Below are 54,958 nucleotides of genomic sequence, written 5' to 3'. Positions count from 1 at the left end.
CGGGACGGCCACGGCGGGGCAGGCCGTGGCGCGGCACGGCAGGAGGAGTCGGAGATCATGGCACAACACACGGCCGGAGAGTGGGAGTTCACCGACGACAGGGACCACCTGGTGAGGGCCGCGCACCGGCCGTCCCGGCTGATCGCCTACGTGCCGACCGGCGCGGCGCTGCACGACCACGGCATACGACCCGCCGGTGTCTTCGGCTCCGCGCACGACGACCCGGCGCTGCCCGACCCGGCCAAGACGGGCAGCCTCCCCCTCGCGGACCTGCCCTACTACGGCGCGGGCCCCGCACTCGACCTCGACGCCCTCCTCGCCGCCGGGCCCGACCTCGTCGTGGCGCTCACCTACGGCGGCGGTCAGGTCTACGGCATCGATCCGGAGGCCGCCAAGCACCTGGAGGAGCACGTCCCGCTGGTCGTGCTCGACGTCGGCGGCGGCCGCAGCCTCACCGGGATCAGGGAACGCCTCACCGCCCTGGCCCACAGCCTGGGTGCCGCCCCGGACGCCGAAGCTGCCGCCGAACTGGCCGCCGCAGAGCGCAGGTTGACCGCCTCCGCCGCGGGGCCCGTGCGCTCGCGCGTGCTCGCCCTCTCCCCGGCGGGCCCCGACTCCGTCCATCTGGCGAGGCCGTACGCCTGGCCGGATCTCGCCGCGCTCGCCGGATTCGGCGTCGGCCTGGTGGACCCCGAGCCGGGGCAGGGCGCGAACTGGTCCACGACGACCTGGGCCGACGCGGCAGCGCTGGAGCCCGACCTCGTCCTCACCGACGTACGAGGCAACGCCTCGCCCCTCGGGGACGCCCTCGGGCGACGTGTCCCCACGCTCTCCTGGAACCCCGAACTGCCGCCCAGCGCAAGGGAACACGCCCGCTTCCACACCGCCGTCGCCGAAGCGCTGGAGTCCGTGCGCCCTTGAGAGCCTGTGTCATGACCCCGGCCGGGTGGCCGCCGCCTGGCACGCACGCTCGCCGCGTTGCCGGAACGCCCTGGTAGCTCCTCCCCCAGGCCTGAAGGGCCCCGGGGGGACCCCCACCCAGGACGCTCCGGCGCCTTGCGATCGCACGCACCAGACGACGCCCACTGATCCGGCCGGGGCCATGACACAGGCTCTGACGGCGAGGCGTGGCGGCGGTCCCGTCAGTCGGCGATGCCCCCGAAGGCGATGACCCGGTCGATGCGGGCCCGCACCAGATACTCGCCCGGCACGGAGTTCCGCCGTCCGTACGCCTCCGCCTGTTCCTCGCCCATGTAGCGGGAGCCGATCCGCGTCGCCCAGTCGCGCAGGGCGGCCGGATCGTCGGTGAAGTCCGCCGTGCACTCCAACATGACGTACGAGAAGGGCGGTTGCTGGTCGTCCACGCAGAGCGAGAAGCGCGGCTCGCGGCGCAGCGCCTGGTACTTGAGGGACTCGTGCCAGGTGGTGATGAGGAGCTCGTCCCCGTCGAGGAGGAACCACACCGGGGTGACGTGCGGCCGCCCGTCGGCCCGGTTCGTCGCCAGCTTCCCCGTCCGTGTCCCCTCCAGCACGAAGGACCGCCACTCGCTGTCGCTCATGGATCGCATGGGCTTGCTCCTCTCACCGGCCGGAACGGCCCGTGGAGCCTACATGGATCTTCGTCCGCGTATCGTTGATCCATGACACGACTGCTGCACATCACCGAGCGCGCCTTGTGGGACGCCGCAAGGGAAGCCGGGACGTACGAGATGTCCACCCGCGGCAAGACGCTGGGCGAAGAGGGTTTCATCCACTGCTCGCTGCCCGAGCAGCTGTCGGGCGTGGCCGCGTTCGTCTACGGGAACTACGAAGGCCCCGACGAGCTGGTGGTCCTCACCATCGACAGTGCACGTCTCACCGCGCCGGTGCGCTTCGAGGCCCCGCGGCCCGGCGGGGTGGAGTTCCCCCACATCTATGGACCGTTGCCCGTGGACGCGGTGGTCGAGGTATCCCCGTGGAGCCCGGCATGACGGTTCGGTCGGCCGTCGAGGGCCCGTCCGGCGGGATCGTCCTGATGGCGGACCCACGGGTCGCCGCCGTCCCCGTGCGCGAGTGCGGGGAGCGGCTCGTCGACGTACGGACGGCGCGGGGCGGCAGCGGCAGCAGGGGACTGCTGGTCGACGTGCGGCAGCAGGAGGGGCCCGAGGCCGCGTTCGCGCTGCTGCGCGAGGGCGTCCTGCGGCGCCTCCTGCACGCAGAGGAGCTGCTCCCGACGGGGCTGCGGCTCCTGTTCGTCGAGGGCTACCGGCCGCCGTCGCTGCAGCGCCACTACTTCGAGGAGTACGCGGACCAACTGCGCGCCCTGCACCCGCACCTGCCCGCCGCCGAGATCCACGCGGCGGCCAGCCGCTACGTCTCACCGCCCGACATCGCCCCGCACAGCGCGGGCGCGGCCGTCGACCTCACCCTGGCCGACGCCGAAGGACGCGAGCTCGACCTGGGCACCCGGATGAACGCCGACCCCGAGGAGAGCGCGGGCGCCTGCTACACCGAAGCGGCGAACATCAGCGCCGAGGCGCGCGCCCACCGCACGGTCCTCGGTACCGCACTGACGGGAGCGGGCCTGGTCAACTACCCCACGGAGTGGTGGCACTGGTCGTACGGCGACCGCTACTGGGCGCTGGCCTCGGGTGCTCCGTCCGCGCTGTACGGTCCCCGCGAGGCGGGCTCCGAAGACGCGCTCTCCGGGGCCGGGGACCTGTCCGAGAGGTAGCGGTACAGATGGGCCGCTCCCTCCAGCATGGCCCATGCCCGCAGGTCCAGCGCGGCCTCGCGCTGCGCCAGGGCCGTGCGGAGCGCGCCGACACCGCCGCTGCGCCGCAGGTCGTCCAGGACGGGGCGGATCTGCGGCAGGAGGTAGTGGCTCTGCCGCAGCATGTGGACGATGCGCGCGTCGCGGACGTCGGCGGGGAGGTAGGAGCGGTAGTGCGTGCCCGGGTCGCGGGACGGGGTCAGGAGCCCGGCGGCCTCCCAGACCCGCAGGGCCGAGGCGCGCACGCCCAGATGGGCCGCAACTTCCCCGATGCGCAGCCGCGAGCGCGGCAGGGCGGGCGCGGTCGGCCCGTCCTCCGCGACGGCCGCCAGGGCCTCGCCCGTCGTCCGCAGGGCGCCCCGCTGGTCGTGCAGGAGGGCGTGCCCGGCGTCGATGAGCGCCAGCGCCCGCGGCACCTCTCCCGCGTGGACCGCCCGCATGACCGCTCGGGCCGTGCCCGAACCGTGGCCGCGGACCAGGGCCCGGTAGGTGAGCAGGGCCTGCCGGTGCCCGGCGTCGAACCTGCGGTATCCGGCGGGGGAGCGCGGGGCGGGCGGCAGGATGCCCGCGTCGGCGTAGTTGCGGATCTGCTGCGGCGAGACACCGGCCGCACGCGCCAGGTCGACCGGGCGCAGTCCGCCCTCTCCGGCGTCCCGACGGCTCATGGGTGACCTTTCCGGCGGCGTCCTGTCGACGCCGGACCCGAGGGCGTGGGAGGTCGGCGACGATCTCGGAAGTAGTTGATCCACATTCCCTCGAACCCTATAAGCTCCCCCGTGGCACGCCGTGTTGACGTGATCCACTCAGTCGCCGGTGTCGCGATGCCGCCTCGTGCGGCCTTTTGTCTGTGGTTGTCTCCCGTTTGATCGCGTTGGTCTGAGGATGCAGATGCAACTTGCCACTCCATCACCGGCGGCAGCCCAGGAATCCGGGGTCTGGCGCGCCTGGTGGCTGTTGCCGTTCGGCTTGGGCGTGGGCACGCTGACCGCCGCGGTGACCGGTCCCGAAGGGGCCCGAATACCCCTCGTCCTGGCGGGACTTGGCGCCACCGCGGCCGCGGCCTGGTGTGTACGGCTCCTGCTGCGCGCGAGACAGGAGTTGCGCCGCACCGCCGAACAGAACCGGACGGATCAGCTCAGCCACTCGCGACAGTGGCAGCACCACGTGGCCTCCCTGGAGCACCAGTACGCGACCGATCGCGCGGCCCTGGAGGCCCGCCTGATCGACGAGGCCAAGGCCTGGGAGTGGCGCGTCGACCGACAGCACGAACTGCTCGCCCGCCTGGGTGACGACTTCCTCCCCAAGGCGCTGAAGGGCCTGCGCTCCGGCGAGGCCGTCGACGACGTGCTCCCGCAACTGGCGCAGGAGACCGGCGTGTCTCCCGAGTTCCGGCTCGAACTGCGCAAGGTCCTGCGCTCGGGCCTCATCGCCGTCGAGGAGGAGTTCAACCGCACCACCTCCGCCGAACAGGCCGTCATCGGCATCGGCAGCAGGCTGCACGTCCTCACCGGCAAGATCCGCGGCCGTCTCCACGAGATGCAGGGCGAGCACGGCCGCTCGCCCGCCGTCGCCCGGGGGCTGATGGAGCTCGGCCAGGCGATCGGCCCCGCCGACTGTCTCGCCGCCAGCATCGGCGTCCTCGGCGGAACCGACCGGCCCGGCCGCCAGTGGCAGGAGCCGCAGCGCCTGCTCGGCGTGGTCCGCGGCGGCATCGGCCGCATCAAGGACTTCGACCGCGTACAGGTGCGCCGACTGCCCGAACTCGGCGTCGACGGCGGCCTGGTGGACCACCTCACGCTGATCTTCGCCCACCTCCTGGACAACGCGGCCCGCTACTCGCCGCCCACCGAGCCCGTGATCGTGTCGGGCAAGGAGGTGCCCAACGGCGTGGGCATCGAGATCCAGGACGCGGGCAAGGGCCTGAGCGACGAGAAGAAGCAGCAGGCGATCGGATCCCTCGAAGGCGCCGCCGCGGGTCCCGGCCTCGGCGGCCTCGCGGAGCACGCGCACCTCGGCCTGCGCGTCGTGGGAATGCTCGGCCGGAAGTACGGCATCCGGGTCACCTTCGCGGAATCGCCCTGGCTCGGCACGTCCGTCGTCGTTGTCGTCCCGCACAAGTACTTCAGTCGGCTCCCCACGGGCGTGAAGCCCGCGCGGCCCCCGGCCCCGGCCGCCCCCGCCGGGAGGCGGACGGCACCGCGACCGTCCGCGACGGCCGGCGCGGCGACTCCGGCCCCCGCGCCGACCGCCGCCGAGCCCGAGCCCGAGACCACGGCCGGTGGTCTGCCGAAGCGGCGCCGGAGCGGACCACGCGCCGATGCGTCCGGTGCGCCGGCACCCGCCACGGCGGCCCCGGCCCCTCCGTCGTACCGCCGGAGCGACCAGCGATGACACAGCACGAGACCGACGTGAGCTGAGCGCTCCGTGACAGGACGTGGACCGGTTCGCCGACGTCGTCGCGGGACTGGAGGCGCTCGCCCAGCCCGTCGCCGCACAATTCCCCAAGTACAGCGGTCAGTTGAGGCTCGCGATGATCGAGGTCGGGCGCGGGCACCTCTTCGTGGTGCGGGCCGGTGTGGAGACGCGTCTCGGCGTCCTCGCCGAGGAAGGGCTCGGCCAGGGACTGCTCGGGCACCAGATGGGGGACCTGGCCCGCCGGATGGGTGAGCTGTTCGGCACCACTGCGCGCGGGGAGGAGCGGCCTGGATGAGTGGCCCCCGGCGGCCCACGGACCCGGCCGGACTGGAGCGCCACGACGTCGTCACGGGCGGGCGCAGCGGACCGGGCGGGGCGGCCGCGGGGCTCGACGTGGCGACCCTCGTCGACACGCGCCGACTGGCCTCCGGCTTCCGGGCCATCGAGGAGACGGAGCGGCAGGACGTGCTCCACCACCTCAAGGAACGAGCGGCGGCCCTGCGGACCCGCTGAACGGTCAGTGGTGGCGCAGCGCGTCGATCAGCTGGGACTTGTTCATCTTGGAGCGGCCGTCGATGCCGACCTTCTTGGCCTCGCGGTACAGATCCTCCTTGGAGCGGTCCTCGTACGTCCCGGCCCTGCCGCCCTTGCGGCCGGTGGCCCGGCGGGAACCGCCGGAGTCATTGGCGATGCGCGCCGCCTTCTCCTTGCTCGCGCCCTCGCGGCGCAGCGCCTGGTAGGTCTTCTCGTCCTTGATCTGCGCCCTGGGCACAGGGATCACCCGATTCCGGTCGGAGGTGCACTCGGTCCTTCATGCGTACCCCGGTCTGCGGATCCATGCCATCCGGATGTCCCTCAGCCCTCCTCGGAGCGGCGCGCACGCAGTGTCCGTACCTTGTGGCGGTTGCCGCAGTGCTCCATCGAGCACCAGCGGCGGCGGCCGGGGCGCGAGGTGTCGACGTAGATCAGGGCGCAGTCCTCGGCCGAGCACGTACGGATGCGGTGCGCGAACGGTCCGGTCAGCAGGTCCACCGCGTCGCGCGCCACGGTGGCCAGCAGCCGGGTGCCGTCCGCGGTCCCGGCCCAGACGCGCGCGCCGTCCGGGCCGACGGCGGGGACCAGCGGGGCGTGGGCGGCCGCCGCGTTGACGGTGGTGACGTCGGCCGGGTCGGCGGGCTCGTCGCGGGCCCGCGCGGTCGTCACGCGGAACAGCGCGTCGCGCAGCCGCCGGGCGTCCGCCACCTCGGCGTCGGACACCTCCAGGAGCGGGGTGGGCGTGAGCCGTGACCGCTCGGCCCAGTCGGTCAGATCGCCGGGCGCGTGCAGTACCTCGTACCGCCGGAACTCGCCGGGGCCGCCGGTGGGGAGCAGTTCCAGACAGAGCGCGCCGGGGTCGAAGCGGAAGGTGGATCCGCTGTAGGAGCGCAGCACGATGCCGGACGTCCCGGCGGGCAGGGGTGGCGGGGACTGTTCCATGTAACCAATATAAGGAGTTACGGGCCGGGCGTACGGGGCGCCCTAGACTCTCGGCATGGTCGACACCCTGCTGACGCGGCTCAGCTCCGGAAAGTACCTGCTCGTCAGCAGCTATCGGAAGGACGGCACCCTGGTGCCGACCCCCGTATGGGTCGTCGAGGACGACGGCGCCCTCGGCATCTGGACGCCCGGCGAGTCCTGGAAGGTGAAGCGGATCCGCAGGCGCGCGGACGTCATGGTCGGCCCGTGCGACCGACGGGGCAGGCCGACCGGCGAGCAGGTGCCCGCCACCGCCGAGATCTGCCCGCCCGACGTCACCGCCCGCTACCGCACCCTGATCCTGCACAAGTACGGGGTGGCCGGTTTCCTCACGCTGTTCGGCAGCCGGCTCCGCCGCGGCCTCAAGGGCACGGTCGGGGTCCGCATCACGCTCACGCGCTGACGGCGGGCGCCGACTCGGCGCGGAAGGCCACGACCATGTCGCGCGCGTGCCGCAGGCCCATACGGTCGAAGTCCGCCTCCAGCACGTCCAGTTCGGCGAGCGTCGCCTCCCGGGCGCACCCGAGCCGCGCCCGGCACTTGGCCAGGCCGAGCCGGGAGAGCGCGGTGCCGCGCGGCTCGTGCATCGCGGTGAACTCGTCGAGGGCGATCGCGTACGTGTCCCGCGCCGCCTCGTAACGCCCGGCGCGGTACAGCACGTTCCCGCGCATCTTGTGGTTGTAGGCGAGCGCACTCGCCAGGTCCATGGCCCGGCACACCTCCTCGGCCTCGGAGAGCAGGTCGAGGGCCCGGTCCGGATCGCCCCGCAGGGACACCACGTCGGCCACGCCCCGCAGCGACCAGGCGCGCCCGCGCGCGTCGTCCGCCTCGGTGGCGATCCGGACCGACTCCTCGAACAGCTCCAGGGCCTTGGCGTGCTCGCCGCTGTTGCGGTGCATCTGCGCTATCCCGGTCATCGCCCACACCATGTGCCGCGCCTCGCCGCGCGCCCGCCCCTGCTCCAGCAGCTCCTCGTGGAGCGCGGCGACGGCCGCGTAGTCCCCCTGGATGCGCCCGGTCTCGGCGAGGCCCGCGAGCGCGTACCCGTGCGCGAGGAGGTCACCGCTGCCCGCGGCCAGCTCGACGGAGTGCCTGAGCAGCCGCCGGGCGAGCGGCAGCGCCCCGCACTGCCTCGCGAGGGTGCCGCCGCTCCACAGCGCCCAGGCCATGGCGCCCTCGTCCCGCGCGGTGCGGGCGCTGCGGTAGCTCTGCCGCCAGGCGGCGCCCGCGTCGTCGACCCGGCCGAGCCGCCTGCTCGCCTCCGCGAGCGCCAGCGCGGCCCGTGCGCGCTCGGCCGCGCCGTCCGCCCGGGAGAGCGCACGGCCGGCGGACGCGCGCACGTCCTCGTACGAGGAGTTCACGCTCAGTTCCGAGCCCAGCTCGCCCTGGTACTCCGGGGCGAATGCCTTGACGTACATGGTTCCGAGGCCTCTCGATCGGTCGGCAATCTGACGTGATCAAGAAGCTACGAGCCGGGCCCGGGTCGGCGAATCCCTCCCGGTACGGGTCATCGCGTACGACTCGAGTGCTACGACCGGGGGTCGTGATCAGCCTCGGGACGTACGGTCGCCGACTGGAGCGCCGTGATGCACGCGCCGATGGCCTGCTGGAGGTCTTCGAGGCGCTTCACCATGTCGTCCTCGTAGATGTCGCGGATGTCCTCGGCGGTATCGACATCGTCGAACGTCAGCTCCTCGAAGACCTTCGTGGCCTTCTGCAGGCTGCTGTAGAACTTCGCGCGCCGCTCCTGGACCCGCAGTTCGGGGTCGCTCTGGACGGTCTGCGCCACCAGGTCGCGCACCGTGTCGTACGCCTCGCGCGCCCACTCGCCGGACTCCTCGCCGTCGTCCAGCTCGTCGATCAGCGACAGATGGCGCTCGGCCTCCTCGCGCAGTTCGGCGGACGCGTCGATCATCTGCCCTGCGGGCGTCTTGACCTGGCCCTTCTCCACGATCTGGCGGACGTACTCGACGCGGTCGCCCGCCTTGGCCTCGGCCGCCACGGCCTTCTTGAGGTCGTCGGTGCGGACGATGTCGCGGACCAGCTCGGTGCGCAGCGCCGGGTCCTCGTCGAGGCGGTCCATCAGGGCCTTGCGCGCCGCCTCCGCGGTGCCGGGGTCGGCCAGGATCGCGGCACGCAGCGCGGTGGGGTTCTCCGCGACCTCCAGGGCCTTGGTGGGGCGGATGCCCTCGGCCTCGGCCGCCTCGGAGATCGCCTCACCCCGTTGGCTGAGGGCGCTGGAGCGGGCGGAGTAGTACGACAACCAGATGTCGGCGTCGGGGAGTTCGACGTCCATGCCGGGGGAGAGGGCCTCGAAGTGGGGCACCATCCCGTCGTCGGCCGCCTTGTCCCAGGCCTTGTAGTAGCGCATGACGCGGTCGGCCGAACAGCCGGCCAGCTCGGCGAACTCCTTGGCGGAGATCTTCGGCGTCTCGCCGGCACTCTGCCCGCCGGGCCGCACGCTGCGGGCGACCTTGAGGCCGAAGGCCCAGCCGCCGGTGCGCGCGTACGCCCCGAAGTCGCGGGCGTCCTCGGCCACCAGCGCGGCCGCGTCGGCGGTCGGGGCGGCCCCGGCCCCGGGGGGCGTGCCCTCGTGAGAAGTACCCTCGGGGGAGGCGGTCTCCTGGGACGCGGCGTCTTCCTGGGACGGGACGATGGCTACGGTCACAGATGTGCTCCTGGGTGTCACAGGCATACGAAGGTTGACGCGATACTTTATCGCTCCTATTGAGATGTTTTGTGCGCGAGTTGGCGTGCCGGTCGGCCGCCCGGGAGCACTCCGTTGTTCGCTCCTCGCCGAACGGCCCCCGCAGTCCGTCGTGCCGGACCGACCCCTCGCATAGGCTGCCTGGATGAGCATTCTGGATGACGCCCGCCCGGGCATGAACCCCGAGATCCGCCCGCAGGACGACCTCTTCGGCCACGTCAACGGAGTCTGGCTGGACACCGAGAAGATCCCCGATGACCGCTCCAGCTGGGGTCCCTTCGTGCAGCTGGCCGACACCGCGGAACAACAGGTCAAGACGATCATCCAGGAGCTCGCCGCGGAGGTGTCGGCCGACCCGGGTGCCGTCTCCGAGGATGCCCGGAAGATCGCCGCGCTGTACGCCTCCTTCATGGACGAGGAGACCATCGCCGCCCGTGGCCTGGCCCCCGCCCAGCCCCTGATCGACGAGGTCGCGGGCCTGCGGGACACCCGGGAGCTCGCGGCCTTCATCGGCCGCTTCGAGCGGATCGGCGGCTCCGGCCTCTTCGGCGCGTACGTCGACTCCGACGACCGCGACTCGGACCGCTACCTCTTCAACATCCTCCAGGGCGGTCTCGGCCTGCCCGACGAGTCGTACTACCGCGAGGAGAAGTTCGCCGAGATCCGCGAGAAGTACGTCGCCTACCTCACCGAGCTCCTCACCCTCGGCAGGCACGCGGACCCGGCCGCCGCCGCGCGGACCGTCCTCGCGCTGGAGACGAAGCTCGCCGAGGGGCACTGGGAGCGGGCCGAGACCCGCGACGTGCTGAAGACCTACAACCTCACCACCCTGGACGAACTCACCGCACTGGCACCCGAGTTCGACTGGCGTGGCTACGCCGCCGCGCTCGGCGGCTCGGACGCCACCATCGCGGAGACCTGCGTCCGCCAGCCGTCCTACCTCACCCACCTCTCCACGGTCCTCGCCGAGGTGCCGATCGAGCAGTGGCGCGACTGGGCGCTGACGCGCGTGCTGCGCTCCTGCGCGCCGTACCTGCCGGACGCGTTCGTGCAGAACAACTTCGAGTTCTACGGCCGCACCCTCAACGGCACCCCGGAGCTGCGAGCCCGCTGGAAGCGCGCGGTCGCGTTCGTCGAGGGCTCCATCGGCGAGGCCGTCGGCAAGCAGTACGTCGCGCGGCACTTCCCGCCGGCGTCCAAGGCGAAGATGGACGACCTCGTCGCCAACCTCCTCGAGGCCTACCGACAGTCGATCGCCCGCCTCGACTGGATGACCGACGAGACGAAGGAACGGGCGTACGAGAAGCTCGCCACCTTCCGTCCCAAGATCGGCTACCCCGACACCTTCCGCGACTACTCCGCGCTCCAGGTCTCGGCCGACGACCTGCTCGGCAACGCCCAGGCGGCGTCCGCGTTCGAGTCCGCCAGGGAGCTCGCCAAGATCGGCGCGCCGGTCGACCGCGACGAGTGGTTCATGCTGCCGCAGACGGTCAACGCGTACTACAACCCGGGCACCAATGAGATCTGCTTCCCCGCGGGCATCCTGCAGAAGCCGTTCTTCTCGCCCGACGCCGACCCGGCGGAGAACTACGGCGGCATCGGCGCGGTCATCGGCCACGAGATCGGCCACGGCTTCGACGACCAGGGCGCGCAGTACGACGGCGCGGGCAACCTGAACGACTGGTGGACCGCCGCCGACAAGACGGCGTTCGAGGGCAAGTCGAAGGCGCTCGTCAAGCAGTACGACGCCTTCTCGCCCCGCAACCTGCCCGGCGAGTTCGTCAACGGCTCGCTCACCGTCGGCGAGAACATCGGCGACCTGGGCGGCCTGACCATCGGCCACACCGCCTACCTCATCGCCCTCGACGGGGCGCCGATGCCCGAGAACGACGGCACGACCGGCTCGCAGCGGCTCTTCATGAACTGGGCGTACTGCTGGCGGACCAAGCGCCGCAAGGAGCAGGAGCAGCAGTACCTGACGATCGACCCGCACTCGCCGCCGGAGTTCCGCGCCAACATCGTCCGCAACCTCGACGAGTTCCACGAGGCGTTCGCCACCGTGGAGGGCGACGGGCTGTGGCTCGACCGGTCGGAGCGCGTACGCATCTGGTGACGCGTGCGCGGCGCCGCGGGGATGCCTTCCCGCGGCGCCGGGGCCCGGCCCGTCAGGTGAGGAACGCCCCGGTGGCCGCCGTGAACGCGGCCGGGTCGTCCAGCCAGGGGAAGTGCGCGGCGCCGGGCTGCACCACGAGCTCGACGTCCGGGAACAGCGCGGCCAGCTCGGTCATCGCGGGCGGCGGAGAGTTCAGGTCGGCCTGCCCGGCGAGCACCAGGACCGGCGCCCCGAGCTTCGCGAGTGCCGTGCGCGTGGCCTCCGGGGCATAGGCACCCTCGGCGCCGTAGGCGGCGGCCGCCTCGTCGTTGCGCTGCCCGTCCTCGGCAGCCTGATGGGCCCGTGCCGCCTCGTCCCAGCGGCCGTACGCGAAGGGCGCGATGGCCTGGAAGGACTCGGCCGTCGCCCGGCCGCCCACGATGGCCTCCAGGGCGGCGAAGGCCGTGGGGAACCACGGCTCGTTCCGGCGCAGCAGCGCCGTCTCCCGCCGGACGGACCCGTCGATCGCGATGCCGACGGCCATGACGCTCGGCGTGATCAGTGCCAGCCTGCCGACGCGCTCCGGGTGCCGGGTCGCGTAGAGGACCGCGAGATTGGTGCCGCCGGAGTGCGCGAGCAGATCGAGCACCTCGAGGCCCAGGTGCACGCGCAGGGCCTCCACGTCGTCCACGAGACGGTCGCAGCGGTACGAGGAGCGGTCCTCCGGCACCGCCGAGCGGCCGGTGCCCCGGAGATCCAGCTTGAGCAGCGGCCGCCGCGCGGCGAGCCCTCCCAGGTCACCGAGGTAGGCGGAGTCCTGCATCGGGCCACCGGGCAGACACACGACCGGAGGCACACCGGGGGCGCTCGAGTCGCCCCCTCCTCCGTCCCCGATGAGGTGATAGGCGAGCTCGGTCCCGTCGGGGGCAGTGAAGGTGCGCATGGCCGTGACCTTGTCAGCGGCGCCGGTCCGGAGCAACCGAATTGGGTGCGGGCTCGGCACGGGGCCGTGGCCGCGCCGCGTCGCGGGACAGGTCGGCCCGCGCGGCACCCTCACCGGTGGCCTGGGCGAGCAGGGCGAGGGCGGCCCGCGAGGGTGAGCCCGCCTCCGTGGTGGCGACCACGACGGCCGGGCCTCGCCCGCTGCTCATGCTCTGCTGGACGACGGTCAGCGGCCCGACCAGTGGATGGCGCATCTCGTAGTCGGCGCCGGTACAGGCCTTGACCCGGTGGTCGGCCCACATCGAGGCGAACTTGGTGCTCTTCGCGGACAGCTCACCCAGGAGCGCATGCAGTGCCGCGTCCTCCGGGTACTGGGCCGCCACCACCCGCAGATTGCCGACCACGGCCCTGGCCTTGCCCGGCCAGTCCGCGTACAGGTCACGGACGTGGTCGTCGAGGAACACCAGCCGGGCCATGTTGGGACGCCGCGCCGGAAGGTCGGGGGCGCCGAAGTCCAGATGCCCGGCGAACAGCGCGTGGCCCGTCCGGTTCCACGCCAGCACGTCGGTGCGCCGACTGAGCACGATCGCGGGAACGTCGCCGAGCACGTCCAGGAACTGCCGTGTCGCGTCCGGCACCCGTTCCGGCGCCGGACGCCGGCCCCGGGTGCGCCGCCTGTCCACCTTGGCCACGTCGTGCAGGTACCGCCGCTCGGACTCGTCCAGCCGCAGCGCCCCGGCGATCGCGTCCAGGACCTCGGGCGACGCGCTCGGCGACCGTCCCTGTTCCAGCCGCGTGTAGTAGGAGGTGCTCACTCCCGCCAGCAGCGCCAGCTCCTCGCGCCGGAGCCCCGGCACACGCCGACGCTCCCCGTAGGTGGGTACCCCGATGTCCGCCGGGCGCAGCTGGGAGCGCCGCGTCTGCAGGAAGTCTCCTAGCTGCGTCTTTCCGTCCATGGCTCCGAGTATGGGCCGCCCCGCGGAACCGAGCCTGACCCAACTGTGGATAGGCAAGGCCGGGTCTGGTTCCGCGCCCGCGTCCCCGCTGAAGTCGACGGCACCGAAACCGGTGACCCGCGCTCACTCAGGAGACCGCCTTGACCACTGCCACCACCGGAAACGATCCCGCCGAGGCCCTGGCACAGATCACCCTCGGCGATGTTTCCGTCACCCGGATCTGGGAGTACTTCGGATCCGTCGACATGACCCCCGAAACCTTCTTCCCGGACAGCTCGAAGGACGTCTGGGAAGCCGGGGACGCATGGCTGGACCCGCACTTCCTGAATTCCGGGACCAACATCGTGAACTCCGCGATCCAGACCTGGCTGCTGCGCAGCGAGGGCAGAACGATCCTCGTCGACACCGGCGTGGGCAACCACAAGGAACGCCCCTACGCCCCGGTCTGGAGCCACCTCGACACGGATTTCCTGGCGAATCTCGCCCGGGCCGGCGTCCGGCCCGAGGACGTCGACATCGTGATCAACACGCATCTCCACGTCGACCACGTCGGCTGGAACACCCGCCTGGACGGACGGGAGTGGATCCCCACCTTCCCCAACGCCACTTACCTGATGCCCAAGGACGACTTCGACTTCTGGAACCCCGACAACGGCCATCGGCCGCGCCTCGGCCGCGGCAACCAGAACGTCTTCGAGGACAGCGTGGCCCCCGTCCACCGGGCCGGTCTGGCCCGATTGTGGGCGGACAGCCACCGGATCGACGCGAACCTGCGCCTGGACCCGGCTCCCGGACACACCCCCGGCTCCTCGGTGCTGACCCTCGCCTCCGGCACGGACCGTGCGGTGTTCGTCGGCGACCTGCTGCACAGCCCGGTGCAGATCCTGGAGCCGGACGCCAACAGCTGCTTCTGCGAGAACCCCGCCGAGGCCCGCGCCACCCGCCGCAGGGTGCTGGGCCGGGCCGCCGACGACAACGCCCTCGTGATCCCGGCCCACCTGGGCGGCCACGGCGCCACCGAAGTCGTACGGAACGGAAGCGCGTTCGCCATCAAGGGCTGGGCGCCCTTCTCCCCGTACACCGACCAGCGCTGAACACCGCGGAAAGGCACGAGAAATGAACCACCGCCCCGCACCCGTCGTGGCCACCGAGCAGGGAGCCGTCCGCGGCCTGCGCCAGGACGACGGCACCGCCGCCTTCCTCGACATCCCGTACGCCGCCCCGCCGCGCGGAGCCGACCGGTTCGCCCCGCCCCGGCCGCACGAGCCCTGGCACGGCGTACGGGACGCCACGGCCCCCGGACCCAACGCGCCGCAGTCCGAGCGCAGGCTCGGCGGCATCGACATGGCTCCTTACTTCGGCACCGGCTGGAGCCCAGGCGAGGACTACCTCACCGTCAGCGTCCGGACGCCTGCCGTCGCGCGGGGCGACCTGCCGGTCATGGTGTTCGTGCACGGCGGCGGGTTCGTCGCCGGTTCGACACGGTCCGCGCTGTACGACGGGTCCGCGTTCGCCCGCGACGGCGTCGTCCTCGTCACGCTCAACTACCGGCTCGGCATCGCCGGTTTCCTCGATCTGCCGGGGGCGCCCGCCAACCGCGGTCTGCTCGACGTCGTATGCGCGCTGCGCTGGGTCCGGGAGAACATCGCAGGATTCGGCGGTGACCCGGACAACGTCACGCTCTTCGGGCAGTCGGCCGGGGCCACCATCGTCGGAGGCGTCCTCGCCGCCCCCGAGGCCGCCGGACTGTTCCGCAGGGCGATCGTGCAGAGCGGCAGCGGCCTGGGCGCGTTCACCGCCGAGCAGGCCGCCCGCGTCACCGCCGCGGCCGCCGAGGCCCTGGGCGTCAGACCGCACGCGGACGCCTTCGCGGACATCTCCGACGCACGCCTGGTGGCGGCAGCCGCCGAGCTCACGGGCATCGACCTGCGAACCGCCGCCCACCACGACCCGCTGATCGGCCTCAGCCCCTTCAGCCTGGTCCTGGACACCCAGCCCGCCGAAGCCGTCGCCGCAGGACACGGCGCCGACGTCGACCTGCTCATCGGCACCAACACCGAAGAGGGCCGCCTGTACCTGGTCCCCGTGGGCAAGTACGCCACCTCGACCGCCGAGGACCTGGACGACACGGCGGCGCGCTCGCACCCGAACCCGGCACGGCTCGTCGAGACGTACCGCAGGACACGCCCCGAGGCGTCGTACGGCGAACTGCGCGCCGCCATCATGAGTGATGCGTTGTTCGGCGCGGGCACCCGCGCCCTGGCCGCCGCGCACTCCGCCCACCCCGGGTCCGGGACCTTCGCCTACGAGTTCGCCTGGCGCTCGCAGGCCCTGGACGGCGAACTCGGCGCCACGCACGCGGTCGAGCTGCCCTTCGTCTTCGACCTCACGCACCTCCCGCAGCTGCACGGGCCCGCCGCCCTGCTCGGCCCCGACAGGCCCCCGGCGGATCTCGCGGCCCGCATGCACGCGACCTGGATCCGGTTCGCCACCACGGGCGACCCAGGCTGGGACCCCTACGACACCGAGCACAGGGCCACGATGCGGATCGGCGCGGAGTGGGCGCGGATCGACGACCCGCGCGGCCGGGAACGCCAGGCCTGGAGCTGACCCGCCCCTCGCGGGTCTTCCGAGCCGCCGAAGGCAGGGCCTAAGTCCTCCGGGCGGATGCGGAAGGTCCCGATATACGGCCTCCTCTTTGCGGAACCACTCGCGGGAACGCACGTACCCGGTGAGGAGAGAGCGCCGTGCAAGGGGACATCGTGGGGCTGCCGCGCGTAGCGGAAGCCGATCAGGTCGCACCGAAGGATGCCCGCGAGCTGTCGAAGCTCTTCTTCGACCGGCTCCAGAGCCTTGAGGAGGGCTCGCCGGACTACCTGTACGCACGCAACACCCTGATCGAGATGAACCTCTCCCTGGTGCACTATGTGGCGGGCCGGTTCCGCAACCGCGGCAACGGTCAGCTGGAGGACATCGTCCAGGTGGGGACGGTCGGCCTGATCAAGGCGATCGACCGGTTCGACGTGAACCGTGGCTTCGAGTTCGTGTCGTTCGCCGTGCCCAGCATCCTCGGGGAGATCAAGCGCCACTTCCGTGACACCAGTTGGGCCGTGCACGTGCCGCGCAGGCTCAAGGAACTCCGCGCCGAACTCGTCAGCTCCAGGGAGCGGCTGTTCGCCGTGCTCGGCCGCGAGCCGACCGTCCATGAAATCGCGGACGACCTGGCGGTGACCGAGGAGCAGGTCCTGGAGGTGATCGTGGCCGCCAACGGTTACGCGGCCGGGTCCCTGGACGCGCAGCACGGCGGGAGCGAGGAAGGCACCACGCACCGGAACAACCGCTCGCTCGCCGACGTCGTGGGGGAGCCGGACCCGGCGATCGAGGTCTTCGAGAACGTCCATGCCCTGGCCCCGCTCCTCGCGCGGCTCGACGAACGGGAGCGCCGCATCATCGAGCTGCGCTTCGGCCAGGAGATGACGCAGGCCGACATCGGCGCCGTCATGGGGATCTCACAGATGCACGTGTCCCGGCTGCTGTCCAAGACCCTGGCCCGCCTGCGCAGGGGGCTGCTCGCGCACGAATAGGGCGGGGCCAGGGCTTGGGTGCACCACCTCAGGCAGGGACGAAGACGTCCTCGTTGGCCCCGTCGAGGATGAACCCGTTGTCGAAGCGGACCCGCACGCTCACGCGAGGCGCCCGTTCCTGGAAGGCGGTCCACGCGGGCTGCAGGGAGTCGACCTTCTCCTTGAGCTGTCGCCTGCTCTCCTTGGGCATCTCGTACCCGAAGGTGTCGAGCAGCGACTTGAGCCGCTCGTACTCGCGCACGTCGTCGCTCGCGTCCAGGTGGCCGACCACCTGCTCGACGGTCCCGCCGGTGCCCGCCGCCAGGGAAAGGAACCCGACGACGACCCCCGACACCTCGGCCGAATCGGTCAGCCGGGTGTCCGCCGCCAGCACCACTCGCTGGCCTGCCTTCAGAGTCATCTGCTCCCCATCTCCCTTGAGTCGGTCACGTCCGCCACGTCCGAGCGGTGCAGGAACGCCTCGACGAGGCGGTCGGTGAAAGCCTGGTCGACGGTTTCCGCCGTCACCAGGACACGGTGGTAGACCGGTCCCACGAGTTGGTCGATCTCCGCCGCCATGTCGAGTCCGGCGGCGAGCTGGCCGCGTGCCACCGCGCGCTCCAGCGGGAGGCGGTCGCGTCGGCGCTGTGCGTCGAGGTACCCGGAGCGCAGGGCGGCGGCGAACGCGGGATCGTGCTGGGCGTGCCCGATGAGGGCCTTGAAGACGGCGCCCGCGTCGGACCGGGTGAGGAACAGGGCCAGTTGGCGCAGGTGGGCGCGGAGGTCCGGGGCCAGGTCGCCGTGGTCCGGCGGGGTCAGGGCCTCGGCCGCGTCCTGGAGGAAGGCGTCCAGGAGGACGTCGGTCTTGGTCTTCCACCAGCGGTAGACGGTCTGCTTGGCGACGCCCGCACGGGCGGCGATGCCCTCGATGGTGACGCCGGTGAAGCCCTTCTCGACCAAGAGGTCGTCGGCCGCCTCCAGCACTGCCTGCCGGGCCTGTTCGCTGCGGCCGTGCCTGTTGCCGTGGTGGCGTGCCGCCGGTTCCGGCCCGGCCGTGGCGGCCGTACTTCCTCGTCCCATGTATGCCTCCCGGGGCCAGCGTAGGCCAGAACTTCTAGGCGCTACGCAACGGTGCCCCTAGCCGTGACTCCACGGCGTGGCCCCAGGGTTTCGGGCCCAAAGTCCTTGGCTCAAGGTCGAACGGCACCCGAGACGTTGTGTCCGGCATGTCGCTCATGACACCAGATGCAGCGTTCCGGCTGTCGGTTCGGCGGACGCTCACGAGCGGTCGCCGAGGCAACTGGGAACCCGGTGCGATTCCGGGGCTGCCCCGCAACGGTGAGCGGCCGCACAGCGGCCCGAGCCCGATACCTGCCGACGGCCCCCGCGCACCTCGGCGAACCAGGGCTATTCGCTGGGCGGCCTCATCCTCGACACCGCCGGGAAGGTCGTCGCCAACTACTGGCTCGACCAGGTGTATCCCGAGGCGGTGGGCCGCGCGCACCGGGACGGCGACCTGCACATCCACGACCTGGAGTGGCGGGAGGTGACCGAGGGCGGGCTCGTCGACTGGGTGGGTTTCGACGTCAAGGCGGCGCCGGACACGTACGACCGTGTCACCGGCGTCCGGAACAGCGCCGCTCCCGCCTTGCGCAGCCTCCGTCTCCTGCGGGAGTCAGGAGTCGCGCACCAGCTGCGGACGACCGTCGGTCCCGGGCTCCTCGACCGGGACGGCGTCGCGGAGCCGGGGGAGTGGCTGGCCGGGCAGGGGCTGTCGGGGCACGTCTGGCAGCGGGCACGGCCCGTCTGACGGCGGACGACGTCATCGCACCCGCCGCAGGGACAGCGGTTCACTGGTGAGTCACCGAACGGCAACTGGTCTGGCCTCGTTACCTCACCAATGACATCTAGCGTCACGGGAGTTCATGCCGGGCGGCACACACACAGGCCCGGCCAGAGGCAAGGATCCGGTTCCTCGTGAGACGTACCCCCTTCGTGATCACCGCGGCGTCCCTGGCGCTGCTGCTCCCGGCCGCCGCTCATGCGACCGTCCCCACGGCCGGGGCGCCGGCCCGCCCCGCAGCGGCCGCTCCCGCACACGCCACCCCTGCACCCCCGACCTTCAGCAGCGCCGGCGGCCGCTACGAACGCCCCGTCTCCCTGACGCTGCGGGCCGCACGCGGCACCACGATCCGCTACACCCTGGACGGCACCACGCCCACGCGCGCGGACCGCGCCTTCGTGCCGGGCCGTCCGCTGCGCCTCACGAAGGACACCAACGTCACCGCCGTCGCGTTCCGCGGCGGTCGGGCGAGCGTTCCGATATCGGCCGGGTATCTCGTCAAGAGCCGGGAGAAGCCCCTCGCGCGGCTCGTCGTCATGTCCGACGTGCACATCGGGGACCACGAGAAGAACGACAAGAAGTACGAGAGCTTCTTCGACACCATCGGGTCGGTCTTCCCCGAGCCCGACGCGATCCTCTCCAACGGCGACATGATCAACGACAACGGCGACGGCCGCGGCGGTGACCACCGCATCGTCTCCGAGATCTTCCGGGCCAACCTCGAGCGCAAGGGCATGGACGAAACCCAGGTCCTGCTCTCCAACGGCAATCACGACGCGAGCCTCGCCGACATCCGCGCCCACTACCCCCGCGCCTGGTTCCCCGACTCGGGCGGCGGCTACTACGAGTCGAACGTGCGGGGCCTGCACCTGTTCACCGTGAACACGGAGACGTACCAGTCGGACCCCGCCCAGCGTGCCTGGCTCAAGAAGCGGCTCGCCGAGCTCACCGCGGACCCGGCGAACGCCCGCACGCCCATCCTCGTGCAGGGCCACCGCCCCGCCCCCGGCACCGCGATGGACGGCCAGCAGGCCTCGAACCCCCAGCTCACCAAGGACCTCGGCGCCCACCCGCAGGTGATCTACTTCTCCGGCCACTCCCACCTGAACATCAACGACGAGCGCTCCGTCCACCAGCGGGACTTCACCGCCGTCAACGACGGCTCGATGTCGTACGTCGAGATGGACCACGGCTATCAGGCGATCACGGAGACGGGCCTCGCGGACCGCTTCGAGGCGCCGACCGCCCAGGCCCTCTTCGTCGAGGTGTACCGCGACCGCACGGAGATCGCGCGCGTCAACATGGCCGCCGACCGGCACGACATCTACACCGGAGGCAAGTGGTCGGCCGACTGGCAGCCCCCGTACGCCAGCGCGGGCACGCTCAGCGGACCGGCATGGACCGTACGCCTCAAGGGGAACAGCCCGCAGCAGATCAAGGACGCCTTCACCTACACCGACGCCCGACGCAACACGACCGCGCCCCGGTTCACGTCCCGCCACCCGCTCGCCCTCACCGGAGGCGGCCGGGCCCTGCGCGTCCGGCAGGCGCGCGACGACCAGATGGTGCACCACTACCGCGTCGACGTCGAGAACACGGCGACCGGCACGAAGCCGCTCTCCTCGAAGGTCCTGTCCGAGTACTACTTCATGCCGCGCCCCAACTCCCTGGACATCCCGCTGCCCGCCACGAAGAAGGGCGCACGCTACGTGGCCAGGGTGCGTGCGGTGGACGCGCAGGGGAACGCCTCGCGGGAGACGACGCTCAGGTTCGCGGGCTGATCGCACGGGTCGCGCGTGGTGCCGGTGACGGGAAAACCGGATGCGCCGTGAGTCCGACTCTCCGGACAATGTCCGCCGGACAGCCGAAGGAGAGCGACGTGAAGAGTGTGGGTCCCGGGACGGAGACGCCGGGCTGCGTGATCATCACCGGTGTACCGGCGGCCGGCAAGTCGACGGCCGCGCAGCTCGTCGCCGAGCGGTACCCACGCGCGGCCCGCATCGACGGCGACGTCCTCTCGTACATGGTCGTCAGCGGCAGGGCGGGCCCCGTGAGCAGCCCCGGACCGGAGGCGGACCGGCAGGCGCGGCTCTGCGCCCGCAACGTCTGCGCCCTCGCGGGCAACTTCGCGGACGAGGGGTTCGTCCCGGTCATCGACACCGTCGTCGCCGACCGGGCCGCGCTGGACTTCATGCTGGCCGAGCTGCGGCCGCGGCCGGTCCTCTTCGTGGTCCTGGCGCCGCCGCTCGACGTGTGCCACCGACGTGACGCCGAGCGCGCGCCGCGGCAGCGCGTCGGCATCGACTGCGGTCCGCTGCGGCGCGCCATGCTGGACGAACTGGGCGACGCGGGGTGGTGGTTGGACAACGCGGAGCTGACACCCGACGAGACCGCCGACGCGATCGTCCGGCGCCTGGGCGCGCCGAGTCCCGCGCCCCGGGGTGTGGGGTCCTGACGAGCTCCGCGCGTTGATCGTTACCATCTACCAGATGGGCGTAAACAAGCATGAATCGGGCGTTCGGGCGGGAGTGTCCGATGAGCAGGTGGCCGAGGCCAAGGCGAGGGCGGCGCGACTGCTGCTGGCGTTCCGGCACGGGAATCAACTCGCGTACGACACCCTGGTCGCGGAGTTCGGGGCCGACGAGCCGACCACCGATCTGATCTCGGCGCTGTGCTGGATCGCCAACGAAGGCGTCCGCAAGGCGTATCTGCCCGAGGCGGGGGACCAGGTGCTGCGGCACTTGGCGCGCCGGGCCGAATTCGGCGACCGGTCCGTGCTCACGGAGGAGGGGGCGGGGCCGGACGCGGGAGCGCTGCTGGAGGCCGTCGCGGCACAGGACGTGACGGCCGTCCAGGAGGTCGTGCGCAGCACGCCGGACACCACGTTCCTGCTCGGCAAGTTCGTGCTGGCCTTCGCGATGGTGCTGCCGGACGTCCCGGAGCCGGTCCTGCGTGACGTGGTCGAGGAGTTGCGCGGGGAGTGAGGCGGAAGGAGCGGCCCGGATTCCGCGCCCAGGATGCTGCGGACAACGCGATGCGGGCCGGGTGGGACCCGGCCCGCATCGCGCGGTGACTCAGCCGACTCGGGCGAGTCAGTGGTTGTTCACGCCGTTGCCGGACAGGGCCGGGATGTCGCTGACGAGGTGCGACAGCGGCTCGTCGCCCTTGGCCTGCGTGGAGTTCTCGACGCACTGCTGGTTCTGCGGCGCCGAGAGGACCGGGATGTCCTGGACCGCGATCGGCACGACCCCGACCAGGGAGCCCACGTTCGCCTTCACGGGAATGCCGGCGCAGAGCTTGTTCAGCGAGCCGTCGACGAGACGCGCCTGCGGGCTGAGGTCCCCGTGGGTGGAGCTGTTGCCGAACGCCTGGTCGGCGCCGTTGCCGCTGAGCGAGGTGGTGCCGGTGTCGTCGCCGATGGCGGCGGCCGATCCCGCGCTGCCGGCCAGTGCGGCGGCGGCGAGGCTCAGGGCGAGGGGGAGATTACGGGTACGCATGTCACTCCAGTACGGAACGTCAGTTGCCAGAAAGGGCAGGGCCCAGTACATCCGGCAATGCCCGGAATCCGAAACTTATTCACCCATTGGCGGAGTGTCGGCGTTGCGAGGCTGACGCGGCGCCGCCCTCCTCGGGCGCCGCGAGCGGCACTCCGAGGGGCCGGGCCAGGCCGACGATGCCCTCGTCGAGCCGCTGCAGGTGCCGCAGCACGCGGAACGCCACCGAGCCGGTCCGCAGCACTTCGTGGCGGCCGCTGTCCAGCATCGAGGCGATGCTGGCCCCGGACTCGATGACCCCGTCGGTCTCCTCGTCGCGCACCTGCGCCGCGATCAGGTCGATGTTGTGCGTGATCCGCCGCCCGGCGAGCGCGAGGCGCGCGTCGGCCGCGACGCTCTTGCTGGAGGGCACCAACTCGGCCGTCGCCGCCAGCGAACGGGCGTGGTACGCGCAGGTCTCCAGGAGCGCCACGATGTAGCGGGCCGTCTGCCTGCGGGCCCGCAGCGGGGCGATCGGATGGGTCAACGGCTTCGTGGAGCTGCGCAGGTCGTCGAGCGCGGTGTCCAAGTCGCGGGCCAGGTCCACGAGGTCGACCGCGGGCCCGCCGCTCAGCTGGGACACCGCCGCCGACACGACGTCCCGCAGCCGTGCGAGGACCGTGCCGAGTTCCTCGTCGGTCCGGTGGGACGTCCGTACCGGCAGCACCAGGACCGCCGCGATGATCCCGCAGGCCGCGCCGAGCGCCGTCTCCTCGATCCGCAGGACGAGGACGTCGAGGCTGTACGTGTTGAGCAGGGTGTAGAGCAGGCCCAGCATCGCCGTCACGAAGAACGACATCATCGCGTACGAGAGGGGCGCGGTGAAGAACATGCCGAAGACGCAGAGCACGACGAGGGCGAACGCGGCCCAGGTGTGGTTGCCGACGGCACCGGCCAGCGCCACACCGGCCACCACGCCGAGCACCGTGCCGAGCAGCCGACGGTAGCCCTTGACCATGATCTCGCCCGTGGACGCGGTGTTGAGGAACACCACCCAGCAGGTCAGCACCGCCCAGTACCACCGCTGCGTGGACAGGAACTCGCCGCCGACGATGGCCAGCGCCGAGCCGACCGACACCTGCACGGCCGCCCGGGTGGTGGGCCGCCGCAGCCCGGTCTGCTCCTCCTCCGCCTCCGCGGCCTCACCGGAGATCGAGATCTCCTCCGCCTCGAACTCCTCACGGGACCGCATGGCTTCCGGGCTGTCGTACTCCTCGTCCCGCGCCCCGTCGACCGCCAGCCGCAGGCCCAGAATGGCGCGCGCCGCCTCACCGATCGCACGGAAGCAGTCCTGCACCGCCGGGGAACCCTGCGGCAGACCCTGCTCCTCGCGGTAGCCGAGCAGCCTGTTGCGCACGTACGGGAGCGCCGTGCCGCGATCGTCGGGTACCAGGCGCACCACCAGCAGGTGCAGGGCCCGCAGGTCCCTGCGCAGGGCGGTGCCCGCGTCCGGCCCGATCCGGCCGCGCCGCGAGAGCGCGACGGGGGCGCTGGGCAGGTGCAGGGTGAGCGTCTCCACGCGCTCCGCGCTGCGGGCGTTGAGGAGCAGGACACCGAGGCGCTCCGCGGCGATCTCCGCGTCGGCCACCCTGCGCTGCAGCAGCGCCGCCGCTGCCGCGTCGCGGGTGCCCTCCTCCAGGCGGCCCTGGATCATCAGCGCGGCCTCGTGCAGCCGGGCGGTGCTGCGCCGCAGGTCGTCGAGGATCTTCTCCGGGCCCTCGGCGGATCCGGTGTCCGCTTCGAGGAGTTCGATCTGGTGGGCGATGAGCTGGGCGAGCCGGGCCCGGAACGCCTCGCGCAGCCGCGCCAGGGTGCGCTCCGGGGTCTCCGGCACCACGGCGAACCGCACGACCGCGCTGCACGCGAAGGCGACGGTCAGCGTCAGACAGAGGCCGGGCAGCGAGGATGCGGACGCGCTGACGAAGAGCGAGACGAAGTAGACCTGGAAGCCGATGAGTCCGAGTGCGGTGCCCCGGTCGCCGAACCGGCGGCAGTAGACGGCCCCGAAGATGAGGAGGATGAAGAAGACGTCCCCGCCCACCACGCGGGAGTTGAGCAGCGCCCCCAGTGATATGGCCGCAAGGGCGACCGGCAGGCCGAGCGCCAGGGTGATCGCCTGCCCCCGCACCTCCTTCTCCTGGATCGCGAACGTGGCGACCATCGCCGTCATCGCGCCCGCGACGAGGTGGGTCACCGACGTGCCGAGCGGTGCGAGCACGGCGAGCGCGAGAAGGATCGCCCCGACCGTGCGCAGTCCCGCCATGAGTCGCAGGAGCCCGGGGTCGGACGCCGAGAAACGGTCCCAGATGCCCTTCGCTGTCCGTCGTACCGCTGCCATCGTGATGCCCGTACTCCCCGTCGCTCTCTCGGTGCCTCTCGGCGTGCCCCAGCATCGCACGAGGTCGTTTCGGGAGGTCAAGGCCGGTGGGGAGGGCTGGCGACGGGGAGTTGCCGACCGTCGAGTAGGGTTTCGCTCCCGCACTCGAGGAGGCACCGTGTCGCCGATGGACCGCACGTCGCACAGGAGCCGGGCATGACGGCGCGCGTGGCGGTGGGTGACACCGTCGAGGACTTCACGCTGCCGGACGAGACCGGCACCGAGCGCACGCTCTCCGAACTCCTCCGGGACGGCCCCGTGGTGCTGTTCTTCTACCCGGCGGCCCTGACACCCGGCTGCACGGCCGAGGCCTGCCACTTCCGTGACCTCGCCGCCGAGTTCGGCGCCGCGGGGGCGCGGCCCGTGGGGATCAGCGGCGACGCGGTCGACAAGCAACGGGAGTTCACCGAGCGGCACACCCTCGGGTTCCCCCTGCTCGCGGATCCCGAGGGCCTGGTGCGCGGCCGGTTCGGCGTGACGCGCGGCTTCTCGCTGGCGCCCACGAAGCGCGTCACGTTCGTCATCGGCGAGGACCGCACCGTCGCCGAGGTGGTCCGCAGCGAGTTCCGCATGAGCGCACACGCCGACCGCGCGCTGGCGGCCGTCCGCCGCCTGGCGACGGGCTGAGAGCCTGAGTCACCGCGAGGCGTCGAGCCAGTCCTTGTAGTGGGTGGGCGCGAGACGCGCGTCCGGCCCGCCGATGAGGACGTCGCCCTCGACGGCGGCGAACATGCCCGCCTTCTCGTCGGTCACGACGCTGCGCCCGTCCTGCCGGGCCGACAGCGTGAACCGACCCAGCTCGTCCAGGCGGAAGACTTCCGGCCCCGCGACGTCCAGCGTGCCGTTCAGTGGCGCGCCGGTGGCGACGTCGGCGAGCGCCGCGACCACGTCGGCCGTCGCCATGGGCCGGATGCGCGTGGCGGGCAGCCGGACGGTGCTGTCGTCGGACGTCCACGACATGACCGCGTCCATGAACTCGAAGAACTGCGTGGCGCGCACGATCGAGTACGGGGTGGGGCCCTGGCGCAGCAGCTCCTCCTGGAGCGTCTTCGCGCGGTAGTAGTCCAGCTGCGGCACCTGGTCGACGCCGACGATGGAGAGGATGACCTGGTGCCGCACGCCCGCGCGCTCGCCGGCGGCCAGCAGATGCCCCGAGGTCGTCCTGAAGAACTCCGGTGAGGCTTCGTCGAACGTGGGGGAGTTCGTCACGTTGACGACCGTGTCCGCGCCGTCGAGCGCCTCGTCGAGCCCCGCGCCGGTGAGCAGGTCGACGCCGGTCGACAGGGACGAGGCGACCACCTCGTGGCCCGCCTCGCGGAGCCTGGCGACGAGCTGCGAACCGATCAGCCCGGTGCCGCCGATGACCGTGATCTTCATGATCGAGCCCTTCCGTCCCGCCGAGTGCCGCTGCCGTGGGCCTGGTGCCGCGGGTGCGCAAACTCGGATACCTGATGTCCGAGATAATACTCGGATAGTCTGTGTCCGAGTCAATCGGGAGGGTGCATGAAACTGTCCGGCGGCGTCGAGTGGGCGCTCCACTGCTGTGTGGTGCTGACCGCGGCCACCGAGCCGGTCCCCGCCGCCCGGCTGGCCGAGTTGCACGACGTCTCACCCAGCTACCTGGCGAAACAGATGCAGGCCCTCTCCCGGGCGGGACTCGTGAAGTCCGTCCAGGGCAAGACGGGCGGGTACGTCCTGACCAGGACCGCCACCGACATCACGGTCCTCGACGTCGTGCAGGCGGTCGACGGGGCGAGCCCGGCCTTCACCTGTACGGAGATCCGGCAGCGCGGCCCGTTCGGAACCCCTCCCGAGGACTGCGCGAAGCCGTGCCCCATCTCCCGCGCGATGGCGGCCGCCGACGCCGCGTGGCGCGCGTCGCTGCGGGGTGTCGCCATCGCCGACCTGGTCGGGTCGGTGCGGCAGGACAGCGGGCCCGATGCGCTGCCCCGCATCGGCGCGTGGCTCAACTCGGCGAAGGGCGCCGACGGCACGAGCGGCGCCCACGGCTGAGGGGCGAGGGGTTACGCGCGGGGCCCGTGAGGCTGATACTTCGCCGGGAGACCGACCCGACGAAGAGGGGGAACCGATGCGGTCGAGGTCGAGAGGGCGGCGCCGGGCGGCATTACGCGGGCAGAGGCGCGGCAGCGTACCGACAGCGGTCCCGGCGCTGGTCGTGTCGGCCATGGCGCTGGCCGCGGGCCTGCTCGCGCCCGCCCCCGCGCGGGCGGCACCGGCCTGTGCCGCCCCCGAAACGGCGCCACCGGCCCGGGTGGCGCGGATCCCGGACTGGGTCGAGTCGATCGCCGTCGACGCGCGGGGCCGGATGTTCGCCACCGCGTATTTCACGGGCCGCGTCTACCGCATCGACGCACCGGGCCGCGCCCCCGTACCCCTCACCGGAAACGTGGGCGCCAACGGCGGGATCGTCGTCCGCGAGGACGGCCGTCTCCTCGTCGGCACCGGCAACGACCTCGCGCACTCGCTCACCGGCGACCTCCTGCCGACATCGGAACTCCTGCTCGTGGATCCGGAGTCCGGCAAGGTCAGTACGTACGCCACCGGGCTCGGCGGCATCGACGGCGTCGCCCTCGCGCCCGACGGAACCGTGTACACCACGACCCTGGGCGGCAGGAACATCGGCCGCGTCACTCCGGACGGCCGGGTCGACCCCGCCTGGGCGAAGGTGCCGCAGCCCAACGGGGTCGCCGTCTCGCCGGACGGCCAGCACGTCTACGTCATCCAGACGACCGTCGCCCCAGGGCTGTACCGGATCCCGGTCGACGATCCGGCGCACCCGCGGCGATGGATCTCCGCCGCCGCGTCCGACGCCCTCTCCCTCCCCGACGGAATCACCCTCGACGGCGCGGGACGGCCGCTGATCGCCACCCATGCCGCCGGGCAGATCTGGCGGGTCGAGGACGGCCGTCTGTGCGCCGTGGAGTCGGGCCTGCACCTCTCCACTCAGGTCACCTACGGGCGCGGCGACCGGGGGTTCTCGGCGGGCAAGCTCTACCGGGCGGGTGTCGACGGGAGGATCCAGGAGATCCCCGCGGGGGCGGAGCCGTCGGCGTCGGACCACTGATCATGCAGGTGAGCCGTGTCTCACCTGGCCGGTGCCGCTTGTCTATGCAACGAGTTGCATAGAAGGATTCGGGCATGGCGCTCGAGCACGCGATCCTCGTCTCCCTGCTGGAAAAGCCGGGCTCCGGCTACGAACTGGCCCGGCGGTTCGACCGGTCCATCGGCTACTTCTGGGCCGCCACCCACCAGCAGATCTACCGCGTCCTCAAGCGCATGGAGGGCGACGGCTGGATCGACGTCCGCGAGGTGGTGCAGCAGGACCGGCCGGACAAGAAGGAGTACTCCGTCGCGTCCCTCGGCCGGGCCGCGCTCTCGCGGTGGCTGCACGAGCCGATCGAACCCGAGAGCGTCCGGCACGAGCTCGCCGTGAAGATCCGCGGCGCCGCCTTCGACGACCCGGCCGCCCTGATCCACGAGGTGGACCGGCACCGCCAGGCGCACGCCGACCGCCTCGCGCACTACCTCGCGGGCGAGCGGCGCGACTTCACCGGGCCCGACGCCCCGGCCCGCGAAGCACTGGACGCCGGACAGGAGCTCCAGCACGTCGTGCTGCGCGGCGGCATCGCGTACGAGCGGATGACGCTCGCCTGGCTCGACGACGTGCTCGCCACCCTCCACCGCCTCGCCCCCGAGCGCTGACCACGCACTTCTTCCCTCTGCCCAACCCTCCGAGCCGGAAAGGCGAACCGCCATGGCCGACCCGCTGCTGTTCAACCCGAACACCTACGACCCGACCCACTTCGACCCCGAGACCCGCAGGCTGCTGCGCGCGACCGTCGACTGGTTCGAGGCGCGCGGCAAGCGCAAGCTGATCGAGGACTACCGCACCCGCGCCTGGCTCGCGGACTTCCTGGAGTTCTCCGCCGAGGAGGGGCTGTTCGCGACCTTCCTCACCCCGGCCCCGGCCGCGGGGGAGGGGCAGGCCGACAAGCGCTGGGACACCGCCCGCATCGCCGCCCTCAACGAGATCTTCGGCTTCTACGGCCTCGACTACTGGTACGCGTGGCAGGTCACCATCCTCGGCCTCGGCCCGGTCTGGCAGAGCGACAACGCCGCCGCCCGCACGCGCGCCGCCGAACTCCTCTCCCAGGGCGAGGTGTTCGCCTTCGGTCTGTCCGAGAAGACCCACGGCGCCGACATCTACTCCACCGACATGCTCCTGGAGCCCACCGGCGACGGCGGCTTCCGGGCCACCGGCTCCAAGTACTACATCGGCAACGGCAACGCGGCCGGGCTCGTCTCCGTATTCGGCCGCCGCACCGACGTCGAGGGCCCCGACGGCTACGTCTTCTTCGCCGCCGACAGCCGCCACCAGGCGTACCACCTGGTCAAGAACGTCGTCGACTCGTCGAAGTACGTGAGCGAGTTCCGCCTGGAGAACTACCCGGTCGGTCCCGACGACGTGCTGCACACCGGCCGCGCCGCCTTCGACGCCGCCCTCAACACCGTCAACGTCGGCAAGTTCAACCTCTGCACCGCCTCCATCGGCATCTGCGAGCACGCGATGTACGAGGCCGTCACCCACGCCACGGGCCGCATCCTCTACGGGCGCCCGGTCACCGCCTTCCCGCACGTGCGCCGCGAGCTGACCGACGCCTACGTGCGCCTCGTCGGCATGAAGCTGTTCAGCGACCGGGCCGTGGACTACTTCCGCTCGGCGGGTCCCGACGACCGCCGCTACCTTCTCTTCAACCCCATGACGAAGATGAAGGTGACCACCGAGGGCGAGAAGGTCATCGACCTGATGTGGGACGTCATCGCGGCCAAGGGCTTCGAGAAGGACAACTACTTCGCACAGGCGGCCGTCGAGATCCGCGGTCTGCCCAAGCTGGAGGGCACGGTCCACGTCAACCTCGCGCTGATCCTCAAGTTCATGGGCAACCACCTCCTGAACCCGGCCGAGTACGCGCCCGTGCCGACCCGTCTCGACGCGGCCGACGACTCCTTCCTCTTCCAGCAGGGCCCCGCCCGCGGCCTCGGCGCCATCCGCTTCCACGACTGGCGCACCGCCTTCGACGCGTACGCCGAGGTGCCCAACGTCGGCCGCTTCCGCGAACAGGCCGACGCGCTCTGCGAGTTCGTCACCACGGCCGCCCCTGACGAGAAGCAGAGCCGCGACCTCGACCTGCTCCTCGCCGTGGGACAGCTCTTCGCGCTGGTCGTGCACGGCCAGCTGATCCTGGAGCAGGCGCGCCTGACCGGCCTGGAGCAGGATGTGCTCGACGAGCTCTTCGCCGTCCTCGTACGCGACTTCTCCGCGCACGCCGTCGAGCTGCACGGCAAGGACTCCGCCACCGCGGACCAGCAGGCCTGGGCCCTGGGGGCGGTCCGGCGTCCGGTCGTCGACGACGCCCGCTCGGCGCGCGTCTGGGAGCGCGTCGAGGCTCTGGCGGGGACGTACGAGATGGCGCCGTAACCCTCACCCTCCACTCGGTGTGATCCCGTGCATGCCCTTGTAGGGGACCGGCCGGCCGGTGTGCGCGTCCAGCAGGACGCGGTCGCCGACCGGCCGGTCCAGTGCCACCGTCACCTGCTGCATCTTCGCCTGATCGGTGCACAGGCCGCCCTCCTGCCGGTCCTTGACGGCGGCGGCCAGCACGACGCTGCCGGTCGTTTCGCGCGCGTCCACGACGGCTCCGTCGTCGCAGGCGCCATGGAGGGCGATCACGGTCACCGACCGTCCGTCCGCGGCAGTTCGCACGAGCCGGTCGAGCGGCAGGCCGGGGATGCCCTGGGCCCGGCCGATCGGGGGCCGAGGGGGTTTCGAGGGGAGCACCGCGGCCTGTCTGAGGGGCGAGGCATAGCCATCCAGGGTGAAGAGCCAGGCCGGGACCGTCGCCGGTCCGCGGCTGGTGGCCAGCCGCATCTCACCCAGCTCCACCCCGGTCACCGTGAGCTGCGGTTTCCCCGCGCCCCGGGAGCGGGCCAGGCTCCCGTACGACTCGTCCGCGCCGACCAGCGGCCGTTTCAGCGTCTTCCCTCCGTGCCACGCCACGCGGCCGTCCCCGGGACCGGCACCTGGCAACTCGCCTCGCAGGACGAAGCGACCGTCCTCGAACGCCTGCTCGTCGGCCCGACCGCGCAGCCCGCCCCGCGGCAGCTGCACCGCCTCCCCGGTGGGGTGGTAGCCGGTGCGCCACGCGGCGGCCGAGGCGGAACCGTCCCAGGCCTCGGCGACCTGCCGGGCACGGCCCGCGAGTGCGTCGTCCGTGCCGTCGGCGGGCGCCGCCTCCTCCTTGCCGCAACCGGACGCGGCCGCCACGAGGACGCCGGACAAGGCGACCCCTGCGAGCAGGCGGAAGGGACGGGCGGGGCGTGACGCCCTGACGAGCATGTGACCTCCCGGACGAAGCTGTCGCGACCGCTTGTGGGGCGACTGCTCCTGAGACGCCGAGGGGGCGCGAGACGTTCAGAGCCTGTGTCATGACCCCGGCCGGCTGGTCGCCGCCCGGCACGCACGCTCGCCGCATTGCCGAAACGCCCTCGTAGCGGAGATACGAGGGCATTCCGGCGCCTTGCGATCGCACGCACCAGACGACGCCCACTGATCCGGCCGGGGTCATGACACAGGCTCTCCCGTGTCGGCGGGATGTCGGTCGTCCGGCGCGCCTGCCGCCGATCTGTCGGCGATGTGTCGGTGGCCGTTGACACCGTGGGCGTCGAGCTGCCCGGCCGCCCGCCGCAGCCGTCCGTTCGAGCAAGGGAGCCCCCGCCGCCATGTCGTCCGCATCCTCCACCCCGTCCTGGGACGTCCACCGGCTCCCGCGTGCCGACGGCAGCGTCTTCCTGGTCACCGGCGGCAACGCCGGCATCGGGTACTTCGTCGCGGAGCAGCTGTCGGCCACCGGAGCGACCGTCGTCCTCGGCAGCCGGAGCCCGGCGAAGGCCGAGGCCGCCATGAGGTCGATCCGCGCACGGGTCTCCGGCGCGCGGGTGCGGGCCGTACGGATGGACCTCGCCGACCTCTCGTCGCTGCGGTCAGCCGTGGAATCCCTGGGGGTGGCCCGACTCGACGCGGTGGTGCACAACGCGGGCGTCGCGCTCGACGATCCGCCGCGCCAGGAGACCGCGGACGGCCACGAGATCATGTTCGGCACGAACCACCTCGGGCACTTCGCGCTGACCCGGTGGCTGATGCCGCTGCTCTCGGCGGCGCCGGCGGCCCGCGTCGTGACCATGGGCAGCTTCGCCGCCAAGTCCGAGCGGCTCGACCTGGACGACCTGCAGTCCCAGAAGGAGTACCGGCCCAAGCGCAGCTACGGACGCTCCAAGCTGGCCCAGATGTACTTCGGCGTGGAACTCGACCGCCGCCTGCGGGCCGCCGACAGCACCGTGGCGAGCGTGGTGGCCCATCCCGGCGGCGCCCTGGACTCCCTCACCCCTTCGAGGCCGCCGGTCCATGTGCGGACGACCGGCGCACGGCTGGGCGCGGCCCCTGCGGCCCTCCTCCTCCAGGGCAAGGACGCCGGGGCGTGGCCCGCGGTCCGGGCGGTGCTCGATCCGGCCGTGCGGGGCGGCCAGTTGTGGGGCCCGCGCGTCTTCGGCCTCCGGGGCGAGCCCCGGAACGAACCCGTGTGGGACCACCTCGCCGACCCCTTTGTGGCGGCGCGGTTGTGGGACGCGAGCTGTGAACTGACTTAGAGGAAGCTCACGTTCTGGGCGAGGGAGAGGCGGCTCGAGTAGTTGATCGTGTTCGTGGCCGACCGCATGTAGGCGCGCCACGCGTCGGAGCCCGACTCGCGGCCGCCGCCGGTCTCCTTCTCACCGCCGAACGCGCCGCCGATCTCCGCCCCGGACGTCCCGATGTTCACGTTGGCGATGCCGCAGTCGGAGCCCTCCGCGGACAGGAACCGCTCGGCCTCCTGCTGGTCGCGGGTGAAGATGCTCGACGAGAGCCCCTGCGGCACGTCGTTGTGCAGGGCGATCGCCTCGTCGAACGAGTCGTACGTCATCACGTACAGGAGCGGCGCGAACGTCTCCTCGCGGACCACGTCGGTCTGCCGGGCGACGCGGACCACCGCCGGTTCCACATAGGCGGCGTGCGGCGCGGACGGGGCCGGGCGGCGGGCGCCGCCCGCGAGCACCTCGCCGCCCTCGCCGCGCACCCGGTCCAGCGCGTCGCGCATGCCATCGAGCGCCCGGGCGGAGATCAGCGGCCCGACCAGCGTCGCCGGGTCGAAGGGATCTCCGACGGGGAGCTTCTGGTACGCGGCGGTGAGACGCCCGACGAGCGTGTCCGCGATGTCGTGGTGCACGATCAGGCGCCGCAGCATCGTGCAGCGCTGCCCCGCCGTGCCGACCGCCGCGAACACGATGCCCTGCACGGCGAGGTCCAGGTCGGCGGAGGGCGCGACGACCGCCGCGTTGTTGCCGCCGAGTTCGAGCAGGGAGCGGCCGAAGCGGGCGGCGACGCGCGGGCCGACCTCGCGGCCCATGCGGGTCGATCCGGTGGCGCTGACCAGCGCGACCCGGGGATCGTCGACCAGCCGCTCGCCGACCGCGTGGTCGCCGAGCAGCAGTCGGTGGACGTCGCGGGGCGCGCCCACGTCGTCGGCGGCCCGGGTGAGCAGCCGGTCGCAGGCCAGGGAGATCAGCGGGGTCAGTTCGGAGGGCTTCCACACCACGGTGTCGCCGCAGGCCAGGGCGACGGCGGTGTTCCACGACCACACGGCCGCCGGGAAGTTGAACGCGGAGATGACACCGACGACACCGAGCGGATGCCACGTCTCCGCCAGGCGGTGCCCAGGACGCTCGGAGGCGATGGTGCGTCCGTAGAGCTGACGTGACAGGCCTACGGCGAAGTCGCAGATGTCGACCATCTCCTGCACCTCGCCGAGCGCCTCGGTGCGGATCTTGCCCGCCTCGATGGTGATCAGGTCCGCCAGGTCCTCCTTGTGGTCGCGCAGCAGCTCACCGAGGCGCCGGACCAGTTCGCCCCGGCGCGGGGCGGGGGTGGCGCGCCACTCCAGGAAGGCCGCAAAGGCCGCGGCGAGCGCCGCCTCGGTCCCGGCCGGGCCCGTCGCGGCCAGGCCGAAGAGATCCTCGCCGGTGACGGGGGTGCGGGCCCGTAGACCGTTTCCCTCGGGGACGGTGACGCCGACGCGGTCGAGTGCGGCGCGGGCGCGGGTGCGCAGTTCGTCGGTGGCGGGCAGGGCGATGCCGGTCATGACGCTCCCTTGGGCAGTGGCGCGCGGGTGGGACGCAGGGCGCGGGGAAGCAGGGCGAGGGAGCGGTCCCGCTGCCGCTCGTACGGCACGAACGGGTCGAGGACGTCCCGGCCCATGGCTTCGGAGAGCGTGCCGGAGTCGTACGCACTACCTTCCCGGGCGCTGTTCCTGGACCCCGTGTCGCTGAGGTTGGACTGGAAGATGCCGGCGGCCGACCGGGGCAGGAAGTCCTCGTACACGATCGGCTCGGCCCGCAGCCAGCCCCCGTCCAGGAGCCCGCCGAGGCCGGAGGGCGGGTGGCCGCCGTCCGCCGGCCGGTCGGGGACGGCGTGGTAGGTGAAGAACCCGAGCCCCCGCGCGGCCAGTTCGTGTTCGGTCGGGGGCAGGTGCTCGGCCCACACGGCACGGGCCACGGCGTCCCGCTCGGCGGCCGGGCGGGACGCCGCCCGCTCGTCGACGAGGCCGAGGAGCCGGTCGTACAGGACGCGCCCTTCGCGGGTCAGGGCGATGCCACGGGCCTCGACCTCGCCGAACCGCACCCGCAGCGCCCCGCGCCGCACGCTGCCGTCCGCCGCCCGCAGCGCACGCGGCTCGGCGAGCGCGCGGAAGGACGTCTGGCGCAGCAGCACGTCAGGCCCCGCCCAGCGCGGCGGCCCCTGAACGGTGTCGATCATCTCGATGCCGCGCTCGGTCATGCGCCGGTAGAGCTCGTCGATGTCCAGGACGCGCGGGGTGAGGTGGTTGATGTGGGTGCTGCGGACGCCGCCGATGTCCGCGGCGACGGCGGAGACGCGCTCCAGCGACGCGTACCAGTCCTCGTCGATGGGCTCGGCGGACAACTCGAAGGCCCGCACGGCGAGTTCGAGGAACCGCTCGGCGTCCGCGTCGGACAGCTCCCGGTCCGCCTCGGCCCGGTCGGCCAGCGCGAGCAGCTCCGGTGGGAACAGCTCGCGCCCCGCGAGGAACGCGGTGAGGCGCGAGCGCAGATCGTCGTCGAAGAAACGGGGGTCGGAGACGGTGAGCATGGACGTGAAGACCCGGAAGGGGTTGCGGGCCAGCTCGTCCGCGTCCACCGGCCGGAACGCCGTCGACACGATGGGCAGCGCGCTCGCGGCCGTGTCGCGCAGGTCGTAGAAGCCGACCGGATGCATGCCGAGAGCGCCGAACACGCGCGCGACCTGCCGCAGTTCCTCCGGCGTGCCGACCCGGATGGCGCCGTGCCGTTCGGCGGTGACGCGGCCGATGGACCCGAGACGTTCGGCGTCGGTGCCGCGCTTGCGCAGCACGTCCTCGTTGACCTCGCGGGAGACGTCCACCAGCGTCGTGTACGCGGGGACCTCGCGCCCGTACATCCGCGAGAGCCGCTCGGCGAACGCGGCACGCAGCCGCCACTGCTCGGTCATCGGCCTGTCGTCCTTTCGGCGTCACACGACATGGGCTTCCGGGCGGCTCGCGGCCCCCGCGTGGAAACGTTCCGCGCCGAGCGGCCCGACGTCGACGCGCGGCCGCCGCTCCAGGTACAGGTCGCGCACGATCTCGCCCACCGCGGGGGCCTGGAGGAAGCCGTGGCCGGAGAATCCGGTGGCGTAGAGGAAGTTGACCGGTGCGGCGGACCGGCCGATCAGGGCGTTGTGGTCGGGCGTGATCTCGTACAGGCCCGCCCAGCCGCCCGACGTCTCCATCTCCGCGAGGGCGGGCGCCCGGCGGCGCGCCACTTCGCGGAACAGCTCCAGCCAGCCGGGCGTCCACGTGGTGTCGAAGCCCTCGGCCTGAGCGGGGTCGGCGAGGCCGAGGAGCAGCCCGTCGTCACTGTTGTGGAAGTACGCCGACGACGCGAAGTCGATCGTGAAGGGGATGCGCGGCGCGGCGGGCACCAGCGGTGCTGTGAAGGCGAGTTGGCGGCGCAGCGGCCGCACCGGAAGCTCGACCCCGGCCATGGCGCCGATCCGCGCCGACCAGGCCCCGGCGGCGCAGACGACCGTCGAGCAGGACACCGGACCCCTGTCGGTGTGGACGGCCGTCACGCGGTCGCCGGTCACGTCCATGCCGGTGACCGCGGTGCGGGTCGCGAACACGGTGCCGGTCCGCGCCGCGGCACGCGCGTACCCGCGGACGACGAGCGCGGGCCGTGCGTGCCCGTCGGCGGGGGAGTGGGCGGCCGCCACCAGGCCGTCGGTGCTGAGGTAGGGGCAGAGCGCCCGCGCCTGCGGCGGTCCGATCATGCGGCTGGGCACGCCGAGGGCGTTCTGCGTCCGCACCGCGGCCTCGAAGTCGGCCGCCTGCACCGGGTCGGTCAGCAGAAAGAGGTAGCCGACGGTGTCGAGGCCGATGTCCGCGCCGGGCCGCCGCGGGAAGTCCCGGAAGGCGCGCAGACTGCGGTGGCCCAGCTCGATGTTGAGCGGATCGGAGAACTGCGCCCGCACACCGCCGATCGGCTTTCCCGAACTGCCGCCTGCCAGCTCGCCGCGTTCGACGACGACGATGTCGCGCACGCCCGCTTCGGCGAGGTGGAACGCGATGCTCGCGCCCATCACCCCGCCCCCGACGATCACGACGTCCGCGGTGGACGGTACGGCACGGCGGGCGGACAGGGACGACGTCGACCGGGACGCTGAGGAGGCCAAGAGGCCGCTCCCTTCCAGGCATCGGCCTGGGCTGTCATGGCGTGACGGGGAACGCGGAACAGCTGTCTGCCCGCCATGGTGCAGCACGCCGCCCGGCGGCGTCCATGAGGCGTGTGCGTGGGGCCGGGGGGATTTCGGACGCCTACTGCGCCACCGGTTCGCGCGAGTCCCGCCGCGCCGAGCGGCTCGCCGCCCGCCGCCACACCGCGAACCCGGCCATGGCGACCAGCAGATACACGGGTACGAGGAGCTCCACGTCCGGCGACGACAGGTGCCCGGACCAGCCCGCGCCGCGCTCGTCGCCCTCGAACACGACCCGGTTGACGGTCAGAAAGGCCAGATGCGCTCCGATGCCGGCGCACAGCGGGGCGTGTCGCACCGCGGTGCGGGCGTTGACGAGCATCAGGCCGAACACGGTCAGCAGGATCAGATAGTCGACGGGATTCTGTCCGCCCGGCGCGAGGCCGACCGGCCCGGCATCCGCGCCGACGAGGGGCGCGACCCCGGCCTCCACCACCGTCGACAGGCCCGGCACCACCAGGAACACGGCCGTCGTGCCGAGCGCGGAGACCACGCCGCCGAACCGGCCGCGCAGCGCGGTCCACGTGTGTCCGCGCAGCGTCGTCTCCTCGGGCAGCGCCTCCAGCAGCAGCGCGACCACGCCGTTCGTCACCAGGAACCCGGCCAGCTCGGGCAGATCGGGGCGCGACCAGCTCAGCAGCCCGGCGGCGGTCCCCACGCCCAGTACGAGTGCCGCGGCACCGGCCGTCATCCCCGCGCCGACGAGCAGGGCCCGCAGGCTCGCCCCGGGGCCACCGAAGCCGATGTCCCGCGGGGAGTGGCCGCGGCGGCGCAGCGCGAACACGACGAGCGGCACCGCCACCGCGCTGACCAGCGAGGCCGGGACGAGCCTGGCCAGGAATCCGGTGAACCCGAGGGCGTCGGCGAGCACCGGACCGACTGCTGTGCCCGCGCCGAGCGCCACGGCCATGACGAGACCGCCGCCCAGTGCGCGTCCCAGGACTCCGACGAGCGAAGGGGCGGGCGGGCAGGGCCGATCGCCGGTCGTGCGTCTCGTTTGGATACCGGTCGCCACTGTCTCTCCTCGATACCGGTCGCCACCGCTCGATGTCGCCGCGGCAAGGGGTACTCACCATCCTCGGCGTCCCCGCGATCATGGGAGTCGTAGCCGTGGACGAGATGGCCGTACATCTTTCGATGCAGCGGTGGTGACCGGAGGCGTGGAGGTATCGCGTACGGGTCGGTTCACATCGGGGGAGTGGCGGGCGCGGGGCCCAGCGTGGTGGTGCCGGGTGCGGCCCGGTGGCCGAGGCCCGTGCGGTACGCGTCCATCGCGGCCTCCACCCGCCCGGTGCGGCGCAGCAGATCGCCGAGAAGGCGGCAGAGGTCGGCCAGGTCGCCCACCGCGCTGGAGCGTTCGAGCAGCGAGAGCGCGGCGCAGTAGTGCTCCTCGGCGGCCTCGGTGTCGCCCTGCTCCTCGGCGATCAGCCCGAGCAGCCGGTGCGCGCCGCCCGCGTGCACCGCGCCGCGTCCGGCCCCGAGCGAACCGGTGCCTCCGGCGCCCCTGGCACCTGCGTCCTCCTCGTCGCTCGTGGTGAGCAGCGGACGCAGTAGCGCCGCCGCCTCGCCGGTCTTGCCGCGCCGTCGCAGCACGTCCGCCAGTTCGACCTCGACCTGCTCGGTGAAGAGCGCGGCCCGCTTGGAGGCGAGGATGTCGCGGGCGGTGCGCAGCTCGCTCTCGGCCTGCTCCAGGTCGCCGTCCTGGGCGTGCACGTAGCCGCGCATCCAGTGGCAGTGCGCCAGTTCGGTGCGGATGTGCAGTTGGCGGTAGAGCTCCTGGGCCTTGGCGAGGGACGCGTCGGCCTCGGCGATGCGCCCCTCGGCGATGAGCGTGCGGGCCACGCCGCGGTGCATTCCCGCCACGAGCGCCGGGTCGTCGACGCGCGGGGCGAGGGCGAGTGCCAGCTCCGCGGCGTGTGCGGCCCGGGCGTGCGCGCCCATGTCCATGTAGGGCGCGATGGACGCCGTGTAGAGGAGCAGCAGGGCCTCGGGGTCGTGCAGCCCCGCGGCGTCGAGCTCGTCGAGGGTGCTCTCCAGGAGGTAGCAGGCGTACCGCAGTTCACCGGTGAGCAGGTGGGCGGTGGCGCGACCCCGGACGGCCGGGACGCGGCGTGGCAGCGGCTCGTCGGCGAGCAGCCGTTCGGCGGCGGCGAACCGGTCGCGGGCGCCGATGAGTTCACCTGCCTCCAGCAGGCAGTCGCCGAGGCCGAGGAGCGCATCGGCCTGCTCCTCGGTCAGGGCCTGCGCGACGGCTTCCTCGTGGACGGCGCGGAAGAGCTCGGCCGCGTCGTCGGGCGCGCCGGTGGCCAGGGCGCGCCGGGCGTCGGTGAGCCGCAGGCGCAATTCCGCGGCGAGGTGGGCGGGGCGTCCGGTGGCCAGCTCTTCGTAGCTGACCCCGAGACGCTCGGCGAGGTGCCGGAGCGCGGCCTCGGAGGGGCGCACCTTGCCGGACTCCAGGGTGGAGACGTACGCGGCGGTATAGGCGGGCTCGGCCAACTGCCGCTGCGTGAAGCCTCGTTCGCCGCGCAGGCGCTGAACGCGCCGCCCGATCTCGGCGGGGTCGTCGGATCGCGCGCCCTCGGAACTCTTCTGCGTCACCGCTGCCTCTCCACCGTCCTGCCGGACACCTGTCTCCAGGTTTGCCCGTCTCTCCGTGCGCGCCACCGGGCGCAATTCCAGCGGACGGCGCGAACTGTCCTGCCCCGCAGGCAACTTGATGCCCACCCATTGCCTGGAGTCCCGGGAACCTCTACGTTGAGCCGCGCCTTAACTCTGCTTAACCCGCCATTTATATCGCGGACTTCGGAAGGACGCCCATGCCCCCCACGCATCGAATACCCGGCCGTGCCAGACGCACCCCTCTGCGCGTCGCCCTCGCCACAGGCATCGCCCTCGCGGCGGCCGCCGCCGCCACCGGATCCATGGGTGCGGCCGCCGCGGCGGACCCGGACCCGGCGTCGGACACCGCGCGGAGCCAGCGCGTCGAGTACTTCACCGGCCCCGACTCCCACCCCCGGCACACCGAGGTCCCCGCCTCCCCGATGCTCTCCGCGAAGGAGCGCGAGAAGATCAAGGGCGACGGCGACGTCGTCCCGATCGTGGAGGCGGGACCGACCGACGCCAAGCTCGACGTCGTCTTCATCGGCGACGGATACACCGCCTCCCAGCAGGAGGACTTCCACGCCGATGTGCGCGCCAAGTGGGCGAAGGTCTCCGCCGTGGGGCCCTACGCCTCGTACAAGGGCCTCTTCAACGTCTGGGCGGTCGACGCGGTGTCCCGGCAGTCCGGCGTCTCCAACGACCCGACGAACGGCACCGTGAAGGACACCGCGCTCGGCTCGGCGTTCTTCTGCGACGGCATCGAGCGGCTGCTGTGCGTCGACACCAACAAGGTCGAGACGTACGCGAAGAAGGCCGCCGACCCCGACCTCGTCATCGTCCTCGCCAACTCCACCAAGTACGGCGGCGCGGGCTACAACGACATCACCTCGCCGTCCGGCTACGACGGCATCGCCACCGCCTCCTCGGACAACGCCCAGTCCGACCAGGTCGTCGTCCACGAGACCGGCCACTCGCTGGGCAAGCTGGCGGACGAGTACTGGTACGACGACTACGGCACCTACACGGGCGCCGAGCCCTGGGAGAGCAACACCAGCAAGCTGACGGCCGACCAGCTCACCGCGCAGAAGAAGAAGTGGTACCGGTGGATCGGCCAGACCTCGCCCGACGGCGGCACCGTCGGCGCGTACGAGGGCGGCGGCTACTACCCGCGCGGCCTCTACCGCCCCACCACGGACTCGATCATGCGCACGCTCGGCCGTGAGTTCAACCTGCCGGGACGCGAGGCCATGATCGCGGGCTTCCACCGGCACGCGTCCGTCGTCACCGCCGAGACGTCCACGGACCGCGTGGTGCGTCGCGACGACAAGGTGGGCGTGCGCGTCGCCGACGGCATCCGGCTGCGCTGGAGCGTCGACGGCCGTGAGGTCCGCCGGGCCAGGGGTGACACCACCGTGACGCCCCGCTCCCTCGGGGTCCCGGCCGACGGCCGCACCCACACCCTGTCGGTCCGCGCCACCGACCCGACGGACGCGGTACGCGCCCCCGAACTCCGGTCCCTGCTGACGGACTCGCTCACCTGGCGGGTGCGTCGCTGAGGTCCGGCCCTGGCCGTCTCGCCGCCCGGCGACGAGACGGCCTCGGGCGCGCACCCGGCGCCCTCCGTCAGATCCAGCGGACCAGACCCTGCACGGTGCGCAGTGCCTTTGCGCGCAAGGAGGCCTGCGCGAGCCACGGAAGGTCACGCTCGACGCTTTCACGGGTCACGCCGGCTCGGCGCCTGCTGTCATGGGCCGGTACGAGATGCTCGGTCATGAGGCGCCGGACCGCCCTTGCCGTCGACACCCCGAGCAGCCGGGCGGCCTCCTGCTGGGAAACCCAGTCGTCGTCGGCGCACGCGACCGGCGCATTGCGCCAGCCCTTCGTGACGCGTGGGTAGGACCGCTCATTCGTCACCGGGGGAGGGGCCGCTGGCTAAGCTGTCGCCATGCGGATCGGAGAAGTGGCCCGGCTGACGGGTGCCAGCGCCCGCTCCCTGCGGTACTACGAGCAGCTGGGGCTGATCCGAAGCACACGTTCCGGCGGTGGACAGCGGCACTACGCCGCGACGGAGGTCGCACGGGTCCGTCTGATCCGGCGGCTGTTCGACGCGGGACTGGGGAGCAAGGTCATCGCCCAGTTGCTGCCCTGTGTGGACAGCGACGACACCGCAGTCCACGAGGGAGCGTTCGGCACGATGGTCAGGGAACGGGACCGCCTGACCGCCGACATCACCCGACTCGTCGAGACGAGGGACTCCCTCAACGCCCTGATCGATGCCAACGCCCGGCACCGCCTCGGCGCGGACCGGCAGGCTCCCCCTGCCGCCGGGGACGGCCTTCCCTGCGAGGCGTGAGATCAGAGCCGCATGTCGATGACGATTTTGCCCGACGCGTGGCCCGACTCGACGAGCGCCAGTGCCTCCTCCGCCCGTGCCAGCGGATAGGTCGCCGTGATGTGGGGATCGAGCCGCCCGGCGGCCATCAGCTCGGCGACGCGCTCGAGGGTGCGCCGGTCGGGACGACGGCGGACCGACGTGCCACCGAGCTCGCCGACCGACGGGTCGCCGACGGAAACGAGCGCGTCCGGCTTCCTGACCAGTGGGGCGATGCTGCGCAGGGAATCTCCGCCGACCGTGTCGACCACGGCGTCGAAGCCGTCCGGGGCCTGCGCCCGGAGGCGGGCCACGACATCGCCTGCGGTGTATTCGATGAAGGTCGCTCCGGCCGCCGTCGCGCGGTCCCGCTTGGCCGCACTGCCGGTGCCGACCACGACCAGGCCGCGGTCCCGCGCGAGCTGGGCAAGGGCGATTCCCACCCCGCCGCCGATCCCGTTCACGAGCAGCGACGCCCCGGCGGGCAACGCGAGTTGGTCCAGGACGTCGAGCGCGGTGGTGCCCGCGACGGGGATGGTCGCCGCCCAGGTCTCCGACAGCGTGTCGGGGATGCGGGCCGTGGACTCGGCGAGCAACAGGGTCGTCGTCGCGTACGTGCCGGCGCCGGTCAGGGCGAATCCGGTGACCCGGTCGCCGACGGCCAGGCCGGTCACCTCGTCGCCCGCCGCCAGGACGGTACCGGCCGCCTCCATTCCCAGGACCTGCGGAAAGGGTACGTGGCCGTTCAACTCCCGGACGTGTCCGGACCGGAGCAGGTGATCGAGCGGGTTGACTCCCGCGGCCGCGACGCGGACCAGGACTTCGAGCGGACCGGGCGACGGAACGGGCCGGTCGAAGAACTCGTGGACATCGGCGGCACCGAAGGTCCGGTACCCCAGGGCTGTGCTCATCGCAGACTCCTTCGCGCTGTCCTCGTCCGGCGCTCGGTCGGGGACGTCGCCAAGCTAGTCCTTGACATCAATGTCAGCTTCAAGCCGGTATGACGCAAGTAACAGCGGCGGGCGCGCAGTTCACGGCTTCGTCGCCGCGCACACCTCACGCAGGGCCGGACGGCCCGGTCTGCGTCGGAACGGCACGCCGCCCGCTCCCGGGGACCGGAACCGTGCCGCTCGGCGCGCTCGACTCGCGCACGATCAGCTCGGGCGCGAGTCGTATGGCCTGGCGGGGGCCCTCCTCGCCGCCCGCGAGGCGGCGGACGAGCAGGCGGGCCGCCTCCGCGGCCAGCTCGGCCACCGGCTGGCGGACCGTGGTGATGCCGGGCGCGAAGAGCGCCGCCATCGGGATGTCGTCGAAGCCGGTGACGGCGACCTCGCCGGGCACGTCGACGCCGAGCTGCTGCAGGCGCTGCAGCGCGCCGACGGCGATCAGGTCGTTCGCGCAGACGAGGGCGTCGGGCCGGGCGGGCCACACCTCGTCGACCGCGGCCCGGCCCCACTCCACGGAGAAGTCGCCGAGGGCCACCCGGTCCGGCGCCCCGGGGTCGAGCGCGGCGGCACCGCCCGCATAGGCGCCGCGTCGCTCGGCGGCGGCCGAGGCCGTGCCCGCCGCGCCGAGGAAGCAGACGCGGCGGCGGCCCGTGGCGGCCAGGTGATCGAGGACGAGGGCCATGCCCGCGGTGTTGTCCACCGCCACGGAGTCGGCGACGGCGGGCCCGCAGCCCCGGTCCATCAGGACGAGCGGCACCCGGGCCGCCGCCGCGTTCACCGCGTCCCTGCTGCGCTCCTCGTGCGCCGGGATCACCAGGAGCGCGTCGACCCGGCGGCCCAGCAGATCGGCGATGTACTCCGCCTCCGCCACCGGATCGTCGTCGCAGTCGGCGAGCAGCACGGCGCGCCCCTCGGCGTGCAGGGCGTGCGTCAACTCCCGCACCAGCGTGGGATAGAAGGGGTTCGTGATCTGCGGCAGGACGAGGCCGACCGTGCCCGTGGAGCGGCTGCGCAGGGCGCGGGCCGCGTGGTTCGGCCGGTAGCCGAGCGCCTCGGCGGCCTCGCGGACCCGGCGCGCCGTCTCGGCGCCGACCGGGCGGGTGCCCGCAAGGACCCGGGACACCGTGGCGACGGAGCACCCGGAGATCCGGGCCACGTCTCTCAGCGTTACGTCGGCCACGCCGCGCCCACCCTTCGATGCGTTTCGGCAAACGTTATCAGCGGGTCATCGACGTCACCAGGTCCAATTTTCCGGGCGTATTCTCCCTGTTGAACCATTTCTGTACGTGCCGGTGCGCCTCGAACCGTGTCCGTTCCGGGCGAGTTTGCCGGGGTGTGTCGTTGACCATTGACATAATTCGCACCGGTGCACACAGTCATGGGAGAACGTTTTCCCGAGCCGTCGCCGCGCAGCGTCAGCTCAGCCGAACAAAGAGGTTCCGCGATGCCCCGAAAGATCATCCTGGACTGCGACCCCGGACATGACGACGCGATCGCCATGCTCCTGGCGCACGGAAACCCGGATGTCGACCTGGTAGCCGTCACCACCGTCGTGGGCAACCAGACCCTGGAGAAGGTCACCCGCAACGCCCTCTCGGTGGCCCGCATCGCGAACATCACCGGCGTCCCCTTCGCCGCGGGCTGCCCCCGGCCCCTCGTGCGCGACGTCGAGACCGCCCCCGACATCCACGGCGAGAGCGGCATCGACGGCCCGGTCATGCCCGAGCCGACCCTGGCCCTGGACGAGCGCCACGCCGTCGACCTCATCATCGACACGGTCATGGCCCACGAGCCCGGCGAGATCACCATCGTCCCCACCGCGGGCCTGACGAACATCGCCCTCGCCGCGCGCAAGGAGCCCCGCATCGTCGAGCGCGTGCGCGAGGTCGTCCTGATGGGCGGCGGCTACCACGTGGGCAACTGGAGCCCGGTCGCCGAGTTCAACATCAAGATCGACCCCGAGGCCGCGCACATCGTCTTCAACGAGAGCTGGCCGGTCACGATGGTCGGCCTCGACCTGACCCACCAGGCCCTCGCCACCCCCGAGGTCGTCGAGCGCATCGCGAAGGTCGGCACCAAGCCCGCCCTCTTCGTCAACGAGCTCCTCGATTTCTTCGGCGCCATGTACCTGGAGGCCCAGGGCTTCGACGCCCCGCCGGTCCACGACCCGTGCGCCGTCGCGTACGTCATCGACCCGAGCGTCATGACCGTCCGCAAGGCCCCCGTGGACATCGAGCTCACCGGAACCCTCACCCTCGGCATGACCGTGACGGACTTCCGCGCGCCCGCCCCCGACGACTGCACCACCCAGGTCGCCGTCGACCTGGATCACAAGCGCTTCTGGGACCTGATCGTGGACGCCCTCGAGCGGATCGGCGACGTCAGCGCATGAACGCCCTCACCGAACCCGCCGCCGCTCCGGGCGGCGCCCGCGGCTCCCGGCCGGTGCGCATCGGGGTCCTGGTCGCCGCGCTCCTCGCGGCCTGCTTCGCCTTCCAGCTCAACGCGAGCATGCTCAGCCCCGCCCTGAAGAACATCGAGGACTCCCTCGGGGCGACCTCCGCCGAGGTCGGCCTGACCCAGACCGCGTTCTTCACCTCGGCCGCGCTCTTCTCGCTCTTCCTGCCCCGCCTCGGCGACCTCGTCGGGCGGCGCAGGGTGCTCGCCGGAATGCTCGCGCTCATGGTCGTCGGCTGCGTCGTCGCCGCCCTCGCCGAGAGCGTGCCGATGCTCTTCGCGGGCCGTGTCATCCAGGGCGTCTCCGGCCCCACCGTGCCGCTCTGCCTCATCATGCTGCGCAACGAGGTCCACGAGCCGAAGAAGTACGGCACGCTCCTCGGCGTCATCACCGCCGTCAACGGCGGCATCGCGGGCGTCGACTCCCTGGCCGGCGGCTACCTCGCCGACCACCACGGCTTCCAGTCGGTGTTCTGGGCCATGGCCGGTGTCGCCGCGATCGCCACGCTCCTCGTGGCCACCCTCACCCCCGAGTCGAAGGCCGCCCCCTTTGCCGACAGCGCGGACAGCCGCATGGACTGGCCCGGAGTCACCCTCCTGGTCATCTCCGTCGGCGCGGCCCTGATCGCCCTGAACGAGGCGGGCAAGCTCGGCAACGCGAACTGGCCGCTCGTCGCCGGACTCTTCGTCGTCACCGCCATCGCCTTCGCCCTGTTCTGGCGCGTCGAGGACCGCAGCAGCCACCCCCTGGTCGCCACCCGCCATCTGCGCCAGCGCTCCACCTGGGCCCTGCTGCTCACCACGGTCCTCACCATGACCGGCGTGTTCGCCGTGATGAACGGCATGATCCCCGCCTTCGCCCAGGACGCGCAGGCCGGATTCGGCATGAGCGCCGAGCAGTCCGCCTGGTGGACCCTGACGCCGTACGCCCTCGCGGGCCTCGCCATGGGCCCCATCGCCGGACGCCTCGCCGCCACGTACGGCTACGGACGCATCCTGCGCCTCGGCCTCATCGGCTCGGCCGTGACGGTCGCCCTGATGCTGTTCACGCTGCACGCCGACTCGCGGCTGCTGCTCCTCGCCGCGTCGATCCTCATCGGCGTCACCTATGCGGGCGTGGGCAACATCGTCCTCAACGGCCTCGGCATCGTGCTGTCCCCGAAGGAGAACCCGGGCTTCCTGCCCGGTCTGAACGCGGGCGCCTTCAACCTCGGCGCGGGCCTCAGCTTCGCGGTCCTGTACGCCGTGCAGACGGCCGCGGAACCGGCCGACAAGGCGTCCCCCGCCGGTTACACGGCAGGCATGATCGCCGGAGTCGCCCTCATCGCGGCGGCCTTCGTGACGTCCTTCCTCATCCCGAAGCCGGTGGAGGCGGAAGCCACACAGTGAGCGGTGCGGGTGGCACCGGCGGATGGAGTCCCGACGCCGATCGACGGTCGGCCGGGGCTTCGTCCGCCGGTCTCCATTGGTATGGACATGCCCAACTCGTGGGGCTACTCTCGGACTTGGTCTAGACCGCGTCGGACGTGTGCCCTCCGGTTGTTCCCGCACTGTCGCCCCGCTCCTCACGGTTCGATCGGCAGTGCTCCAGAGGTGTGCGTCCGGCCCAACCGCATCCTCGGACCACGGGAGCACATCATGGGCAAGAAGCTCACCTCGTTACTCCTGGGCCTCGGCCTGGCCGGTTCGGCCGTGCTGGCCACCAGCGGCAGCGCCCAGGCCCACGGCTACACCGACTCGCCCGTCAGCCGCCAGCAGCTGTGCGGCAACGGCACCGTCCGCAACTGCGGGCAGATCCAGTGGGAGCCGCCGAGCGTGGAGGGCCCCAAGGGATTCCCCGCGCGCGGGCCCGGCGACGGCCACATCTGCTCGGGCGGCATCGGACGCTTCTCCGAACTGGACGACCCGCGCGGCGGAAAGTGGCCGACGACCAAGCTGACCGCGGGCCAGAACCACACCTTCGTCTGGCGGATCACCGCTCGCCACGCCACGACGGACTTCCGCTACTACATCACCAAGGACGGCTGGGATCCCACCAAGCCGCTGACGAGGGCCGACCTGGACCCGCAGCCGTTCCTCTCGGTGCCCTTCGGCGGCCGTCAGCCCGGCTCCACGGTCACCCATGACGGTGTCCTGCCCCGGAAGACCGGCCAGCACATCATCCTCGGCGTATGGACCATCGCGGACACCGGCAACGCCTTCTACGCCTGCTCCGACGTCCGCTTCTGAGGTGCCGCTCAGCGGCGCACGCGCGGCAGCCCGGTGACGGCCATGACCAGTGAGTACAGCGAGCTGGTCGCGGTGATGAACAGACGGTTGTTCTTCGGGCCGCCGAACGCGATGTTCGACACCGGCTCCGGTACCCGAAGCCGCCCGATGAGGGTGCCGTCGGGGTCGTAGCAGTGCACCCCTCCCTCGATGGCGGCGGCCCACAGACGGCCGCCGTCGTCGAAGCGGATGTTGTCGAACCGGCTGACGCCGTCCTTGGCCTCGGCGAACACCTTGCCGTCGGAGAGCGTGCCGTCCTCGCGCACGTCGAACACCCGGATGCAGCCGCCCCGGGTGTCGGAGACGTACAACTGCCGTTCGTCGGGCGAGAAGACGAGCCCGTTCGGCGCCCCGAAACCGTCCGCGACCAGGCGCACCTCACCCGTCGACGGGTCGATCCGGTACACGTTCAGGCCGTCGATCTCGGGCTCTGCGCGGTACCCCTCGTAGTCGCTGGTGATGCCGAAGTCCGGGTCCGAGAACCAGACCGATCCGTCCGACCGGACGACCGCGTCGTTGGGGCTGTTCAGCCGCTTGCCCTCGTACCGTTCGGCGAGCACCGTGATCCGGCCGTCGGGCTCGGTGCGGGTGACCCGGCGGTTGCCCTGCTCACAGCTGATGAGGCGGCCCTCGCGGTCGAGGGTGTTGCCGTTGACGTGCCCGGCGGGCGAGCGGAAGACGGAGACCGCGCCGGTCGCCTCGTCCCAGCGCAGCAGCCGGTCGTTCGGGATGTCGCTCCAGACGAGCTGGCGCCAGGCGGGGAGGTAGAGCGGCCCTTCGGCCCACCGGCAGCCCCCGTGGAGACGCTCGAGCCGGTCGTCCCCGTTCGTGCACCGTCCGGTCCGGAACCGCTCGTCCAGGATCTCGTACAGGGAAGTGCTGTCATTGCCGGACATGAATACCCCTTGGCGGACTGAATCTGAATGACGTTCGGTCGATCATGACTATGTCAGAACGATGTATGGTTGCGCCATGGTGACCGTGGATGACATCGACCGTCGGCTGATCGCCCTCCTCCAGGAGGACGCGACCGTCTCGTACGCCGCTCTCGGCCGGGGGGCGGGTCTCTCCGCGGGCGCCGCCCACGAGCGCGTGCGCAAGCTCCGCGAGCGCGGCGTCATCCGCCGCACGACCGTCGAGGTGGACCCCGCGGCGCTCGACCGCGGCGTCCTCGCCTTCGTGATGGTCGACTCGACGGCGTGGATGGGGGAGTCCGCCGACGCGTTCGCGGCGATCGCCGAGATACAGGAGGCGCACGTCATCGCGGGCAGCGCCTCGGTCCTGGTGAAGGTCCGCACGGCGACGACCGGGCAGCTGCAGGACGTGCTGCGCCGGTTGTACGCGATCGAAGGGGTCAGCGGCACGCAGGCCACGGTCTCTCTGGAGACGTTCTTCGAACGTCCTGTCTCGCCGCTGCCCGGCTGAGCCCTTCCCGGCCGGGCCGTCCCGCAACGGTGCGGTGTCTCAGACGCTGCCTCCGCCGTCGACCGTGAGCACGCTGCCCGTGACGAAGTCGGCGTCGGGACCGGCGAGGAAGGCGACCGCGGCGGCGATGTCCTCCGGTGTGCCGATCCGGCCCAGCGGCCGGTCGGCGGCCTCGGCGAGGAACTCGACGTCGGACTGGCCCAGTTGGCGCGCTTCACGGGCCAGCATGGGCGTGCGGGTGTCGCCCGGGGCGACGCAGTTGACCCTGATGCCCGCGGGACTGTGGTCCAGCGCCATCGCCTGTGTCAGCATCACCACACCGGCCTTCGCCGTGCAGTAGGCGGCGGCCTTCGCCCCGGCGCGCAGCCCCCAGCCGGAGGCCACGGTGACGATGCTGCCGCGCCCCGCCCGCTCCATGAGGGGCAGCACCGCCCGGCACACGAGGAAGACCGAGTCCACGTTGTCCGCGAACGACCTGTGCCAGTCCGCCAGGGACAGGTCCTGCACCGTTCCGCGCCGGATGCTCCCGGCGACGCAGCACACGTCGGTGATGCCGCCGAGCCGGCCGGCGACGTCCTTCACGAGGGCCAGGACGTCGTCCTCGTCGGAGACGTCGCACAGGAACGACTCGGCGACCCCGCCGTCGGCACGGATGCGACCGGCCACGGCCTCGGCCTCGTCGTCCCGGTCGACGACCGCGACGGCCGCGCCCTCGTCCGCGAGCCGCCGCGCGACGGCGCTGCCGATGCCGCCGCCGCCCCCGGTGACCAGCGCCACCCGTCCGCCGGACCGTCCCGCCCTCACCGTCGGTCTCCCGTGAGCGTTCCGTCAAAGAGCTGGGTGAGCAGGGCCTTCTGGGTGTGCAGACGGTTCTCCGCCTGCTGGAAGATCCTCGACCGCGGGCCGTCCTTGACCTCGGCGTCGACCTCCTCGCCCCGGTTGGTGGGCATGCAGTCGAGGAACACCGCGTCGTCGGCGGCCAGTTGCATGAGCGGCGCGGTGATCCGCCAGTGGTCCGCGAGCCGCGTCCGCGACTGGATCTCCTCCTGTCCGACGAGCGTGGGGGACTTCCAGCTCAGGGTGTACACGGCGGCGCTGCCACGGACGGCCGCCGCCAGGTCGTGGGTGAGTTCGACGCTCGCGCCGGTGCCGGCGGCGACCTCACGGGCGGCCCGGGTCACCCGCTCCTCGGGGGCGAAGCCGGGCGGATGGGCGACGGTGATGCGGTGGCCGAGCAGGGCCGCGGCCATCATGGAGGAGTGCAGGACGCCGGGGGTCTTCTGCCGCGGCGAATAGGACCAGGCGTACACGATCCGTTTGGCCGGAACCTGTGCGCCGAACAGCTCGCGCAGCGTCATCAGGTCGGCGAGGACCTGGCAGGGGTGCTCCTCGTCGTCCAGCGCGTTGATGACGGGGATCGTGGCCTGCTCGGCCATCGCCCGCAGCCGACGGTGGCCCGCGCCGTATTCGTTCATGTCGTACCAGCGCACCACGAGGGCGTCGAGGTAGCGGTTGAGTACGCCGATGGTGTCCTCGATCGACTCGCGGTTGGCGAGTCGCAGCTCCTCCACCCCGTACGGGTAGCTGTCGGCGCCGAGTTGGGAGGCGGCGACCTGGAAGGAGACCCGGGTTCTGGTGGAGGGCACGTTGAAGAGCAGGCCTATGCAACGGCCCGCCAGGTGGGCGCGCGAGTCGTCGCCGCGCTTCATCGCTTCGGCGAGGTCGAGCAGGGAGCACATTTCCTTGGCGGAGAGGTCCTGTATGCGCAGGATGTGTCGCGCGGTCACGTGAGTACTCCTGTCTCGGTGGAGGGAGGGACGCGCCCCCGCAGCCAGCGCTCGGCGATGACCGAGACGAGCAGCATCGCCAGCGCGACGGCGATGCTGACGCCGAAGAACGGCAGCATGACGACGGTGGAGGCGATGAGCGCCAGATTCAGGCGGGCGGTGCGGCCCCGGGGGAGGAGACGGGCGGCCGAGAGGAAGGCCATGAGGAAGATGAGCAGATAGGTGGCCGACGACGCCTTGATCAGCGTCGTCTCGCCGGAGTCGGTCACCAGGAGGAGCACGACCGGCACGGCGTAACCGGGCAGGAGCGCGAGAACGGCGCGCGCCGGGACCTTGCCCTGGCGGGAGAGCCGGCTCAGCCGGGTCGGCAGGATGCCGTCCCTGGCGAGCGCGAAGACGACACGCGAGGTGCCCAGGCACCAGGCGTTGGTGGTGAGCAGGAGCAGGACTCCCGCGACGAGGTATCCGGTGCTCGCCAGGCCCGATCCCGTGGCCACCTGGAGGAGCCGCACGAACGCCGTCAGATCGGACTGGCCCGCGGACGTCTCGGGCAGCGCCACGGAGACGGTGAACGCCATGGCGAAGTACAGGAGCCCCACACAACTGACGGCATAGAGGATCCCTTTGGGAAAGGTGCGTCCGGGATCCCGCACCTCCTCGGCGACCGGTGCCGCGTTCTCCCAGCCGATGAATCCGAAGAAACAGATGAGCAGCGTACTGCCGAGGGAACTCCAGCCGTGCGGGGCGAACGGCGCGAGACGTCCGTAGTCCCCCTTGGGGAGAGCCAGGCAGATGACGACGGCCAGCAACAGGACGACGGAGCCGAGAACCGTCATCTGGACGCGCGTACTCACCTTGATTCCCCAGAGGTTGAGCGCGACGCAGAACACGATGACGGCGGCGCCCGCGAGGAGGGAGGCCCGGTTCGAAGCCGCGGGATCGACCGCCGCGAGGAGATAGCGCCCGGCCGCGAGCCCCAGTACGGGATTGCCCGCGAGCAGCGTGAGGAGGAGGAAGACGGCGGCGATCCGGCCCGCCCGGGCGCCGAAGGCCGCTTCCACGAACTGGGCGACGCCCTTGCTGGTGGGATGCCGCACGGACAGCTTCGCGAAGACGAGGGCGAAGGGACAGCTGTAGAGGATCAGCAGTCCCCACGCGACCAGGGACAGCGGTCCCGCCTCGGCCCAGGCGAGTGCGGGAATCAGCAGCACGCCCGCACCCATCACGGAGGTGACGTAGTGCGCGACGAGCCCCGAGGTGTCCAACCGGCGTACCAGTCGAGGGGGCTCGGAGGCTTCCGCCTGAGCCCCCTCCACCGGGGTCATGCGGTCTGCTCGGCTTGGTCTTCGCGTGAGCCGTTCCAGAGCCCGTCCATGGTTTCGTGACTGATCTGTTTGTGCAGGTCGGCACGGGACGCGTAGCCCATGTTGATGATGAGGCGCCGGCCGCGGGTGAGCGGGTAGACGCGGTGCAGGGTGGTGTCGGTGCGCATCAAGTAGAGGTCGCCCGGCCGCAGTTCGAAGGAGTGGATGGGCTGCGCGATGAACTGTTGGTGCAGCTGCGGATCCTCCTTGTTCCAGTACGTGCGGGGCACGCACTGGACGAACCCGCCGTGCTCGGCGGGCGGACAGGTGACGACCCAGACGAGCGCGAAGCTGTAGTCGTCCCAGTGCCATCCGTGCGTGTCACCGGACTGCTCCAGCTCGGTGATCACATACCGCTCCGGCTCGTAGGGGCAGGTGAGCACCGGTTCTCCGGCGACCTTGCCCAGGGCGCCGAGCAGGTCGGTGGACGCGTAAACCTGCGGGATGACGGCTCCGTGCTCGCTGATTTCCCGATGGCGGACATTGCGCATCAGCCTGGGCGTGCCGCCGGTCTCCTTGAAGCTCATTCCGCGACGCACGCCGTGTTCGGCGACGAGATTCTCTATTTCGTCCGCGACCGATGACTTCACACGGTCGGGCACCAGGAAGGGTAATTTAGTGAATCCGTTCTGGAGGAAATCGCGGCGCGCGCCCTCCAGCATTCGTTCCTCGACATTGTTGACGAGGTGTTCCGAGAGGGACTGAACGAGGCCCCCGATCCGCTCGCCCGGTCGCATGACCAGCTCCCCACGTGGTCGGCAGGAGGTTGACTCATGTAGGTCTTTTGGCGGACCGAAGCCTACCCGGTCGGCCTGTGGACGAAGAGGAAAGCGATCTGTTCAAGCCAGCGTGAATGATTTATATTGCATACTGTCGTATAAACAGTTGTCACGGAATTCTTGACACGCCGATTCTCTTTGTCACTCTGCGGGTTGTCACTCTGCGGGGGCGACCCGAACCGAAATTCCGTAGTCCAGTTCGGCCCCGTCGACGAGTACGGCCTCGACGGACCGGGTCTCGGGGTCGATGTCGGCCTCCATGCCGTCCCCCACGTACCGCGGATAGCCGGAGGCGCCGGTCTTCCCGGTGGCCACCACCACCGCGGAACGCAGCGCCCCGGCGGTATCGCCCGCCCCCGCCCCGTCGCCCGCGGTGAACCCGGGCACCAGCAGCAGCTCGTAACTCTGCGGATCAGTGTTCATGCCAGTGACGCTAGACACGACTCGCGCGCGCCGCACGTTCTGTTCGCCCCGTGTCACCGGGCCGGTCCCGTGTCACCGGTCCAGAGCGGTCGCGGCCGCGGCGACCACCGCGTCCGCCAGCGCGGCGAGCGCGGGGGAGTCGAGCTTCCACTGCTGCCAGAACAGCGGTACGTCCATCACCCGCTCGGCATCGAGCAGGACCAGCGTGCCCGCGCGCAGCAAGGGCTCGGCCTGCGCCTGCGGCACCACGCCCCAGCCGAGGCCCGCCTCGATCGCCTCGACGAAGCCGCGCGACGAGGGGACGTAGTGCCGCAGCGGGCTCGCGCCGCGCCCGCCCGTCACCTTGCGCGCGAAGTCGTCCTGCAGACAGTCACGGCGGTCGAAGAACACCACGGGAGCGTCCGCGATGACCTCCCCGAGCGGCACATGCGGCCAGTCGCCGAGCCGCCGCGCCACGAACCGGGGCGAGGCGACCGGCAGATACCGCATCCGCCCCAGCCGACGCACCGTACAGCCCGACACCGCGTCCGGCGACGACGTCACCGCCGCCATCACCGCGCCCTCGCGCAACAGCGACGTCGTGTGGTCCTCGTCCTCGCGGCGCAGCTCGAAACAGATCCGCAGCTCGTCCGGGATCCGGGCCAGCGCCGACAGGAACCAGGTGGCGAGCGAGTCGGCGTTCACCGCGACCGGCAGTACGGCGGGCTCGCCCGTGTCACTGATGCCTAGCTCGGCGCGCGCGTCCCGCTCCAGCCGGGCCAGCTGCCGGGCGAACCGCACGACGACCTGCCCCGACTCGGTGGGCCGCACCGGCTTCGTCCGCATCAGCAGGACACGACCGGTCCTGCGCTCCAGCGCCTTCACGCGCTGACTCACCGCCGGTGGTGTGACGTGCAGAGCGGCCGCGGCGGCGTCGAAGGTGCCCTCGTCGACGACGGCGAGGAGCGTCCGCACATGCTCCAGCGGCAGTTCCGACAGCGCCCCGGCCTTGAACGCCGCGCCTCCAGAAGATGACATCACGTTTGCTTAAGCTACATCAGAATCCTTACCTGTACTTATGGCATCGATGATCCTTAACGTCGATGCCATGGGAACAGCACTGACCGCCGCGGCTGCCGGATTCGGCACCGGGCTCTCGCTCATCGTCGCCATCGGCTCGCAGAACGCCTTCGTGCTGCGCCAGGGCATCCGACGTCAGTCCGTGTCGAGCGTGGTGGCCATCTGCGCCGTGTCCGACATGGTGCTCATCGCGGCGGGCGTGGCGGGGGTCGGCACCGTGGTCACCGCCTGGCCGCCCGCGCTGACCCTCGTCGGCCTGATAGGCGGAGGCTTCCTCCTCTCGTACGCCGTGCTCGCCGCACGCCGGGCCCTGCGCCCCACCGCCATGACGACCACGGGCGCGACGGCCGGGTCACGGCGCGGCGCCCTGCTCGCCTGCCTGGCCATGACCTGGCTCAACCCGCACGTCTACCTCGACACCGTCCTCCTCCTCGGCTCGGTCGCCGCCGGCCACGACGCGCTGCGCTGGGCCTTCGGGGCGGGCGCGATGCTCGGCAGCATCTGCTGGTTCGTCGCGCTCGGCTACGGCGCTCGGCTGCTCAGCGGCTTCTTCGCGCGGCCCGCGTCCTGGCGCGCGCTGGACTTCCTGATCGCCGCGACGATGACGGTCATGGGCCTGACCCTGGTCATCGGCGCGCTCTGACCCGACCCCCTCCGCTGCCCCGCCCCTTGCCCCTCTCAATCCCACAGCTCGACGCGGTGCGCCCCGACCAGGGCACCGATGCGGGCCAGTGCCTCGGCGGCGGGCAGCGGATCGACGCGTCGGCCGTCGCGCAGCCGCAGCGCGACCAGGTCGTCGGCGTCCTCCTTGGCGCCGATGACGGCC

General features: G+C 71.9%; 55 protein-coding genes, 2 pseudogenes and 1 riboswitch. Of the genes and pseudogenes, 28 read left to right on the top strand and 29 right to left on the bottom strand.

The window, feature by feature from the left end:
- The first annotated feature begins 57 nt into the window (after positions 1–57).
- Complete coding sequence (locus tag AOK03_RS02230) at positions 58–921, top strand: hypothetical protein (RefSeq protein WP_055563394.1); 864 nt, start codon at positions 58–60, stop codon at positions 919–921.
- Positions 922–1,142: 221 nt separating this feature from the next.
- Here AOK03_RS02230 and AOK03_RS02225 read toward each other — a convergent pair whose 3' ends face one another.
- The gene (locus AOK03_RS02225; RefSeq protein ID WP_055563402.1) at positions 1,143–1,559 is read right to left on the bottom strand and encodes a PPOX class F420-dependent oxidoreductase; all 417 of its coding nucleotides are present in this window, start codon (positions 1,557–1,559) and stop codon (positions 1,143–1,145) included.
- A gap of 81 nt (positions 1,560–1,640) precedes the next feature.
- Between AOK03_RS02225 and AOK03_RS02220 the strand changes: the two genes are divergently transcribed.
- Entirely contained in the window at positions 1,641–1,970 is a 330-nt protein-coding gene (locus AOK03_RS02220) for a DUF952 domain-containing protein (protein ID WP_055563393.1), read from the top strand.
- Complete coding sequence (locus AOK03_RS02215; protein WP_055563401.1) at positions 1,967–2,713, top strand: M15 family metallopeptidase; 747 nt, start codon at positions 1,967–1,969, stop codon at positions 2,711–2,713. Before AOK03_RS02220 ends, AOK03_RS02215 begins: the two co-directional genes overlap by 4 nt.
- Here the strand turns inward: AOK03_RS02215 and AOK03_RS02210 are convergent.
- On the bottom strand, positions 2,611–3,417 hold the full coding sequence (locus tag AOK03_RS02210) for a MerR family DNA-binding transcriptional regulator (RefSeq protein ID WP_055563392.1): 807 nt from the start codon (positions 3,415–3,417) through the stop codon (positions 2,611–2,613). The two genes, AOK03_RS02215 and AOK03_RS02210, sit on opposite strands and share 103 nt — an antisense overlap.
- A 223-nt stretch (positions 3,418–3,640) precedes the next feature.
- Between AOK03_RS02210 and AOK03_RS02205 the strand changes: the two genes are divergently transcribed.
- The 3 genes and pseudogenes from AOK03_RS02205 (at position 3,641) to AOK03_RS43730 (ending at position 5,680) form a co-directional block, all read left to right on the top strand.
- A complete protein-coding gene (locus AOK03_RS02205) occupies positions 3,641–5,143 on the top strand; it encodes an ATP-binding protein (protein ID WP_107097900.1) in 1,503 nt (500 codons plus the stop codon).
- Positions 5,144–5,183: 40 nt separating this feature from the next.
- Positions 5,184–5,462 (top strand): annotated as a pseudogene (locus AOK03_RS02200) (roadblock/LC7 domain-containing protein); the annotation flags it as partial.
- Positions 5,459–5,680 carry a hypothetical protein gene (locus AOK03_RS43730; RefSeq protein ID WP_055563391.1) on the top strand — a complete coding sequence of 74 codons (222 nt, stop codon included), beginning with the start codon at positions 5,459–5,461 and terminating at the stop codon, positions 5,678–5,680. The pseudogene AOK03_RS02200 and the gene AOK03_RS43730, both read left to right, overlap by 4 nt.
- 4 nt (positions 5,681–5,684) lie before the next feature.
- Here the strand turns inward: AOK03_RS43730 and AOK03_RS02190 are convergent, their stop codons facing one another.
- On the bottom strand, positions 5,685–5,939 hold the full coding sequence (locus AOK03_RS02190; RefSeq protein ID WP_055563390.1) for a DUF7218 family protein: 255 nt from the start codon (positions 5,937–5,939) through the stop codon (positions 5,685–5,687).
- Between the two features lie 83 nt (positions 5,940–6,022).
- Positions 6,023–6,643 carry a CGNR zinc finger domain-containing protein gene (locus tag AOK03_RS02185; RefSeq protein ID WP_055563389.1) on the bottom strand — a complete coding sequence of 207 codons (621 nt, stop codon included), beginning with the start codon at positions 6,641–6,643 and terminating at the stop codon, positions 6,023–6,025.
- 55 nt (positions 6,644–6,698) lie between these two features.
- Between AOK03_RS02185 and AOK03_RS02180 the strand changes: the two genes are divergently transcribed.
- A complete protein-coding gene (locus tag AOK03_RS02180; RefSeq protein ID WP_055563388.1) occupies positions 6,699–7,085 on the top strand; it encodes a PPOX class F420-dependent oxidoreductase in 387 nt (128 codons plus the stop codon).
- Here the strand turns inward: AOK03_RS02180 and AOK03_RS02175 are convergent.
- Positions 7,075–8,100 (bottom strand): tetratricopeptide repeat protein, encoded by a 1,026-nt coding sequence (locus AOK03_RS02175; protein WP_055563387.1) that lies wholly within the window; start codon positions 8,098–8,100, stop codon positions 7,075–7,077. The two genes, AOK03_RS02180 and AOK03_RS02175, sit on opposite strands and share 11 nt — an antisense overlap.
- A gap of 110 nt (positions 8,101–8,210) precedes the next feature.
- Positions 8,211–9,350, bottom strand: a complete 1,140-nt coding sequence (locus AOK03_RS02170; RefSeq protein WP_055563386.1) for a hypothetical protein — start codon at positions 9,348–9,350, stop codon at positions 8,211–8,213.
- A gap of 184 nt (positions 9,351–9,534) precedes the next feature.
- On the opposite strand from AOK03_RS02170, the gene AOK03_RS02165 reads away from it, so the two are divergent.
- On the top strand, positions 9,535–11,502 hold the full coding sequence (locus AOK03_RS02165; RefSeq protein ID WP_055563385.1) for a M13 family metallopeptidase: 1,968 nt from the start codon (positions 9,535–9,537) through the stop codon (positions 11,500–11,502).
- A gap of 52 nt (positions 11,503–11,554) precedes the next feature.
- On the opposite strand, the gene AOK03_RS02160 is transcribed toward AOK03_RS02165, so the two are convergent.
- Positions 11,555–12,424 (bottom strand): alpha/beta fold hydrolase, encoded by an 870-nt coding sequence (locus AOK03_RS02160; protein WP_055563400.1) that lies wholly within the window; start codon positions 12,422–12,424, stop codon positions 11,555–11,557.
- 13 nt (positions 12,425–12,437) lie between these two features.
- The gene (locus AOK03_RS02155; RefSeq protein WP_055563384.1) at positions 12,438–13,379 is read right to left on the bottom strand and encodes a helix-turn-helix domain-containing protein; all 942 of its coding nucleotides are present in this window, start codon (positions 13,377–13,379) and stop codon (positions 12,438–12,440) included.
- Between the two features lie 179 nt (positions 13,380–13,558).
- On the opposite strand from AOK03_RS02155, the gene AOK03_RS02150 reads away from it, so the two are divergent.
- The 3 genes from AOK03_RS02150 (at position 13,559) to AOK03_RS02140 (ending at position 16,963) form a co-directional block, all read left to right on the top strand.
- The gene (locus tag AOK03_RS02150; protein ID WP_055563399.1) at positions 13,559–14,473 is read left to right on the top strand and encodes an MBL fold metallo-hydrolase; all 915 of its coding nucleotides are present in this window, start codon (positions 13,559–13,561) and stop codon (positions 14,471–14,473) included.
- A 22-nt stretch (positions 14,474–14,495) separates the two neighbouring features.
- A complete protein-coding gene (locus AOK03_RS02145) occupies positions 14,496–15,989 on the top strand; it encodes a carboxylesterase/lipase family protein (RefSeq protein ID WP_055563383.1) in 1,494 nt (497 codons plus the stop codon).
- A gap of 137 nt (positions 15,990–16,126) precedes the next feature.
- Complete coding sequence (locus AOK03_RS02140) at positions 16,127–16,963, top strand: SigB/SigF/SigG family RNA polymerase sigma factor (RefSeq protein WP_107097897.1); 837 nt, start codon at positions 16,127–16,129, stop codon at positions 16,961–16,963.
- Positions 16,964–16,991: 28 nt separating this feature from the next.
- On the opposite strand, the gene AOK03_RS02135 is transcribed toward AOK03_RS02140, so the two are convergent.
- Both AOK03_RS02135 and AOK03_RS02130 read right to left on the bottom strand, forming a co-directional pair.
- Positions 16,992–17,363 (bottom strand): hypothetical protein, encoded by a 372-nt coding sequence (locus tag AOK03_RS02135; RefSeq protein ID WP_055563382.1) that lies wholly within the window; start codon positions 17,361–17,363, stop codon positions 16,992–16,994.
- A complete protein-coding gene (locus tag AOK03_RS02130) occupies positions 17,360–18,022 on the bottom strand; it encodes a TetR/AcrR family transcriptional regulator (RefSeq protein ID WP_055563381.1) in 663 nt (220 codons plus the stop codon). The genes AOK03_RS02135 and AOK03_RS02130 overlap by 4 nt, the downstream gene beginning before the upstream one ends.
- 166 nt (positions 18,023–18,188) lie before the next feature.
- A riboswitch (cobalamin riboswitch) is annotated at positions 18,189–18,335 on the top strand.
- A 15-nt stretch (positions 18,336–18,350) separates the two neighbouring features.
- Between AOK03_RS02130 and nrdD the strand changes: the two are divergent.
- The 4 genes and pseudogenes from nrdD to AOK03_RS02110 all read left to right on the top strand — a co-directional run.
- Positions 18,351–18,752 (top strand): annotated as a pseudogene (gene nrdD / locus AOK03_RS43360) (anaerobic ribonucleoside-triphosphate reductase); the annotation flags it as partial.
- Between the two features lie 167 nt (positions 18,753–18,919).
- Positions 18,920–20,566 carry a metallophosphoesterase gene (locus tag AOK03_RS02120; protein WP_055563379.1) on the top strand — a complete coding sequence of 549 codons (1,647 nt, stop codon included), beginning with the start codon at positions 18,920–18,922 and terminating at the stop codon, positions 20,564–20,566.
- 98 nt (positions 20,567–20,664) lie between these two features.
- A complete protein-coding gene (locus AOK03_RS02115; protein ID WP_244177456.1) occupies positions 20,665–21,240 on the top strand; it encodes an AAA family ATPase in 576 nt (191 codons plus the stop codon).
- 34 nt (positions 21,241–21,274) lie between these two features.
- Positions 21,275–21,769 (top strand): hypothetical protein, encoded by a 495-nt coding sequence (locus AOK03_RS02110; protein WP_157868837.1) that lies wholly within the window; start codon positions 21,275–21,277, stop codon positions 21,767–21,769.
- Between the two features lie 108 nt (positions 21,770–21,877).
- On the opposite strand, the gene AOK03_RS02105 is transcribed toward AOK03_RS02110, so the two are convergent.
- On the bottom strand, positions 21,878–22,282 hold the full coding sequence (locus AOK03_RS02105; RefSeq protein ID WP_055563377.1) for a rodlin: 405 nt from the start codon (positions 22,280–22,282) through the stop codon (positions 21,878–21,880).
- Positions 22,283–22,361: 79 nt separating this feature from the next.
- Entirely contained in the window at positions 22,362–24,656 is a 2,295-nt protein-coding gene (locus AOK03_RS02100; RefSeq protein ID WP_055563376.1) for an FUSC family protein, read from the bottom strand.
- 195 nt (positions 24,657–24,851) lie between these two features.
- Here AOK03_RS02100 and AOK03_RS02095 point away from each other — a divergent pair, with 195 nt between their 5' ends.
- Positions 24,852–25,322 (top strand): peroxiredoxin, encoded by a 471-nt coding sequence (locus tag AOK03_RS02095; protein ID WP_055563375.1) that lies wholly within the window; start codon positions 24,852–24,854, stop codon positions 25,320–25,322.
- A gap of 9 nt (positions 25,323–25,331) precedes the next feature.
- Here the strand turns inward: AOK03_RS02095 and AOK03_RS02090 are convergent, their stop codons facing one another.
- Positions 25,332–26,072, bottom strand: coding sequence for an SDR family oxidoreductase (locus AOK03_RS02090; protein WP_055563374.1), 741 nt, complete (start codon positions 26,070–26,072; stop codon positions 25,332–25,334).
- A 126-nt stretch (positions 26,073–26,198) separates the two neighbouring features.
- Here AOK03_RS02090 and AOK03_RS02085 point away from each other — a divergent pair, with 126 nt between their 5' ends.
- The 4 genes from AOK03_RS02085 (at position 26,199) to AOK03_RS02070 (ending at position 30,195) form a co-directional block, all read left to right on the top strand.
- Positions 26,199–26,708: an RrF2 family transcriptional regulator gene (locus AOK03_RS02085; RefSeq protein ID WP_055563373.1), complete on the top strand. Its 510-nt coding sequence runs from the start codon at positions 26,199–26,201 to the stop codon at positions 26,706–26,708.
- 172 nt (positions 26,709–26,880) lie between these two features.
- Positions 26,881–27,780, top strand: coding sequence for an SMP-30/gluconolactonase/LRE family protein (locus tag AOK03_RS02080; RefSeq protein WP_055563372.1), 900 nt, complete (start codon positions 26,881–26,883; stop codon positions 27,778–27,780).
- Positions 27,781–27,854: 74 nt separating this feature from the next.
- On the top strand, positions 27,855–28,418 hold the full coding sequence (locus tag AOK03_RS02075) for a PadR family transcriptional regulator (RefSeq protein ID WP_055563371.1): 564 nt from the start codon (positions 27,855–27,857) through the stop codon (positions 28,416–28,418).
- 52 nt (positions 28,419–28,470) lie between these two features.
- On the top strand, positions 28,471–30,195 hold the full coding sequence (locus AOK03_RS02070) for an acyl-CoA dehydrogenase family protein (RefSeq protein ID WP_055563370.1): 1,725 nt from the start codon (positions 28,471–28,473) through the stop codon (positions 30,193–30,195).
- A gap of 3 nt (positions 30,196–30,198) precedes the next feature.
- Here AOK03_RS02070 and AOK03_RS43355 read toward each other — a convergent pair whose 3' ends face one another.
- Complete coding sequence (locus AOK03_RS43355) at positions 30,199–31,113, bottom strand: hypothetical protein (protein WP_107097894.1); 915 nt, start codon at positions 31,111–31,113, stop codon at positions 30,199–30,201.
- 383 nt (positions 31,114–31,496) lie between these two features.
- Here AOK03_RS43355 and AOK03_RS02060 point away from each other — a divergent pair, with 383 nt between their 5' ends.
- Positions 31,497–32,420, top strand: a complete 924-nt coding sequence (locus tag AOK03_RS02060) for an SDR family NAD(P)-dependent oxidoreductase (RefSeq protein ID WP_055563369.1) — start codon at positions 31,497–31,499, stop codon at positions 32,418–32,420.
- Here the strand turns inward: AOK03_RS02060 and amaB are convergent.
- The 5 genes from amaB to AOK03_RS02035 form a co-directional block, all read right to left on the bottom strand.
- Positions 32,417–33,946 carry an L-piperidine-6-carboxylate dehydrogenase gene (amaB, locus tag AOK03_RS02055; RefSeq protein WP_055563368.1) on the bottom strand — a complete coding sequence of 510 codons (1,530 nt, stop codon included), beginning with the start codon at positions 33,944–33,946 and terminating at the stop codon, positions 32,417–32,419. The genes AOK03_RS02060 and amaB overlap by 4 nt on opposite strands.
- Positions 33,943–35,349, bottom strand: coding sequence for a 2-oxoadipate dioxygenase/decarboxylase (gene hglS, locus AOK03_RS02050; RefSeq protein ID WP_055563367.1), 1,407 nt, complete (start codon positions 35,347–35,349; stop codon positions 33,943–33,945). Before hglS ends, amaB begins: the two co-directional genes overlap by 4 nt.
- A 21-nt stretch (positions 35,350–35,370) precedes the next feature.
- A complete protein-coding gene (locus AOK03_RS02045; RefSeq protein WP_055563366.1) occupies positions 35,371–36,570 on the bottom strand; it encodes an NAD(P)/FAD-dependent oxidoreductase in 1,200 nt (399 codons plus the stop codon).
- Between the two features lie 142 nt (positions 36,571–36,712).
- Complete coding sequence (locus AOK03_RS02040) at positions 36,713–37,666, bottom strand: hypothetical protein (RefSeq protein WP_157868836.1); 954 nt, start codon at positions 37,664–37,666, stop codon at positions 36,713–36,715.
- A gap of 170 nt (positions 37,667–37,836) precedes the next feature.
- On the bottom strand, positions 37,837–39,249 hold the full coding sequence (locus AOK03_RS02035) for a helix-turn-helix domain-containing protein (protein ID WP_055563365.1): 1,413 nt from the start codon (positions 39,247–39,249) through the stop codon (positions 37,837–37,839).
- 218 nt (positions 39,250–39,467) lie between these two features.
- Here AOK03_RS02035 and AOK03_RS02030 point away from each other — a divergent pair, with 218 nt between their 5' ends.
- Positions 39,468–40,808, top strand: a complete 1,341-nt coding sequence (locus AOK03_RS02030; protein ID WP_055563364.1) for a M64 family metallopeptidase — start codon at positions 39,468–39,470, stop codon at positions 40,806–40,808.
- Positions 40,809–40,875: 67 nt separating this feature from the next.
- Here the strand turns inward: AOK03_RS02030 and AOK03_RS02025 are convergent, their stop codons facing one another.
- A complete protein-coding gene (locus tag AOK03_RS02025; RefSeq protein WP_055563363.1) occupies positions 40,876–41,166 on the bottom strand; it encodes a hypothetical protein in 291 nt (96 codons plus the stop codon).
- Positions 41,167–41,197: 31 nt separating this feature from the next.
- On the opposite strand from AOK03_RS02025, the gene AOK03_RS02020 reads away from it, so the two are divergent.
- Positions 41,198–41,605, top strand: coding sequence for a MerR family transcriptional regulator (locus tag AOK03_RS02020; RefSeq protein WP_055563362.1), 408 nt, complete (start codon positions 41,198–41,200; stop codon positions 41,603–41,605).
- Positions 41,606–41,607: 2 nt separating this feature from the next.
- Here the strand turns inward: AOK03_RS02020 and AOK03_RS02015 are convergent, their stop codons facing one another.
- Positions 41,608–42,534 (bottom strand): NADP-dependent oxidoreductase, encoded by a 927-nt coding sequence (locus AOK03_RS02015; RefSeq protein WP_055563361.1) that lies wholly within the window; start codon positions 42,532–42,534, stop codon positions 41,608–41,610.
- A 145-nt stretch (positions 42,535–42,679) separates the two neighbouring features.
- The gene (locus tag AOK03_RS02010) at positions 42,680–43,750 is read right to left on the bottom strand and encodes a LacI family DNA-binding transcriptional regulator (protein ID WP_079074408.1); all 1,071 of its coding nucleotides are present in this window, start codon (positions 43,748–43,750) and stop codon (positions 42,680–42,682) included.
- A 264-nt stretch (positions 43,751–44,014) separates the two neighbouring features.
- Between AOK03_RS02010 and uriH the strand changes: the two genes are divergently transcribed.
- The 3 genes from uriH (at position 44,015) to AOK03_RS01995 (ending at position 47,256) form a co-directional block, all read left to right on the top strand.
- Positions 44,015–44,962, top strand: coding sequence for a uridine-preferring nucleoside hydrolase UriH (gene uriH / locus AOK03_RS02005; RefSeq protein ID WP_055563360.1), 948 nt, complete (start codon positions 44,015–44,017; stop codon positions 44,960–44,962).
- Positions 44,959–46,416 carry a uridine transporter UriT gene (uriT, locus tag AOK03_RS02000; protein WP_055563359.1) on the top strand — a complete coding sequence of 486 codons (1,458 nt, stop codon included), beginning with the start codon at positions 44,959–44,961 and terminating at the stop codon, positions 46,414–46,416. The genes uriH and uriT overlap by 4 nt, the downstream gene beginning before the upstream one ends.
- Before the next feature lie 249 nt (positions 46,417–46,665).
- Positions 46,666–47,256 (top strand): lytic polysaccharide monooxygenase auxiliary activity family 9 protein, encoded by a 591-nt coding sequence (locus AOK03_RS01995; RefSeq protein WP_055563358.1) that lies wholly within the window; start codon positions 46,666–46,668, stop codon positions 47,254–47,256.
- Between the two features lie 8 nt (positions 47,257–47,264).
- Here AOK03_RS01995 and AOK03_RS01990 read toward each other — a convergent pair whose 3' ends face one another.
- Positions 47,265–48,191: an SMP-30/gluconolactonase/LRE family protein gene (locus AOK03_RS01990; protein ID WP_055563357.1), complete on the bottom strand. Its 927-nt coding sequence runs from the start codon at positions 48,189–48,191 to the stop codon at positions 47,265–47,267.
- A gap of 85 nt (positions 48,192–48,276) precedes the next feature.
- Here AOK03_RS01990 and AOK03_RS01985 point away from each other — a divergent pair, with 85 nt between their 5' ends.
- Complete coding sequence (locus tag AOK03_RS01985; protein ID WP_055563396.1) at positions 48,277–48,720, top strand: Lrp/AsnC family transcriptional regulator; 444 nt, start codon at positions 48,277–48,279, stop codon at positions 48,718–48,720.
- Positions 48,721–48,759: 39 nt separating this feature from the next.
- Here AOK03_RS01985 and AOK03_RS01980 read toward each other — a convergent pair whose 3' ends face one another.
- The 6 genes from AOK03_RS01980 to AOK03_RS01955 all read right to left on the bottom strand — a co-directional run bounded on the left by AOK03_RS01980 (position 48,760) and on the right by AOK03_RS01955 (position 54,090).
- Positions 48,760–49,524 carry an SDR family NAD(P)-dependent oxidoreductase gene (locus AOK03_RS01980; protein ID WP_055563356.1) on the bottom strand — a complete coding sequence of 255 codons (765 nt, stop codon included), beginning with the start codon at positions 49,522–49,524 and terminating at the stop codon, positions 48,760–48,762.
- A complete protein-coding gene (locus AOK03_RS01975; protein ID WP_055563355.1) occupies positions 49,521–50,507 on the bottom strand; it encodes an ornithine carbamoyltransferase in 987 nt (328 codons plus the stop codon). The genes AOK03_RS01980 and AOK03_RS01975 overlap by 4 nt, the downstream gene beginning before the upstream one ends.
- The gene (locus AOK03_RS01970; protein ID WP_079074407.1) at positions 50,504–51,832 is read right to left on the bottom strand and encodes an APC family permease; all 1,329 of its coding nucleotides are present in this window, start codon (positions 51,830–51,832) and stop codon (positions 50,504–50,506) included. Before AOK03_RS01970 ends, AOK03_RS01975 begins: the two co-directional genes overlap by 4 nt.
- Positions 51,829–52,608 carry a HalD/BesD family halogenase gene (locus tag AOK03_RS42370; RefSeq protein WP_055563353.1) on the bottom strand — a complete coding sequence of 260 codons (780 nt, stop codon included), beginning with the start codon at positions 52,606–52,608 and terminating at the stop codon, positions 51,829–51,831. Before AOK03_RS42370 ends, AOK03_RS01970 begins: the two co-directional genes overlap by 4 nt.
- A 198-nt stretch (positions 52,609–52,806) precedes the next feature.
- Positions 52,807–53,073: a hypothetical protein gene (locus AOK03_RS01960; RefSeq protein ID WP_055563352.1), complete on the bottom strand. Its 267-nt coding sequence runs from the start codon at positions 53,071–53,073 to the stop codon at positions 52,807–52,809.
- Between the two features lie 72 nt (positions 53,074–53,145).
- Positions 53,146–54,090, bottom strand: a complete 945-nt coding sequence (locus AOK03_RS01955; protein WP_055563351.1) for a LysR family transcriptional regulator ArgP — start codon at positions 54,088–54,090, stop codon at positions 53,146–53,148.
- A gap of 70 nt (positions 54,091–54,160) precedes the next feature.
- On the opposite strand from AOK03_RS01955, the gene AOK03_RS01950 reads away from it, so the two are divergent.
- Positions 54,161–54,775, top strand: a complete 615-nt coding sequence (locus tag AOK03_RS01950; RefSeq protein ID WP_055563350.1) for a LysE/ArgO family amino acid transporter — start codon at positions 54,161–54,163, stop codon at positions 54,773–54,775.
- The last annotated feature ends 183 nt before the right edge of the window (positions 54,776–54,958 follow it).

This window comes from Streptomyces atriruber, assembly GCF_001418325.1.
Lineage (GTDB): Bacteria > Actinomycetota > Actinomycetes > Streptomycetales > Streptomycetaceae > Streptomyces > Streptomyces atriruber.
Note: the sequence above shows the minus strand (reverse complement) of the source record. Positions and strands in the feature narration are given on the sequence as shown.

Bases quoted from the DNA above. Each gene is read 5' to 3' on its own strand.
- AOK03_RS02090 (WP_055563374.1), bottom strand. From the start codon at position 26,072: ATGAAGATCACGGTCATCGGCGGCACCGGGCTGATCGGTTCGCAGCTC.
- AOK03_RS02210 (WP_055563392.1), bottom strand. From the start codon at position 3,417: ATGAGCCGTCGGGACGCCGGAGAGGGCGGACTGCGCCCGGTCGACCTG.
- AOK03_RS02060 (WP_055563369.1), top strand. From the start codon at position 31,497: ATGTCGTCCGCATCCTCCACCCCGTCCTGGGACGTCCACCGGCTCCCG.
- uriH (WP_055563360.1), top strand. From the start codon at position 44,015: ATGCCCCGAAAGATCATCCTGGACTGCGACCCCGGACATGACGACGCG.
- AOK03_RS02085 (WP_055563373.1), top strand. From the start codon at position 26,199: ATGAAACTGTCCGGCGGCGTCGAGTGGGCGCTCCACTGCTGTGTGGTG.
- AOK03_RS02105 (WP_055563377.1), bottom strand. From the start codon at position 22,282: ATGCGTACCCGTAATCTCCCCCTCGCCCTGAGCCTCGCCGCCGCCGCA.
- AOK03_RS02215 (WP_055563401.1), top strand. From the start codon at position 1,967: ATGACGGTTCGGTCGGCCGTCGAGGGCCCGTCCGGCGGGATCGTCCTG.
- AOK03_RS02205 (WP_107097900.1), top strand. From the start codon at position 3,641: ATGCAACTTGCCACTCCATCACCGGCGGCAGCCCAGGAATCCGGGGTC.
- uriT (WP_055563359.1), top strand. From the start codon at position 44,959: ATGAACGCCCTCACCGAACCCGCCGCCGCTCCGGGCGGCGCCCGCGGC.
- AOK03_RS02030 (WP_055563364.1), top strand. From the start codon at position 39,468: ATGCCCCCCACGCATCGAATACCCGGCCGTGCCAGACGCACCCCTCTG.
- AOK03_RS02145 (WP_055563383.1), top strand. From the start codon at position 14,496: ATGAACCACCGCCCCGCACCCGTCGTGGCCACCGAGCAGGGAGCCGTC.
- AOK03_RS01955 (WP_055563351.1), bottom strand. From the start codon at position 54,090: ATGTCATCTTCTGGAGGCGCGGCGTTCAAGGCCGGGGCGCTGTCGGAA.
- AOK03_RS02165 (WP_055563385.1), top strand. From the start codon at position 9,535: ATGAGCATTCTGGATGACGCCCGCCCGGGCATGAACCCCGAGATCCGC.
- AOK03_RS02185 (WP_055563389.1), bottom strand. From the start codon at position 6,643: ATGGAACAGTCCCCGCCACCCCTGCCCGCCGGGACGTCCGGCATCGTG.
- AOK03_RS02230 (WP_055563394.1), top strand. From the start codon at position 58: ATGGCACAACACACGGCCGGAGAGTGGGAGTTCACCGACGACAGGGAC.
- AOK03_RS02070 (WP_055563370.1), top strand. From the start codon at position 28,471: ATGGCCGACCCGCTGCTGTTCAACCCGAACACCTACGACCCGACCCAC.
- AOK03_RS02160 (WP_055563400.1), bottom strand. From the start codon at position 12,424: ATGCGCACCTTCACTGCCCCCGACGGGACCGAGCTCGCCTATCACCTC.
- AOK03_RS02180 (WP_055563388.1), top strand. From the start codon at position 6,699: ATGGTCGACACCCTGCTGACGCGGCTCAGCTCCGGAAAGTACCTGCTC.
- AOK03_RS01995 (WP_055563358.1), top strand. From the start codon at position 46,666: ATGGGCAAGAAGCTCACCTCGTTACTCCTGGGCCTCGGCCTGGCCGGT.
- AOK03_RS02135 (WP_055563382.1), bottom strand. From the start codon at position 17,363: ATGACTCTGAAGGCAGGCCAGCGAGTGGTGCTGGCGGCGGACACCCGG.
- AOK03_RS02100 (WP_055563376.1), bottom strand. From the start codon at position 24,656: ATGGCAGCGGTACGACGGACAGCGAAGGGCATCTGGGACCGTTTCTCG.
- AOK03_RS02095 (WP_055563375.1), top strand. From the start codon at position 24,852: ATGACGGCGCGCGTGGCGGTGGGTGACACCGTCGAGGACTTCACGCTG.
- AOK03_RS01970 (WP_079074407.1), bottom strand. From the start codon at position 51,832: ATGACCCCGGTGGAGGGGGCTCAGGCGGAAGCCTCCGAGCCCCCTCGA.
- AOK03_RS02220 (WP_055563393.1), top strand. From the start codon at position 1,641: ATGACACGACTGCTGCACATCACCGAGCGCGCCTTGTGGGACGCCGCA.
- AOK03_RS02015 (WP_055563361.1), bottom strand. From the start codon at position 42,534: ATGAGCACAGCCCTGGGGTACCGGACCTTCGGTGCCGCCGATGTCCAC.
- AOK03_RS01990 (WP_055563357.1), bottom strand. From the start codon at position 48,191: ATGTCCGGCAATGACAGCACTTCCCTGTACGAGATCCTGGACGAGCGG.
- AOK03_RS02080 (WP_055563372.1), top strand. From the start codon at position 26,881: ATGGCGCTGGCCGCGGGCCTGCTCGCGCCCGCCCCCGCGCGGGCGGCA.
- AOK03_RS42370 (WP_055563353.1), bottom strand. From the start codon at position 52,608: ATGCGACCGGGCGAGCGGATCGGGGGCCTCGTTCAGTCCCTCTCGGAA.
- AOK03_RS02225 (WP_055563402.1), bottom strand. From the start codon at position 1,559: ATGAGCGACAGCGAGTGGCGGTCCTTCGTGCTGGAGGGGACACGGACG.
- AOK03_RS43355 (WP_107097894.1), bottom strand. From the start codon at position 31,113: ATGCTCGTCAGGGCGTCACGCCCCGCCCGTCCCTTCCGCCTGCTCGCA.
- hglS (WP_055563367.1), bottom strand. From the start codon at position 35,349: ATGACCGAGCAGTGGCGGCTGCGTGCCGCGTTCGCCGAGCGGCTCTCG.
- AOK03_RS01950 (WP_055563350.1), top strand. From the start codon at position 54,161: ATGGGAACAGCACTGACCGCCGCGGCTGCCGGATTCGGCACCGGGCTC.
- AOK03_RS02130 (WP_055563381.1), bottom strand. From the start codon at position 18,022: ATGGGACGAGGAAGTACGGCCGCCACGGCCGGGCCGGAACCGGCGGCA.
- AOK03_RS02175 (WP_055563387.1), bottom strand. From the start codon at position 8,100: ATGTACGTCAAGGCATTCGCCCCGGAGTACCAGGGCGAGCTGGGCTCG.
- AOK03_RS43730 (WP_055563391.1), top strand. From the start codon at position 5,459: ATGAGTGGCCCCCGGCGGCCCACGGACCCGGCCGGACTGGAGCGCCAC.
- AOK03_RS02110 (WP_157868837.1), top strand. From the start codon at position 21,275: ATGGGCGTAAACAAGCATGAATCGGGCGTTCGGGCGGGAGTGTCCGAT.
- AOK03_RS02155 (WP_055563384.1), bottom strand. From the start codon at position 13,379: ATGGACGGAAAGACGCAGCTAGGAGACTTCCTGCAGACGCGGCGCTCC.
- AOK03_RS02020 (WP_055563362.1), top strand. From the start codon at position 41,198: ATGCGGATCGGAGAAGTGGCCCGGCTGACGGGTGCCAGCGCCCGCTCC.
- amaB (WP_055563368.1), bottom strand. From the start codon at position 33,946: ATGACCGGCATCGCCCTGCCCGCCACCGACGAACTGCGCACCCGCGCC.
- AOK03_RS02075 (WP_055563371.1), top strand. From the start codon at position 27,855: ATGGCGCTCGAGCACGCGATCCTCGTCTCCCTGCTGGAAAAGCCGGGC.
- AOK03_RS01960 (WP_055563352.1), bottom strand. From the start codon at position 53,073: ATGAACACTGATCCGCAGAGTTACGAGCTGCTGCTGGTGCCCGGGTTC.